Source organism: Haemophilus parainfluenzae (assembly GCF_900638025.1).
Taxonomy (GTDB): Bacteria; Pseudomonadota; Gammaproteobacteria; order Enterobacterales; family Pasteurellaceae; genus Haemophilus_D; species Haemophilus_D parainfluenzae_J.
Window position 1 is genome coordinate 1 of the sequence record NZ_LR134481.1, and the last position, 57,671, is coordinate 57,671.

The 57,671-nt window shown below is 39.7% G+C and carries 57 protein-coding genes and 1 pseudogene (1 of these 58 running past the window's edge); 26 read left to right on the top strand and 32 right to left on the bottom strand.

The window, feature by feature from the left end; genetic code table 11:
- From dnaA to recF, 3 genes are read left to right on the top strand one after another with little or no spacing between them, the layout of a single operon-like run.
- Positions 1–1,368, top strand: a complete 1,368-nt coding sequence (gene dnaA, locus EL215_RS00005; RefSeq protein WP_126469376.1) for a chromosomal replication initiator protein DnaA — start codon at positions 1–3, stop codon at positions 1,366–1,368.
- A gap of 10 nt (positions 1,369–1,378) precedes the next feature.
- Positions 1,379–2,479, top strand: a complete 1,101-nt coding sequence (gene dnaN / locus EL215_RS00010; protein WP_126471953.1) for a DNA polymerase III subunit beta — start codon at positions 1,379–1,381, stop codon at positions 2,477–2,479.
- Positions 2,480–2,484: 5 nt separating this feature from the next.
- On the top strand, positions 2,485–3,567 hold the full coding sequence (gene recF, locus EL215_RS00015) for a DNA replication/repair protein RecF (protein WP_126469378.1): 1,083 nt from the start codon (positions 2,485–2,487) through the stop codon (positions 3,565–3,567).
- A 63-nt stretch (positions 3,568–3,630) separates the two neighbouring features.
- Here recF and nagA read toward each other — a convergent pair whose 3' ends face one another.
- From nagA to EL215_RS00045, 6 genes are all read right to left on the bottom strand, one after another.
- Positions 3,631–4,776: an N-acetylglucosamine-6-phosphate deacetylase gene (gene nagA / locus EL215_RS00020; protein WP_126471955.1), complete on the bottom strand. Its 1,146-nt coding sequence runs from the start codon at positions 4,774–4,776 to the stop codon at positions 3,631–3,633.
- Positions 4,777–4,812: 36 nt separating this feature from the next.
- On the bottom strand, positions 4,813–5,616 hold the full coding sequence (gene nagB, locus EL215_RS00025; protein WP_126469380.1) for a glucosamine-6-phosphate deaminase: 804 nt from the start codon (positions 5,614–5,616) through the stop codon (positions 4,813–4,815).
- A 90-nt stretch (positions 5,617–5,706) separates the two neighbouring features.
- Positions 5,707–6,585: an N-acetylneuraminate lyase gene (gene nanA, locus EL215_RS00030; protein ID WP_126469382.1), complete on the bottom strand. Its 879-nt coding sequence runs from the start codon at positions 6,583–6,585 to the stop codon at positions 5,707–5,709.
- Positions 6,586–6,594: 9 nt separating this feature from the next.
- Positions 6,595–7,461: a MurR/RpiR family transcriptional regulator gene (locus tag EL215_RS00035; RefSeq protein ID WP_049357040.1), complete on the bottom strand. Its 867-nt coding sequence runs from the start codon at positions 7,459–7,461 to the stop codon at positions 6,595–6,597.
- Complete coding sequence (locus EL215_RS00040) at positions 7,454–8,392, bottom strand: N-acetylmannosamine kinase (protein ID WP_126469384.1); 939 nt, start codon at positions 8,390–8,392, stop codon at positions 7,454–7,456. The genes EL215_RS00035 and EL215_RS00040 overlap by 8 nt, the downstream gene beginning before the upstream one ends.
- 11 nt (positions 8,393–8,403) lie before the next feature.
- On the bottom strand, positions 8,404–9,093 hold the full coding sequence (locus tag EL215_RS00045) for an N-acetylmannosamine-6-phosphate 2-epimerase (RefSeq protein ID WP_126469386.1): 690 nt from the start codon (positions 9,091–9,093) through the stop codon (positions 8,404–8,406).
- Positions 9,094–9,315: 222 nt separating this feature from the next.
- On the opposite strand from EL215_RS00045, the gene nagE reads away from it, so the two are divergent.
- Entirely contained in the window at positions 9,316–10,782 is a 1,467-nt protein-coding gene (gene nagE, locus EL215_RS00050; RefSeq protein ID WP_126469388.1) for an N-acetylglucosamine-specific PTS transporter subunit IIBC, read from the top strand.
- Positions 10,783–11,286: 504 nt separating this feature from the next.
- Here nagE and crp read toward each other — a convergent pair.
- From crp to coaBC, 5 genes are all read right to left on the bottom strand, one after another.
- Positions 11,287–11,955, bottom strand: coding sequence for a cAMP-activated global transcriptional regulator CRP (gene crp / locus EL215_RS00055; protein ID WP_126469390.1), 669 nt, complete (start codon positions 11,953–11,955; stop codon positions 11,287–11,289).
- Positions 11,956–11,971: 16 nt separating this feature from the next.
- Positions 11,972–12,190, bottom strand: coding sequence for a YheU family protein (locus EL215_RS00060; RefSeq protein ID WP_005695554.1), 219 nt, complete (start codon positions 12,188–12,190; stop codon positions 11,972–11,974).
- Positions 12,191–12,211: 21 nt separating this feature from the next.
- Positions 12,212–12,865 (bottom strand): nucleoid occlusion factor SlmA, encoded by a 654-nt coding sequence (gene slmA / locus EL215_RS00065; protein ID WP_126469392.1) that lies wholly within the window; start codon positions 12,863–12,865, stop codon positions 12,212–12,214.
- Positions 12,866–12,868: 3 nt separating this feature from the next.
- Complete coding sequence (gene dut, locus EL215_RS00070; RefSeq protein WP_126469394.1) at positions 12,869–13,324, bottom strand: dUTP diphosphatase; 456 nt, start codon at positions 13,322–13,324, stop codon at positions 12,869–12,871.
- 73 nt (positions 13,325–13,397) lie between these two features.
- Positions 13,398–14,600: a bifunctional phosphopantothenoylcysteine decarboxylase/phosphopantothenate--cysteine ligase CoaBC gene (coaBC, locus tag EL215_RS00075; RefSeq protein ID WP_126469396.1), complete on the bottom strand. Its 1,203-nt coding sequence runs from the start codon at positions 14,598–14,600 to the stop codon at positions 13,398–13,400.
- A 202-nt stretch (positions 14,601–14,802) separates the two neighbouring features.
- On the opposite strand from coaBC, the gene radC reads away from it, so the two are divergent.
- From radC to mutM, 4 genes are all read left to right on the top strand, one after another.
- Positions 14,803–15,468 (top strand): RadC family protein, encoded by a 666-nt coding sequence (gene radC, locus EL215_RS00080; protein ID WP_126471957.1) that lies wholly within the window; start codon positions 14,803–14,805, stop codon positions 15,466–15,468.
- Positions 15,469–15,685: 217 nt separating this feature from the next.
- The gene (rpmB, locus tag EL215_RS00085; RefSeq protein ID WP_005542826.1) at positions 15,686–15,922 is read left to right on the top strand and encodes a 50S ribosomal protein L28; all 237 of its coding nucleotides are present in this window, start codon (positions 15,686–15,688) and stop codon (positions 15,920–15,922) included.
- Between the two features lie 11 nt (positions 15,923–15,933).
- Positions 15,934–16,104 carry a 50S ribosomal protein L33 gene (rpmG, locus tag EL215_RS00090; protein ID WP_005613503.1) on the top strand — a complete coding sequence of 57 codons (171 nt, stop codon included), beginning with the start codon at positions 15,934–15,936 and terminating at the stop codon, positions 16,102–16,104.
- 72 nt (positions 16,105–16,176) lie between these two features.
- Positions 16,177–16,992 (top strand): DNA-formamidopyrimidine glycosylase, encoded by an 816-nt coding sequence (mutM, locus tag EL215_RS00095; protein ID WP_126469398.1) that lies wholly within the window; start codon positions 16,177–16,179, stop codon positions 16,990–16,992.
- Positions 16,993–17,073: 81 nt separating this feature from the next.
- Here the strand turns inward: mutM and EL215_RS00100 are convergent, their stop codons facing one another.
- Positions 17,074–21,405: a YadA-like family protein gene (locus EL215_RS00100; RefSeq protein WP_164757039.1), complete on the bottom strand. Its 4,332-nt coding sequence runs from the start codon at positions 21,403–21,405 to the stop codon at positions 17,074–17,076.
- Complete coding sequence (locus tag EL215_RS10240; RefSeq protein ID WP_164757040.1) at positions 21,398–22,555, bottom strand: ESPR-type extended signal peptide-containing protein; 1,158 nt, start codon at positions 22,553–22,555, stop codon at positions 21,398–21,400. The genes EL215_RS00100 and EL215_RS10240 overlap by 8 nt, the downstream gene beginning before the upstream one ends.
- Positions 22,556–23,076: 521 nt before the next feature.
- On the opposite strand from EL215_RS10240, the gene nrfA reads away from it, so the two are divergent.
- From nrfA to EL215_RS00150, 8 genes are all read left to right on the top strand, one after another.
- Positions 23,077–24,600: an ammonia-forming nitrite reductase cytochrome c552 subunit gene (nrfA, locus tag EL215_RS00115; protein ID WP_197721746.1), complete on the top strand. Its 1,524-nt coding sequence runs from the start codon at positions 23,077–23,079 to the stop codon at positions 24,598–24,600.
- A gap of 72 nt (positions 24,601–24,672) precedes the next feature.
- Positions 24,673–25,338, top strand: coding sequence for a cytochrome c nitrite reductase pentaheme subunit (gene nrfB / locus EL215_RS00120; protein ID WP_126469401.1), 666 nt, complete (start codon positions 24,673–24,675; stop codon positions 25,336–25,338).
- Complete coding sequence (gene nrfC / locus EL215_RS00125; protein ID WP_126469402.1) at positions 25,338–26,015, top strand: cytochrome c nitrite reductase Fe-S protein; 678 nt, start codon at positions 25,338–25,340, stop codon at positions 26,013–26,015. The genes nrfB and nrfC overlap by 1 nt, the downstream gene beginning before the upstream one ends.
- Positions 26,012–26,977, top strand: a complete 966-nt coding sequence (gene nrfD / locus EL215_RS00130; RefSeq protein ID WP_049357764.1) for a cytochrome c nitrite reductase subunit NrfD — start codon at positions 26,012–26,014, stop codon at positions 26,975–26,977. The genes nrfC and nrfD overlap by 4 nt, the downstream gene beginning before the upstream one ends.
- Positions 26,978–27,124: 147 nt before the next feature.
- Positions 27,125–29,029, top strand: coding sequence for a heme lyase NrfEFG subunit NrfE (nrfE, locus tag EL215_RS00135; RefSeq protein WP_126469403.1), 1,905 nt, complete (start codon positions 27,125–27,127; stop codon positions 29,027–29,029).
- Positions 29,022–29,552, top strand: a complete 531-nt coding sequence (locus tag EL215_RS00140) for a DsbE family thiol:disulfide interchange protein (RefSeq protein WP_126469404.1) — start codon at positions 29,022–29,024, stop codon at positions 29,550–29,552. Before nrfE ends, EL215_RS00140 begins: the two co-directional genes overlap by 8 nt.
- 1 nt (position 29,553) lies before the next feature.
- The gene (gene nrfF, locus EL215_RS00145) at positions 29,554–30,609 is read left to right on the top strand and encodes a heme lyase NrfEFG subunit NrfF (RefSeq protein WP_126469406.1); all 1,056 of its coding nucleotides are present in this window, start codon (positions 29,554–29,556) and stop codon (positions 30,607–30,609) included.
- Between the two features lie 3 nt (positions 30,610–30,612).
- Positions 30,613–31,815 (top strand): BaiN/RdsA family NAD(P)/FAD-dependent oxidoreductase, encoded by a 1,203-nt coding sequence (locus EL215_RS00150; protein ID WP_126469408.1) that lies wholly within the window; start codon positions 30,613–30,615, stop codon positions 31,813–31,815.
- A gap of 65 nt (positions 31,816–31,880) precedes the next feature.
- Here the strand turns inward: EL215_RS00150 and menH are convergent, their stop codons facing one another.
- From menH to EL215_RS00165, 3 genes are read right to left on the bottom strand one after another with little or no spacing between them, the layout of a single operon-like run.
- The gene (menH, locus tag EL215_RS00155) at positions 31,881–32,624 is read right to left on the bottom strand and encodes a 2-succinyl-6-hydroxy-2,4-cyclohexadiene-1-carboxylate synthase (RefSeq protein WP_126469410.1); all 744 of its coding nucleotides are present in this window, start codon (positions 32,622–32,624) and stop codon (positions 31,881–31,883) included.
- Positions 32,625–32,669: 45 nt separating this feature from the next.
- On the bottom strand, positions 32,670–34,376 hold the full coding sequence (gene menD / locus EL215_RS00160; protein ID WP_126469412.1) for a 2-succinyl-5-enolpyruvyl-6-hydroxy-3-cyclohexene-1-carboxylic-acid synthase: 1,707 nt from the start codon (positions 34,374–34,376) through the stop codon (positions 32,670–32,672).
- 5 nt (positions 34,377–34,381) lie between these two features.
- On the bottom strand, positions 34,382–35,668 hold the full coding sequence (locus tag EL215_RS00165) for an isochorismate synthase (RefSeq protein WP_126469414.1): 1,287 nt from the start codon (positions 35,666–35,668) through the stop codon (positions 34,382–34,384).
- A gap of 153 nt (positions 35,669–35,821) precedes the next feature.
- Here EL215_RS00165 and EL215_RS00170 point away from each other — a divergent pair, with 153 nt between their 5' ends.
- Complete coding sequence (locus EL215_RS00170) at positions 35,822–37,036, top strand: pyridoxal phosphate-dependent aminotransferase (RefSeq protein ID WP_126469417.1); 1,215 nt, start codon at positions 35,822–35,824, stop codon at positions 37,034–37,036.
- A gap of 50 nt (positions 37,037–37,086) precedes the next feature.
- On the opposite strand, the gene EL215_RS00175 is transcribed toward EL215_RS00170, so the two are convergent.
- The 8 genes from EL215_RS00175 to grcA form a co-directional block, all read right to left on the bottom strand.
- On the bottom strand, positions 37,087–38,019 hold the full coding sequence (locus tag EL215_RS00175) for a phosphatidate cytidylyltransferase (RefSeq protein ID WP_197721750.1): 933 nt from the start codon (positions 38,017–38,019) through the stop codon (positions 37,087–37,089).
- A gap of 9 nt (positions 38,020–38,028) precedes the next feature.
- Positions 38,029–38,661, bottom strand: coding sequence for a lysophospholipid acyltransferase family protein (locus EL215_RS00180; protein ID WP_049357749.1), 633 nt, complete (start codon positions 38,659–38,661; stop codon positions 38,029–38,031).
- An 11-nt stretch (positions 38,662–38,672) separates the two neighbouring features.
- Positions 38,673–39,278 carry a CDP-alcohol phosphatidyltransferase family protein gene (locus EL215_RS00185; protein ID WP_049357747.1) on the bottom strand — a complete coding sequence of 202 codons (606 nt, stop codon included), beginning with the start codon at positions 39,276–39,278 and terminating at the stop codon, positions 38,673–38,675.
- Positions 39,279–39,356: 78 nt separating this feature from the next.
- Positions 39,357–40,271 carry a GTPase Era gene (era, locus tag EL215_RS00190; protein ID WP_126469421.1) on the bottom strand — a complete coding sequence of 305 codons (915 nt, stop codon included), beginning with the start codon at positions 40,269–40,271 and terminating at the stop codon, positions 39,357–39,359.
- Entirely contained in the window at positions 40,268–40,951 is a 684-nt protein-coding gene (rnc, locus tag EL215_RS00195) for a ribonuclease III (protein WP_049357777.1), read from the bottom strand. Before rnc ends, era begins: the two co-directional genes overlap by 4 nt.
- 1 nt (position 40,952) lies before the next feature.
- The gene (gene lepB / locus EL215_RS00200) at positions 40,953–42,002 is read right to left on the bottom strand and encodes a signal peptidase I (RefSeq protein WP_126469423.1); all 1,050 of its coding nucleotides are present in this window, start codon (positions 42,000–42,002) and stop codon (positions 40,953–40,955) included.
- Between the two features lie 9 nt (positions 42,003–42,011).
- Complete coding sequence (gene lepA, locus EL215_RS00205) at positions 42,012–43,808, bottom strand: translation elongation factor 4 (RefSeq protein ID WP_126469425.1); 1,797 nt, start codon at positions 43,806–43,808, stop codon at positions 42,012–42,014.
- Positions 43,809–43,975: 167 nt separating this feature from the next.
- Positions 43,976–44,359: an autonomous glycyl radical cofactor GrcA gene (gene grcA / locus EL215_RS00210; protein ID WP_005628746.1), complete on the bottom strand. Its 384-nt coding sequence runs from the start codon at positions 44,357–44,359 to the stop codon at positions 43,976–43,978.
- 264 nt (positions 44,360–44,623) lie between these two features.
- Between grcA and ung the strand changes: the two genes are divergently transcribed.
- Positions 44,624–45,283, top strand: a complete 660-nt coding sequence (ung, locus tag EL215_RS00215) for a uracil-DNA glycosylase (protein ID WP_126469427.1) — start codon at positions 44,624–44,626, stop codon at positions 45,281–45,283.
- Here the strand turns inward: ung and tadA are convergent.
- The 6 genes and pseudogenes from tadA to ampD form a co-directional block, all read right to left on the bottom strand.
- Positions 45,280–45,798, bottom strand: coding sequence for a tRNA adenosine(34) deaminase TadA (tadA, locus tag EL215_RS00220; RefSeq protein ID WP_126469429.1), 519 nt, complete (start codon positions 45,796–45,798; stop codon positions 45,280–45,282). The two genes, ung and tadA, sit on opposite strands and share 4 nt — an antisense overlap.
- A 9-nt stretch (positions 45,799–45,807) precedes the next feature.
- The gene (locus EL215_RS00225; protein ID WP_126469431.1) at positions 45,808–46,659 is read right to left on the bottom strand and encodes a thymidylate synthase; all 852 of its coding nucleotides are present in this window, start codon (positions 46,657–46,659) and stop codon (positions 45,808–45,810) included.
- A gap of 10 nt (positions 46,660–46,669) precedes the next feature.
- On the bottom strand, positions 46,670–47,479 hold the full coding sequence (gene lgt, locus EL215_RS00230) for a prolipoprotein diacylglyceryl transferase (protein WP_126469433.1): 810 nt from the start codon (positions 47,477–47,479) through the stop codon (positions 46,670–46,672).
- 8 nt (positions 47,480–47,487) lie between these two features.
- Positions 47,488–48,282: a sulfite exporter TauE/SafE family protein gene (locus EL215_RS00235; RefSeq protein ID WP_126469435.1), complete on the bottom strand. Its 795-nt coding sequence runs from the start codon at positions 48,280–48,282 to the stop codon at positions 47,488–47,490.
- 130 nt (positions 48,283–48,412) lie between these two features.
- Positions 48,413–48,875 (bottom strand): annotated as a pseudogene (gene rppH / locus EL215_RS00240) (RNA pyrophosphohydrolase); the annotation flags it as partial.
- Positions 48,876–49,359: 484 nt separating this feature from the next.
- Positions 49,360–49,923: a 1,6-anhydro-N-acetylmuramyl-L-alanine amidase AmpD gene (gene ampD / locus EL215_RS00250; RefSeq protein WP_126469439.1), complete on the bottom strand. Its 564-nt coding sequence runs from the start codon at positions 49,921–49,923 to the stop codon at positions 49,360–49,362.
- Positions 49,924–50,064: 141 nt separating this feature from the next.
- On the opposite strand from ampD, the gene EL215_RS00255 reads away from it, so the two are divergent.
- From EL215_RS00255 to rhlB, 8 genes are all read left to right on the top strand, one after another.
- Positions 50,065–50,502, top strand: coding sequence for a prepilin-type N-terminal cleavage/methylation domain-containing protein (locus EL215_RS00255; protein ID WP_126469441.1), 438 nt, complete (start codon positions 50,065–50,067; stop codon positions 50,500–50,502).
- Between the two features lie 6 nt (positions 50,503–50,508).
- Positions 50,509–51,891, top strand: coding sequence for a GspE/PulE family protein (locus tag EL215_RS00260; RefSeq protein ID WP_126469443.1), 1,383 nt, complete (start codon positions 50,509–50,511; stop codon positions 51,889–51,891).
- An 8-nt stretch (positions 51,892–51,899) separates the two neighbouring features.
- Positions 51,900–53,123: a type II secretion system F family protein gene (locus tag EL215_RS00265; RefSeq protein WP_126469445.1), complete on the top strand. Its 1,224-nt coding sequence runs from the start codon at positions 51,900–51,902 to the stop codon at positions 53,121–53,123.
- Complete coding sequence (locus tag EL215_RS00270; protein WP_126469447.1) at positions 53,120–53,797, top strand: prepilin peptidase; 678 nt, start codon at positions 53,120–53,122, stop codon at positions 53,795–53,797. The genes EL215_RS00265 and EL215_RS00270 overlap by 4 nt, the downstream gene beginning before the upstream one ends.
- Positions 53,798–53,882: 85 nt before the next feature.
- Complete coding sequence (gene coaE, locus EL215_RS00275; protein WP_126469449.1) at positions 53,883–54,503, top strand: dephospho-CoA kinase; 621 nt, start codon at positions 53,883–53,885, stop codon at positions 54,501–54,503.
- A complete protein-coding gene (yacG, locus tag EL215_RS00280) occupies positions 54,496–54,702 on the top strand; it encodes a DNA gyrase inhibitor YacG (RefSeq protein ID WP_126469451.1) in 207 nt (68 codons plus the stop codon). The genes coaE and yacG overlap by 8 nt, the downstream gene beginning before the upstream one ends.
- Positions 54,699–54,980, top strand: a complete 282-nt coding sequence (locus EL215_RS00285; protein WP_126469453.1) for a GNAT family N-acetyltransferase — start codon at positions 54,699–54,701, stop codon at positions 54,978–54,980. Before yacG ends, EL215_RS00285 begins: the two co-directional genes overlap by 4 nt.
- Positions 54,981–55,070: 90 nt before the next feature.
- Positions 55,071–56,330, top strand: a complete 1,260-nt coding sequence (gene rhlB, locus EL215_RS00290; protein ID WP_126469455.1) for an ATP-dependent RNA helicase RhlB — start codon at positions 55,071–55,073, stop codon at positions 56,328–56,330.
- A 40-nt stretch (positions 56,331–56,370) separates the two neighbouring features.
- On the opposite strand, the gene mreD is transcribed toward rhlB, so the two are convergent.
- Positions 56,371–56,859 carry a rod shape-determining protein MreD gene (gene mreD / locus EL215_RS00295; RefSeq protein ID WP_126469457.1) on the bottom strand — a complete coding sequence of 163 codons (489 nt, stop codon included), beginning with the start codon at positions 56,857–56,859 and terminating at the stop codon, positions 56,371–56,373.
- On the bottom strand, positions 56,859–57,671 hold the 3' portion of the coding sequence (gene mreC, locus EL215_RS00300; RefSeq protein WP_049357720.1) for a rod shape-determining protein MreC. It continues 252 nt past the right edge of the window; the window shows 813 of its 1,065 coding nt (coding positions 253–1,065); its start codon lies beyond the right edge, outside the window — the gene reads right to left on this strand; it ends in the stop codon at positions 56,859–56,861. The genes mreD and mreC overlap by 1 nt, the downstream gene beginning before the upstream one ends.

Sequence of the window (57,671 nt, forward strand, 5' to 3'; positions counted from 1 at the left end):
GTGAGCCTTTCTACCCTATGGCAAGATTGCTTATTACAGCTACAAGACCAAGTTTCACCGATGGACATGAGTACTTGGCTACGTCCATTACAAGCGGATTTAGTCTCACAGGATCAAATCGTGTTATACGCATCAAATATGTTTGTGAAAAGCTGGGTTGAAAATCATTATTTAGCTCAGATTCATCAAATTTGTCAAGCTCTTGCACAAAATTCAAATTTACAAATTACTGTAAAAGAAGGGGTAAAACCTGCTCCAAAAGCTGTTGAGCCCCCCCTGACTCAAACAGCTAATCATCAAGAAAGTGCGGTGAGTTCTCAGCAAGAATCTGATGCGCCAACTAAATTTGAATCACATCTAAATCGTAAGCATGTGTTTGATAACTTTGTTGAAGGTAAATCAAACCAACTCGCTCGAGCCGTCGGGCAAAAACTCGCTCTCGCACCAGGTGAACAAACAGCAAACCCATTCTTTTTATATGGTGGGACAGGTTTAGGTAAAACCCACTTATTACACGCAATCGGTAATGGCATTTTAGCGAATAAACCAAATGCCCGCGTACTTTATATCCATGCGAATAACTTTATGCAACACATGGTAAAAGCGATGCGTGATAATAAGATGGATCAATTCAAAAAATTCTATCGTTCTCTTGATGCCTTATTAGTGGATGATATTCAATTCTTCGCAGAGAAGGAAAAAACACAGGAAGAATTCTTCCATATTTTCAATAATTTATTTGAAACCAGTCGTCAAATTATTTTAACTTCCGATCGTTATCCGAAAGAGATTGAAAAAATTGAAGAACGCTTAAAGTCTCGTTTTGGTTGGGGCTTAACAACAGCAATAGAGCCACCTGATTTAGAAACCCGTGTTGCGATTTTGCTGAAAAAGGCAGAAGAACATAATATGGATCTGCCAGAAGAAGTGGCATTCTTTATTGCTCAACGTTTACGCACTAACGTTCGTGAATTAGAAGGCGCATTAAACCGTGTGAAAGCGATGCAAGACTTCAAAGGTGGTCACATTGATATTGATTTTGTCCGTGACACTTTAAAAGATATCCTCGCCTTACAAGAACGTTTAGTGACCATTGAAAACATCCAGAAAGTCGTGGCAGAATACTATCGAATTAAAGTGGCGGATTTAAAATCAAAAAGCAGGGCAAGATCAGTCACTCGTCCACGCCAAGTTGCGATGGCGTTAGCCAAAGAATTAACTAATAAAAGTTTACCCGAAATTGGACGAGCTTTTGAACGCGATCATACGACCGTCTTAAATGCCTGCCGTGAAGTGCCAAAATTCCGTGAAAAAGACAGCAGTATTCAAGAAGATTGGGCGAATTTAATTCGCACATTATCTGCATAAGGAGCCCATGATGCAATTTAGCATTTCAAGAGAAAATCTATTAAAACCCTTACAGCAAGTTTGTGGCGTATTAAGCAATCGTCCTAATATTCCAGTATTAAATAACGTGTTATTACAAATTGAAGATAACCGTTTAACTATTACGGGTACAGACCTTGAAGTTGAGCTTTCTAGCTATACTCAACTTTCTTCTTCAACAGCAGATGGCGCGTTCACCATTCCGGCTAAAAAATTCTTGGATATTTGCCGCACGCTATCAGATGAATTTGAAATTACAGTTACCTTTGAAGAAGATCGCGCAATTGTAGAGTCTGGTCGCAGTAAGTTTAATCTCACGGCTCTACCCGCTGAAGAATATCCAAATCTAACGGATTGGCAATCTGAAGTGGATTTTGCCTTACCGCAAAGCACCTTGCGTCGCTTAATTGAAGCCACCCAATTTTCAATGGCAAACCAGGATGCCCGCTATTTCTTAAATGGCATGAAATTTGAAACCGAAGGTAATTTATTACGTACTGTTGCAACTGACGGTCACCGTCTTGCCGTTTGTACGATCGAATTAGATCAAGATCTGCAAACTCATTCGGTTATTCTGCCACGCAAAGGTGTATTAGAACTGAATCGCCTATTAGAAAGCAGTGATGAGCTTGCTCGTTTGCAAATCGGCACGAATAATCTTCGTATTCACTTAAACCACATTGTGTTTACCTCAAAACTTATTGATGGTCGCTTCCCTGATTACCGTCGTGTATTACCACGTAATGCAACTCGTATCGTAGAAGGTAACTGGGAAACCTTAAAACAAGCCTTTGTACGCGCATCTATCCTTTCAAATGAACGTGTACGTAGCGTACGTTTAAACTTAAGTGAAAACCAACTTAAAATTACCGCATCTAACCCAGAACACGAAGTGGCAGAAGAAATCGTGGATGTGAATTATCAAGGTGAAGAAATGGAAGTGGGCTTTAATGTGACTTACATTTTAGATGTATTGAATGCCTTAAAATGCCAACAAGTACGCATTCGCCTCACAGATGCATCATCAAGCTGCTTAATTGAAAACAGTGAAGATGCAAGCGCAGAATACGTCATTATGCCAATGCGCCTCTAAGAATAATGGCCATTTCCCGCTTAATTGTTGAAAAATTTAGAAATTTAAATGCCGTGGATCTTGAATTTGATCACGGCTTTAACTTTTTAGTCGGCAATAACGGCAGCGGAAAAACGAGCTTATTAGAAGCCATTTTTTATCTCGGACATGGACGCTCTTTCAAAAGTGCGGTCGCAAATCGCATCATTTCTTACGATGAACCTCATTTCACGCTTTTTGGCCAAATTCAAGAAAGCCAGCATCAATGGTCTGTTGGCTTACAAAAACTTCGTCAAGGTAATACTATTGCGAAAATAAATGGTGAAGACGGTAATAAAATTGCCGATCTCGCTCACCTTTTACCCATGCAATTGATTACGCCAGAAGGGCTGACCCTACTAAATGGTGGACCTAGTTTTCGACGCGCTTTTTTAGATTGGGGCTTATTCCACCACCATAATAGTTTCCATTCCTCTTGGGTCGCATTAAACCGCTTATTAAAACAGCGAAATGCCGCATTAAGTCAAAATCAGCCTTATTCTGCAATAAAAATATGGGATATTGAATTAGCTAAATTAGCCCATCAAGTGAGTGATTGGCGTGCTGAATATGCTGAAGCCTTACGCCCAGAAATTGAAAAAACCTGCCAGTTATTTTTACCTGAATTAGAGATTACTGTTAGCTTTCATCAAGGCTGGGAGAAAGAGACAGAATATGGTGAATTATTGGCGCAAAACTTTGAGCGAGACAAAGCCATTGGCTATACGGTTTCAGGACCACAAAAAGCGGACTTCCGTTTTAAAGCCAATGGATTACCTGTAGAAGATGTGCTCTCTCGTGGTCAATTAAAATTATTAATGTGCGCGCTACGTTTAGCGCAAGGTGAACATTTAATGATTCAAAAACAGCGTCATTGTATCTTCCTAATTGATGACTTTGCCTCAGAGTTGGATCAACATAAACGTGCCTTGCTTGCGGAACGCTTGCAACAAAGTGGATCTCAAGTCTTTGTTACTGCCATCACTCAAGGTCAACTCAAAGAGATGCAAGTGGGAAAAGGAAAATTGTTCCAAGTGGATACCGGTAAGATCACCGTACTACAGTCATAAAAAATAATCCGATCTGTTTAAAGATCGGATTACGTTTAAAACAATACTATTTTTGACCGCACTTTAGTTTGGTTTCCATTCGCCGTTTAATACGGTACCAATCACATCATAATCTTTTGTGAACACTGCCAAGTTTGCTACCTTACCTGCTTCAACTGAGCCTAAACGATCATCTACGCCAATCGCTCTCGCAGGGTAAAGGTTACTCATACGAATTGCTTCTGCTAATGGAATTTCCACATATTCCACGGCATTTTTGATGGATTCCATCATGGTAATCGATGCACCTGCAATCGTACCATTTGCGTCGTAGCAACGACCGTCTTTCACATAAATCGGTTTTCCTACAAAAGTGAAGGTTTCCAATTCAGGTGGTGCACCTGCAGCAGCAAGAGAATCGGTTACAATGCAAAGTTTATCACCTTTTGCTTTTTTATCTAAGCGAACGTTACCAAAGTTCACATGCACACCATCTACAATAATCCCCGTGTAAACATCAGAATCTAACACTGCACCAACTACGCCCATTGCTCGTCCTGAACTGATCGGCGACATGGCATTGTGCAAGTGAGTCGCAAAAGTCGCACCTTTATGAAAGGCAGCTTTCGCTACTTCATAAGTCGCATTAGAATGCCCAATAGACACAATAATGCCTGCTTTCACAAAATCAGGAATATATTGCGCCGTTGGGTTTTCAGCGGCAATGGTAAGCTTGGTAATGACATCCGCATTATCACATAAGAAATCTTTCATCTCTGGCGTCGCTTCACGGATATATTCCGGGCGATGTACGCCTTTTTTCTCTAAGCTCAAATAAGGCCCTTCGATGTGTAAACCAAGCGCTTGATTTTTATGCTTATTCAAATACTCTCGCATGATACTTACTGCGCGTTTGATATCTTCATCCGGTGCAGTAATAAACGTTGGTAAGAAACTCGTACAGCCTGATTTCAAATTAGTCGCTTGCATAATTTCTAATGTTTCTACGCTTGTTTGATCGTTAAACATCACGCCACCGCAGCCATTTAACTGCAGATCAATAAAGCCCGCTGTGAGATTATGCCCTTTTAAATCAATGGTTTTAATCCCACTTTCTAATTCGCTTTGTGGAATAACGGATTGAATATATTCCCCTTCAATAACCACTGCATAATCTCTTAACACTTCATTTTTGGTGTAGATTACGCTGTTAATTAATGCATACTTCATCATACCTTCCTAAAATCCAATTAAAATTAACCGCACTTATAACACACTATGAATCGCGCGACCTTCCAATTCGGTAAAATATTTCACTGTTTTCACTTTTAATTCTTGCAGTGCAGGCTCATCACAGACTAAAACAAAATGGCGATGAAGCTGTAAGGCACTGACCGTCCAAAGGTGATTAATCCCACCTTCTACCGCAGCTTGCACGGCTAAGGCTTTCTTATGGCCTGTTGCTAAAATCATCACTTCTTCTGCATCAAGTAATGTACCCACACCGATTGTTAAAGCATATTTTGGTACTTGATTTACATCGTTATTAAAGAAACGAGAATTCGCGATAATGGTATCAGGTGTTAAGGTTTTAATACGGGTGCGCGAACTTAAAGAAGACGCGGGCTCATTAAAAGCAATATGGCCATCAACACCTACGCCGCCCATAAATAAATGAATTTTACCGTAAGATTTAATTTTTTCTTCATAACAACGACATTCTTCATCATGGTCATCGGTGTTACCATTCAAAATATTGATATTTTGCGGTTGAATATCAATATGGTTGAAGAAATTATTATGCATAAAACTGTGATAGCTTTCTGGATGCTCTTTTGGCAAACCCACATATTCATCCATATTAAAGGTCACTACATGTTTAAAACTCACCTCTCCCGCTTGATTTAATTTAATCAATTCTTGATAGGTCTTAAGTGGTGTACTGCCTGTTGGTAAACCTAATACAAAAGGACGTTCTGCTGTAGGTTTAAAATGATTAATTCGATCAGCAATATGACGCGCCGCCCAACGGCTGACTTGTTGTTCATTATTCAGAGGAATGAGACGCATAATAACCTTCCTTATCAGTACTACACCGACATTCTCTCCTCCCCGCTATAGAGGGAGGAAAGAAGTAAGTGCGGTCACTTTTCCATTAATTTATAAATATTTTGCTTTTAACTCTTTCGCTTTCGCTAATTGCTCTGGTGTTGCTTTCGCTGTCATTGGCTCGCGGCAATAACCTGCATCCACACCCTCTAATTTCAATAACTCTTTGATAGTGAGATATAAGCCATTTGCTAAAATGCCTTCGATAAGGTCATTGGTCACGTGTTGAACTTGAAGCGCATCAGCCAATTTACCTTGTTTGGTTAAGTCAAAGATTTGTCTTGCACGTACACCGTTTACGTTGAATGTGCTACCAATTGCACCATCTACACCAAGAGATACTGCCGGCACCATCATTTCATCAAAACCAGCCCAAATGAGGTGATTTGGATAAGCTTTTTTCAAGCGTTCTAATAGATAGAAATCCCCAGCGGTAAATTTCACACCAAGCACTTTCGGGTTTTTATAAAGTTCGCCGAATTGCTCAATTCCCATATTCACGCCTGTTAAGAACGGAATTGAGTACACGATCATGTTATTGCCTGTTTCAGCAATGATAGTGTCATAGTAATGTTTGATTTCAGGGAAGCTGAATTTATAGTAGAACGGGGTTACTGCAGAAAGACTGTCATAACCTAATTCGGTTGCATATTTACCTAATTCCACTGCTTCATGTAAGTTCACACTACCTACTTGGGCAATTAACGCGACTTGGTCTTTTGCTTCATCTTTCGCAATACGGAAAATTTGTTTTTTCTCTTCCGTAGAAAGCATGAAGTTTTCACCTGTTGAACCGCCTACATATAAACCATCAATTTTCATCTTATCAATATTATAGCGAATAATTTCACGCAAACCTTTTTCATTGATAGAGCCATCTTCATTGAATGATACTAATAACGCACTAAAAATACCTTTTAAGTTACGCATTTTTCTCTCCTATTTGATACGTTGTTCTAAAATAACATTTAATGTTTTTTGCTTTATTTTGACCGCACTTTCTTGTGATGCCTGCACTAATAAAGCATAAATTAAATCTAATACGAATAATTGAGCAATCTTCGTGCCAATAGAATCGCCTTGTAGCTTACCTTGCTTATTCCCATTCACTAAAACAAGATCAGCATATTCTGTGATGGGTGAACGCAAACTGTGCGTAATCGCAATGGTTTTTGCCCCATTTTCTTTGGCGATTTTCATGGCATGAGTCGTCTCTTGAGAATAACCTGAATGGCTCAAACCAATTGCCACATCCTTTTTCGTCAATAACGATGCCTGCATATACATAAAATGGTTATTACCCGTGGCATCCACTTGCACACCGATGCGCATCAATTTATTTTTAGCATCTTCCGCCGTAATACCTGATGTACCCACACCAAATAAAAAGACACGATTCGCCTGTTGAATGGCTTTCACTACCTCTTCTAGCTGCTTAAAATCTAATAAATTAATGGTTTCATTCATTACGTTATTGATGGCAGATTTCAGCTTATGCGCAATATTCAATGAGTTGTCAGAATCGGTAATATCTGAATCTAATACAGTATTATCTTTACCATCCTTCGTCGCAAGCTCGATGGATAATTCCAATTTAAAATCACTGAAACCTTTAAAGCCGAGAGTACGGCAAAAGCGCACAAAGGTCGCCTCTCCCACTTCTAAATGAGTAGCTATTTCAGCTAAAGGCGCTTGCACCGCAAGATCGGGATTCAATAAAATCGCATCCGCAATTTTCTTTTCTGTTTTCGTTAAACTGCGATATAACGAGCTGATGGTATTTAAAATATTGCCGTTTTTAGCCATAAACCACTCCCGTATTTTTAGCTTGTAATAAGCAATCTTTTACCCAGTAAGCCGCCCCAATCAAGCCCGCATCTTGTCCAAATTGAGCACGTTCTAATTCGCAGTGATAAACCGCCGGAAGTTCACTTAATAAAGATTGAACTAACGGTAAATAACCTTCTGCTAACCCTACGCTACCGCCAACCACGACTTTTTGCATGTCTAATCCAATCTTCAAATCTGCAATTAAATTCGCAATGGCTTGTGCTGAACGAGTCACAAGTGCGGTTGCTTTTTCATCATTTTGACGGAAACGCGCAAAAACTTCTTTCGGATCGCAAGGCTCATCCCATTGAGAGGAAACCGCTTCAATCGCACGACCGGATGCAATGGCTTCAACACAACCACGGCGGCCACAGCCACAAACAGGGCCATTAGGATCAGCCAAAGTATGACCAATATGCCCTGCAATACCGTTTGGCTCAGTAAGTAAACGATGATTTAAAATTAAACCGCCCCCTACGCCTGTTGAAACCGTAATAAAGGTAAAGTTTTGAACATCATTAGGATTTTGTAATTGATACTCGGCATAGGCTGCAGCTTGCACGTCATTAAGTAAACCAATCGGTTTATCGGTATGCTGTGCAATGCTGTCTTTTAATGGAAATTGAGCTAATCCACCCAAATTTTTAGGGTTAAGTGCAGTCAGAATGCCTTGATTAATAATTCCCGTTGAAGCAACAGCAACATAATCAAACTGCCCTTCGTATTCTTTTAACAACTGAGCAAGGGTTTGATTCATCGCTTGCGCGGCATCATCTTGTGGTGTGGAAATCTGTTTTCGCTGCTGAATCTCACCATTTTTCACTATAGCAGAAGCGATTTTCGTGCCACCAATATCTAATGCCAAACAACGCTGTAATGTCTGACCACTATCCACTGTTAATGACATATCTTCTTCCTTTATTTTTTCGCTGAATGAATGGCTTGTGCAAACCAGCTTACAATATGCTCTAAGCGAGTTAATGCAGAACCGACTGTTACACAATAAGCGCCAATTTCAATCGCCGTTTTTGCCAATTCAGGGGTGTTATAGCGTCCTTCTGCCATGACTCGGCAGCCTGCTGCTTTCAAATCTTTAACTAATTGATAATCAGGCTCTTCCGGCACAATGCCACCGGTGTAGCCAGACATCGTACTGCCCACAATATCAAACCCTAGTTTTTGGCAGTTCAAGCCTTCTTCTAAATTCGAACAATCCGCCATAGCTAAACAGCCTAATTCGTGGATTTTTTTGACCGCACTTTCAATGTCTACCGGTCTAGGACGATTCGTCCCATCCACGGCGATAATATCTGCACCGGCTTTCGCTAAATCTTCAATATCATGTAAAAATGGCGTAATTCTTACAGGGCTGTCAGGTAAATCACGTTTCACAATACCAATAATCGGCACATTCACAGTCGGACGTGTAGCTTTAAGATTTTCTACCCCCTCAATACGCAAGCCCGCTGCGCCACCAACAACAGAAGCCTGCGCCATGGCCGCCACAATTTCTGGTTTATCCATCGGGCCGTCATCAACAGGCTGACAAGAAGCAATAAGACCAAATTTGATTTTATCTAAGACTTCATTATGTGATAATTTCGACATATAAACTCCCATATTAAACAGTAACACCTGGTTTAGCTTTGTGTTTTCTTTTCCTTCATTATATAAAAACAAACACCATTTATAAATAATTATTGAAGTAATATTTCATATTTTGTGATCAGCCTCTCAATTTTAAGATAAAGTTACGACATCTATACAAAACATTTTTTTTTAATTTAGAATATGAAGTAATGCTTCATTATTAAGAAATAGGAGAAAAGAATGAATGTGTTAGGTTATGCACAAAAAATTGGGCAAGCCTTAATGGTACCTGTTGCTGTCTTACCAGCAGCGGCTGTACTGATGGGTATTGGTTATTGGCTTGACCCTGATGGCTGGGGCGCTAACAGTCAACTTGCTGCGTTTTTAATTAAATCTGGCGGTGCTATCATTGATAATATGGGGCTGCTTTTTGCCGTTGGCGTTGCTTTCGGTTTATCTAAGGACAAACATGGTTCTGCTGCACTTTCAGGTTTAGTGGGTTACTATGTGGTAACAACGCTACTTTCACCTGGCAGTGTTGCTCAACTACAACATATTGATGTAAGTGAAGTGCCCGCAGCCTTCGGGAAAATCAATAATCAATTTATTGGGATTTTGATCGGGGTGATTTCTGCTGAACTTTATAACCGCTTCTATCAAGTAGAATTGCCAAAAGCACTCTCCTTCTTTAGCGGAAAACGCCTTGTGCCGATTGTTGTATCTTTTGTCATGATGCTCCTCAGCTTCGTATTGCTCTACATCTGGCCATATATTTTCGGTGGTTTAGTGTCATTCGGTGAAAATATTAAAGATTTAGGCGCTGCTGGTGCTGGTCTTTATGGTTTCTTCAACCGTTTACTCATTCCTGTTGGCTTACACCATGCATTAAACTCTGTATTCTGGTTTGACGTCGCAGGTATCAATGATATTCCAAACTTCTTAGGTGGTGCAAAATCACTTGCTGAAGGTACTGCAACAGTTGGTGTAACCGGTATGTATCAAGCCGGTTTCTTCCCTGTCATGATGTTCGGTTTACCGGGTGCCGCATTAGCGATTTATCTCAGCGCTAAACCAAGCCAAAGAACTAAAGTGGCATCAATCATGCTTGCGGGTGCATTTGCCTCATTCTTCACTGGTATTACCGAGCCATTAGAATTCTCTTTCATGTTTGTTGCGCCAGTGCTTTACTTCATCCATGCAGTATTAACCGGTATTTCTGTCTTTATCGCCGCAACAATGCATTGGATCGCAGGCTTCGGTTTCAGTGCAGGTCTCGTGGATATGGTGCTTTCATCACGCAACCCATTAGCTGTTGAATGGTATATGCTAATCGTACAAGGCTTAGTATTCTTCGTGATTTATTATGCAGTATTCCGTTTTGCTATCAAAGCGTTCAACTTAAAAACATTAGGTCGCACAGAAGAAGCAGAAGAAACTACTGCGGCACAACCAGCAGCGAACCAATCTCGTGAAGAAAGAGCGGTCAAATTTATTGATGCTTTAGGTGGTGCTGATAACTTCAAAAATATTGATGCTTGTATCACTCGCTTACGTTTAAGCTTAGTCGATCAACACAAAATTGACGAAGAGCAGCTTAAGTCTCTTGGCGCAAAAGGTATCGTGAAAATCGGTAACGATGGCTTACAAGTGGTTCTCGGCCCTGAAGCTGAACTTGTGGCAGAAGCCATGAAACAAAAAGTGAAATAACATACACCAAATGAAATGCCGACTCAGAAATGGGTCGGTATTTTTTTGCCAAAAATAAAGTAAAAAATGACCGCACTTTAGCTGAGAATTTCTTGTTCGAAATGAGTTAAATAAAAGTTTGAAAATTGAAGATTGTTTTGAGGGGTGGTGGAACTAAGCAGAATTGGTCTTAACAGCAAGTGGCTTACTGTATCGCATCCCTGCGGGATTTCTACCTAGTCCACCATAGATTTATAGCATCTCTGGGGTACCAGTTTGCGATATAAAATTAAAAGATTAAGTATCTTTTAAAAGCCACTTATTACATTCAGGAGACCAATCCTGACTTCCAAACAAACCACATTGGAAGGCAGTGTTATGATAGAAGTCTTCTGCAATTTTGTCAATTAGGATATTGCACTAAAAGAAGTATTTTTTCACTTTTCGTATAAAAATTATCAAAAGATACTTCATCTTAATGCAACAGAAATAAAATAACCGTCTAATTAAAGACGGTTATTTTGACTACCGAGTACCATAAACTACAATGGTTTTTCCATGCGCATGAATAAGATTTTGATCTTCCAACATCTTGATTATGCGTCCTACGGTTTCACGAGAACAGCCCACCATTTGACCAATTTCCTGACGTGTAATTTTGATCTGCATACCATCTGGATGAGTCATCGCTTCTGGCTGTTTTGCCAAGTGCATAAGCGCCTGAGCAATACGCCCTGCCACATCTAAAAAGGCCAAGTTAGTGACTTGTCGGGATGTATTCTGCAAACGTTTTGCTAACTGAGAGGTAAGGAACATTAAAATCTCGGGATTAATTTGAATCAGCTGACGATATTTTTTATAGGAAATTTCCGCAATTTCACAAGGGGTTTTGGTTTTTACCCAAGCAGAACGTTTCGACCCCTCATCAAATAAACCCGCTTCACCAAAAAATTGTCCAGCCCCCAAATAAGATAAAATCATTTCTTTGCCTTCGTCATCTTTTGATGAAACCATTACTGTTCCTTTAATTAAGAAATACAGAATATTGGCATCCTCCCCAGCATGAATTAAAGTCGATTTTGCAGGATATTTATGTAAATGGCAATGTGTTAGGAACCAATCAAGCGCAGGATCGCGTTGCGGTTCATCATCCTGAGGCTTTTGTTCTTCAAGTAATTCTACATCTTCTGACATATAAGCTCCTATTGATTTATTTCAGAAATTCCATTTTATCTTTTATATCAATGGATTCATGTAATTCTGACCAAACAATCACTGCACTTCCATTGTGAATTTTGTTTAGTAGGTGTTGTTTTTTTTGTTCTAAAGAAAATTCGTGCGAACCATAATCAGTACCTTCTCTAAGCACCACACTTTCCACAATATTTTCTAAGGTTTCTGTTGGCAATTCTTGCCACGGAATAATCATATATTTATCAACTAAAGTCAATTAAGCAAAAAGCGGTTCAAGAAAACGCCATTGCTGTTCAAAACTTTGATTGGCGCCTAAACGGAAGTTCGTGCGGACATAACGCATAAACTGCCCTTCACAAACCGTTACTAAATGCGCAGCAATGACTCGTTCATCGACATTAAAGCTACGACCTTCACGTAATTTTCGCATTTGTAGAATATTCACCAATTGCATTTCAAGACGATCGAAAAATTGCGCAACACGAGCCTGTAAAAGAGGCGCTTCAAACATCAAGGCATGCCCTGTCAAAATACGGGTTAAACCTGGGTTTTTACGCGCAAAGTCAAGGATCATTTGCATAATATCACGCACTCGATTCATCGTATTGGTTTCATGACGCATTGATGTAGTGATACGGCTAAACAAATTCGCTTCAATATTATCGATCAATGCTTCAAACATTTTTGTTTTGCTTGGGAAATATCGGTAAAGTGCCGCTTCTGACACTCCTACTTCTTCCGCTAAACGCGCAGTCGTCATTCGCTCCATTCCGCGTTCAGAATGCAGCATATGCGTTAGCACCGTCAACACCTGTTGACGACGTTCTTTTACTGTACGTTTTTCGATTTTTGGCGGTTTGATTTCCGCTGCTACCTCATCTACTTCTACAAGAGATAATTGTTCTACCATAGTTTATTTTTTACCTGAATGACCAAAACCGCCTTCACCACGCTCAGTTTCGGTAAATTCGCTGACAATATTGAATTCTGCTTGAACAACCGGCACAAAGACTAATTGTGCAATACGGTCACCAACTTCAATTTTGAATGGTTCCTGACCACGATTCCATACTGACACCATAAGTGGGCCTTGATAATCTGAATCAATTAAGCCCACTAAGTTACCTAATACGATACCGTGTTTATGACCTAAACCCGAACGAGGCAGAATCACGGCTGCAAGGTTCGGATCGGCAATATAAATTGAAAGGCCTGTTGGAATAAGTTTGGTTTCGCCTGGTTGAATTTCAATGCCCTCTTCAAGCAATGCTCGCAAATCCAAACCAGCTGAACCTTCGGTTGCATAGGTTGGTAAAGGAAATTCGTTGCCAATACGCCTATCTAAAATTTTTACATCAATTTTTTTCATGCCTATTTATCCTTTAAAAGAAATCTGTCATACAAAAGTGCGGTCACAAAATCCAACGAATTTTGAACGTATTTTATTTGTGATAATGCTCAACAATTTCAGTGACCAACACGTCTGCCAATTTATTTTTATCAGCTAACGGCAACGCTTTTTCGCCTGTTTTCCAAAAGATCTGCAAAGCATTTTGCTCTTGTCCGAATACTTGCCCACCCGATACATCATTGGCACAAATCATATTTAAATTTTTGCGTTGAAGTTTGCTCTTCGCATATTCAGCGACATTTTGCGTTTCAGCTGCAAAGCCCACTACAAATGGACGATCTTTTTCTAAACTTGCCACACTGGCGATAATGTCTGGATTTTTCACCAATTTAAGAGAAAACTCATCGTTATCATTGGTTTTCTTAATTTTTTGATCAGCAACTTCCGCTACTCGATAATCTGCTACCGCAGCACAGCCAATAAAGATACGATTTTTGACCGCACTTTCAAGGGAGGCTTGCCACATTTCATGGGCGGTTGTCACATCAATACGATGAACATTTTTCGGTGTAGCCAAATTAACAGGCCCCGCAATTAAGGTGACATTTGCCCCACGTTTTGCAAAAGCCTCAGCAATTGCAAAACCCATTTTGCCTGAGCTGTGGTTAGAAATATAACGAACAGGATCGATAGCTTCACGCGTCGGGCCTGCCGTAATAGTGACACTTAAATCAGCTAAATCCTGCTGAACAGCAAAAAGTGATTGAAGCGACTCAAAAATTTCAGCAGGTTCAGACATTCTACCCGCTCCCACATCACCGCAAGCCTGAAAGCCACTATTTGGCCCAACAAAATGAATGCCTCGCGCAGAAAGAGCGGTCAAATTTTGTTGTGTAATTGCCTGTCGGTACATCTGTTGATTCATAGCCGGTGCGAGCAAAATAGGTGCACTTGTCGCAAGACAAATCGTGCTAAGTAAATCATTTGCCATTCCAACGGTTAAACGCGCAATAAAATCGGCACTAGCTGGCGCAATTACAATCGCATCAGCCCATTTGGCCAGCTCAATATGCCCCATGGCTAATTCAGCTTGAGGATCAAGTAAAGATTGAGAAACCGCATTGCCAGAAATGGCTTGTAGCGTTAAAGGTGTGACAAATTCAGCGGCAGCGGGTGTTAAAGTCACTCGAACTTCTACGTTAGATTTGCGTAATAAACGAATAAACTCAATGGTTTTATAGGCGGCGATGCCTCCTGTAATTCCGATAACAATACGCTTTCCGCTCAAGCTCATTTGCTACTCCGCTACGACTTAATAGAATGGATATGTTTTTGTGTGTTAGTACTTAACAACTTAAGGTCGCCTATTTTACTTCAAATTTCGCCAATAAAAAATTTTATTTTTGCGATCTCGATTTCAAAAATAAAACTGACTTCTCGCTAAGATTGAAAACATCATGAAAATTGACCGCACTTTTTTCTTTTCATTAATTAATATGCAGACAAACTCTCCTTTAATGCCTCGTGAAAAATTATTGGAATACGGCGTTGAGGCCCTAGAAGATCACGAATTACTTGCTATTTTTCTACGAACAGGGATTAAAGGTTGCCCTGTCATGGCATTATCACATAACGTGCTACAACATTTTGGCTCTCTTCGAGCCTTATTAAGTGCAGATAAAGAAGCCTTTTGCAAAGTAAAAGGATTAGGCATTACGCAATTTGTTCAACTGCAAGCCACCACCGAAATGACAAAGCGTTATCTGAAGCAAGAATTACTGATAGAGCATGTATTTAGCGACACATCTACAGTAAAGCTTTATCTTCAAGCAGAGCTTCACCACGAAGAACGTGAAATTTTTATGGTGTTATTTTTAGATAATCAACATCGTTTGATTAAAAAAGAGCGGTTATTTTTAGGCACAATTAATGTAACGAATGTTTATCCTCGTGAAATCATCAAAGAAAGTCTTTACTGCAATGCAGCTGCCTTAATTTTAGCCCACAATCATCCTTCTGGTATCGCAGAACCCAGTTATTCCGACAAACTGATTACACAAAAAATTATCGAAGCCGCCGAGTTAATAGATATTCGTATTTTGGACCATTTTATTGTCGGCAAAGGGACTTGTTATTCTTTTGCAGAACATAATCTGTTATAGTTTTAGGGAATTTGATGATTTTTTATCATTTATTTCTATTTAAAGACGGAAAAATCGCTTTTAGACTTGAGAAATAAAAATAAAGTCAGTATAATTTGCGACCTTTAATATAGTAAGTGGGTCGGATACTGCGACCTGACGAGGAAGCAAGCTTAGTTTTAAGCTTTATTATCCGAACCATAAGCTCGAGCTTATATTTAAATTATTGGAGATTATTATGTCTAGAGTTTGTCAAGTAACAGGCAAGCGTCCAGCTGTGGGTAACAACCGCTCACACGCAATGAATGCGACACGTCGTCGTTTTCTTCCAAACCTTCACACTCACCGTTTCTGGGTTGAAAGTGAAAACCGTTTCGTAACCTTACGTTTAACGGCGAAAGGTATGCGTATTATTGATAAAAAAGGCATTGATGCAGTGTTAGCTGAAATCCGTGCTCGTGGCGAAAAAATCTAAGGAGCTAAAACATGGCAGCTAAAGGCGCTCGTGAGAAAATCCGTTTAGTTTCTACTGCAGAGACCGGTCACTTCTACACAACTGATAAAAACAAACGTAATATGCCTGAAAAAATGGAAATCAAAAAATTTGATCCAGTAGTGCGTAAACACGTTATCTATAAAGAAGCAAAAATCAAATAATTTTGCTGATTTGAAAAAAGCCCGACATTGTTCGGGTTTTTTTATACCACAAATTCATTATCGAGATTATCTATGCCTGAACTTCCTGAAGTTGAAACAGCCCTGCGTGGTGTCAGCCCCTATTTGAAAGGTTTTATTATTGAAAAAATTGTAGTGCGCCAACCTCAATTACGCTGGGTGGTTTCTCCTGAATTAACAACGCTTAAAAACGTCAAAATTTTAGATACCTCTCGTCGTGCGAAATATCTCATTATTCATACTGAAAAAGGTTATATCATTGGTCATTTAGGCATGTCTGGCTCTGTTCGAATCGTGCCGCACAATAGCCCTATTGATAAACACGATCACCTTGATATTGTAATGAATAATGGCAAATTACTGCGTTATAACGACCCGAGACGCTTCGGTGCATGGTTATGGACGGAAAGCTTAGATGACTTTCATCTTTTCCTAAAACTTGGTCCTGAACCACTTTCTGATGAATTTAATGCGGAATACCTTTTTAAAAAATCACGCAAGAAATCGACCGCACTTAAAACTTTTTTAATGGATAATGCTATCGTCGTGGGCGTAGGAAATATTTATGCCAATGAAACGCTCTTTTTATGTGGTTTGCACCCAATGAAACTAGCCGAAAACCTCACGCGAAAACAATGCGTCTTAATCGTTGAAACGATTAAAAACATATTAGCGAAAGCCATTATACAAGGTGGTACAACATTAAAAGATTTCTTACACCCCGATGGTCGTCCAGGTTATTTTGCGCAGGAATTGTTAGTTTATGGAAACAAAGGTAAACCTTGTCCTAAATGCGGCACTAAGATTGAAAGTATGATTATTGGGCAACGCAATAGCTTTTATTGCCCTCATTGTCAGAAAAAGAAATAGCTGTATAAAACTATATTTTTATGGCATAAATTAAATACTAAAAAGGCATGGAATCCATGCCTTCTATTATTTTTACATCAATTACCAGTGGTAACCTGCACCAACTGCTACACCCACTTTACCTTGAGTATCGCTAGTACCGGCTAAACGAATAATGATTTTACCGTTGTCTGAAATACGTGACATACCTAATGCCACAGCATTTTGACCTTGGTAATTACCCGCTGCCACAGATACCATGCTCTTACCTGGAATGTAAGCTTGTGGTAATTGAGACGCCGCTAACGCGCTTGCTGTACCTGCATTGACACGTTTACCTAACTTGTTCACTTGACCATTTAAGTGGTTGATCTTGTTATTCATGTCAGCTTTTACTTCGTGTAATTGGCTGCCGTTTACCGCATCAGTACTGTCTGCTGCAATGCGTCCTGGTGCAACATTGGTAATTTGTTTATTACCTGCATCAATACCATTTTTAGTCATGCTTGGACCGTTTTTAATGGTTACGCCATTGCTATCAATCACCGTATCACCCGCAGTGAATTTGTTTGCTGTTACGCTTTCAACTTTAAGGTTTTTCTTGATACCTACACGAACATTACCGCTCTTATCAATGTTTGTCATCACATTATCGCCACCATCAAACTCACTCCAGTTTGTGTTGCTATCTGCGCCTTTCACATTGATTTGGCTATTTAATTTCGCATTGTAAACGCCGCCTACATTTGCACCAAATTTTAAGCCATCACTTAATGTCGCGATAGTTTCACCACCAAAGTTCATACGATTTGGTGTTTTACCATCAAGATTCGGTGCTGCATCTTTACCACTTACTACTGTAATTGGCGTTGAATTATCGCCTTCGCCAAGATTAATTGTTGTGGTATTAACCGTTTTCGCATTCACATTTCCAGCTTTCAAGTCTTTTGTGGTAGAAATAGTGAAGTTAATACCATTCTGTTCAAGTTTGATATTATCACCAGCGATATAGTTTACAGTCGCACCTGGCGCTACATTAGCAACTTCGGTACCACTTACTTCACCAGTAGAGCCTTCTTTCTTCGTTGCCGTTGCATTCCAGCCTTTACCCGCAAGTTCTTTCACTGCGTATAACTGACTACCATTTACTGCATCTTTCGATGTGCTCGTTACATCACCATCTTGAACATTGGTTACTTTCTTATCACCAGCATTGATACCATCTGTCGTTACAGCCACATCGCCAGCTTTTAAGCCATCTTTATTTAAAGCGACATTATCACCCACTTTCACACCGTCATTATTCATCACGGTATCTCCAGCGGTTACACTATCAACTTTAATGTCTTTAGCTAAGTTGAACGTTACATTGTGACCATCTTTAGTGATATTGATGTTCTTATCTGTATTATTCAAATCAACGATATCGCCAGGTTTCACATTAGAAGAATCCTTACCATTCGCTGTTAAATTCCAACCTTTGTTAGCCACCTCTTCTACTTTCTTAAGCTGTGAAACATTTACCGCATCAGTATCAGCTTCACCTGGTTTTAAGCCAGTAATTTTCTTATCACCCATATCAATGCCTTTGTCATTGATCGTTACACCACCAACGTCAGCACTATCTAGGTCTTTCAGATCTTTGGCTAATTTCACGTTTAATGTGCCATTACCATCAGATTCAACACCAATATTGTTATCTGATAATGTGCCTGTTGCACCACCTTTTACAAAAATTTGCTCACCTAAACGACGCTCAAAGTTCTTCGCAGCATTGTCACCACCAAAGGTTAACGCTTTAAAGGCTTGCTCGGCTGTTTGATTGATCGCATCATTAATATTATTAACTATTGTGCTATTTACAGTAATTGGCGCTTTAGTAACAGTAACATCACCAGTTTTCAAACCATTTGTATCAATTTTGGTATCGCCCGCAGTGACACTATCAACCTTGATATCTTTCGATAAAGCAATCTTAACTTTACCCTCATCTACTTCTGTACTGATATTGTCATCTTTACCAACAACCTCAACCGTTTCACCTAATGGTTTCTTCACTGAATTACCATCTTGAGCAGTTACCCCAAAACCTTTTGTCGTGAGGTTATTAATGGTTTGATAGAGCTGGCTACCATTTACCGCATCTTGTGATGTTTCATTCACATCACCTGCTGCTACATTGCTAATTTTCTTATCAGCGGCATCAATACCAGATTTAGTAACACTTGGACCGTCTTTAATAGTCAAACCATCTGTATTTAAAACTGTATCACCAGCTGTCACATTACCTGTAGCATTAACATTGGTCACATTAATTGTTTTATTTAAATTAAATGTTACATTGTCGTCTGTTGCATTTTTGGTAATGAGAATATTGCCATCAGTGTTATTTAAATCAACTGTTTCACCAGGTGCAACATTACTACTATTCGTACCATTAGCAGTTAAATTCCAGCCTTTATTAGCTACTTTTTCCACATTTTTCAATTGTGAAACATTCACTGCATCCTTGTCATCGGTACCTGCTGCAACATTGGTTATTTTATTACCAGCTGCATCAATACCATTTTTAGTGACACTTGGACCACCGTTAACAGTTAAACCATCGTTATTAATGGTTGTATCTCCTGCTTTGACGCTATCAACGTTAAGATCTTTATTTAACTTAACTTGAACGCCATTAGGATTCGCTTCAGTCGTAATATTATCGTCACCGGTAATCGCAACTTTATCGCCTAATTTCTTAACATCAGACTCTTTGCTATCACCTGTAAACGTCAAGCCTTTTGTGCTTACTGTGGTATTCGCATCCATACCTTGTTTAATCTCATCTTTTGTTTTTTGAGATAAATCAAGATGATAGTTCGTTACAGAAGCATCTCCGACATCTTTCGCACCTTTGTTTTCTACTGTTAATGCATCAGTGGTTGTCACATTTGCAGAGGTATCTACAGCATCAATTTTGTAAATAGTTTGACCATTTTCACCTTTTTCTGGTGTAACACTTGTGTTTTTACCAGCTTTAACCTCTGTTTTTGCAGCTTTTAATTGAGAAACATTAACTGCATCCTTGTCATCGGTACCTGCTTCAACATTGGTAATTTTATTACCAGCTGCATCAATACCATTTTTAGTAACACTTGGCCCACCGTTAACAGTTAAACCATCATTATTAATTGTGGTATCACCAGCTTTTACACTATCAACTTTGATATCCTTAGCTAATTTAATTTCTAATTTATCAGTGCCATCTGCCACCACGCCAATGTTACCATCAGAAAGGTTAGTCGCATCAGTTACACCGCCAACTAATTTAACTGTTTCACCTAATTTACGTGTTACATTAGTGCCTGTATCACCAGCAAAGGTTAATGGCATGTTACGTACTTTATTAATTGCGGTAGTTACATCACCTGCAGTTGCTAGGTTGTTTGGATTCGCTGCAGTTGCATTGCCGTCTTCGCCTGTTTTGATAGTTGTTGTGTTGACATTAAATGTCACATTCGAACCATTACCGTTATCAGTCACGTTTGCAGTTGTCAATGTACCATTCACAAAGTTCACAAAACCATTGTTATTGATACGTGATTTAGAAGTACCATTTTCTTGTACGTTAAAGCCACTATTGTGTAATACCGTATAAAGTTGTGAACCATTTACCGCATCCGTTGAAGTTGGCGAAAGACGCCCTGCTGCCACATTATGAATTTGGCGTTCGTTACCCGCCTTGCCGACAGAAACAGCGCCATTGATTAAAGACTTCTTAGCTGCAAAGTCAATATTTTTACTTGCACCAGCATCATCTTTAAATGCCGCATATCCAGTTGTATTATCGAACATATTCACGTTAGCTTCCGAATCAGCACCTAAAGCAACCGCATCCTTTGCCATTGCTTTAGCATAGCGACCAATTGCCACTGCGTTCCGCTGAGTAGCGTTCGCCCAATAACCTAGCGCCAACGACTCTCGCCCAGCTGCTGCTGAAAAAGCCCCTTGAGAAATAGCAAAAGCCTGCGATGCATTGGCTTCATTACCTATTGCGATAGAATGCTCTATCGCAGCCTTCGTATCTTGGCCAATTGCAATTGAATATTTACCTGATGAATTTGCACCTAGGCCAAACGCCATCGCAGAATAATCAGTCGCTTTACTCCCTTGTCCTAAAGCTATGGTATTTATACCACTTGCTAATGAATTAACACCGATAGCAATTGTTGTCTCATTAGACGCATTTGAGTTGGCTCCAAAAGCCATCGAATCTGCATGAGTAGTGCTAGCATTCAATCCAACAGCAATAGAATTAACAGCGATAGGTGTAGTACTTGCATTAGGCCCAATAGCAATAGAGTCAACACCTGAGGCCCCCGTATTATTCTGGTTGCCTGTTACATTTGATTTAACCGAGAAATAACGAATTTTTTCAATTTCAGCCATATGCAGCGTAAAGCTGAGAACCATTGATTGCATCAGTAGAAGTTGAAGAAATATCACCTGGTGCAAGATTGATAATTTGACGTTCATAGCCTTTATCACCAATAGAAACCACATCCCCTTCATCCACTTGTGCACCACCTGCCCAAGTATATGTTGTACCTAAAATTGTTCTTTCTACATAAGCCTGACCAGCCTTAGATATAACTGAAGCGGTACCTAATGCAACTGAGTTTAATTTTGTTGCTTTTGCCCCTGTACCAAGAGCTGTCGCACCAAATACTGTTGCTTTTGATTTAGTACCAATAGCTAGAGATAAAGCGGCTGAAGAATTAGCTTGTACCCCTAGCGCAACTGAACCTTCACCCGCTATCGCATTTTCATATGTACCACTATTCATCGTATCACCGGTCATTTGCTTATAGATATCTCTTAAGCTTTTCCCATTCAAATTATACTCACCTGTTTTAATCCCTTTATTATTGTAGAGTATAAATTTGTGATTATCCGTATAAGCAACGCCTCCAACTGCATCAAGATCATCCCCCCCTAAAGCCATTGATGAATTACCATAAGCAATTACATTACCACCAATTGCAATAGATTGGTCACCACGCGCCCAAGCTCCTTCAGTAATTGATGGAGTTCCCTTCCCATAGGTTGGAGAAGCGCCTGCGAGATTCCCAGCTCCAATTGCAATTGCCTGTTGAATTTTCTGACTACCACTACCAATTTGTGCATTTTTTCCAATTAATACATTACGAGACGAACCAGTAGCATCAGTTCCAAAGGTTCCTGTCAGATCACCTATCAGCACACTCTCTGTATAACGACCATTTACGCCATTACCAATAGCGGTAGTATTTGCACCGCTTGCAGATGTTGCGGCATTCCCAACAGCAATACTAGAACCACCTACATTTGTAGGAGCATTGTTTCCATCACCTACAATCACTTTTGCTTGCCCCGGCATCATCACTGCAGATAAAGAAAGTGCAAATGCAGAAAGTTTAAAAAGAGAAGATAAACGTGTTTCGCTTGTTACACGTTGTTCGGAGTTTGAAGAAGCTTTTACAGCTCCTTTCGCTAATTCTGATGTCACAACGAAAGATTGTGTCGTTTTGTTCCAAATGATCTTAAATATTTTGTTCATAAAAAAGTTATCCCAAGCTAAATAGATTTAGGTATTCATCACATCCCAACAAACAATAGAATAAGATGGGTAAAAATAAGGTTCCGGGAGTATAGCTGACTCATCTATAAGATCAAGAAAATAATCACTTTTTATACCATTTTTCACAAGAAATTTACATTTTCTATACAAGGTATCGTTTGCGTAAAAAGAATGCTCATTAAAATTAGGTCAAAGTCAGTAATAATGAGCATGGAATCGTCTTTATATAAGTCAAAAACAATGTAAAAGTTGACCGCACTTTTTTCTCTATAATATGCAACTCACCTACCACTTTTCTAATCCCTTCATACCTCTTTAGAAGTATTTTTATTTTAAAGTTTGATCAACCTCAAACTTTTGGAAGATAACCTTAGAAAAACTACTACTTTTTGGTATCTTATGCTTGCACTGAACTATTTTTATGAGTGAATTCAAAAACTTAATAGGAATTGTTTGCATTTAAAATTGTTTTTTTATTCTTTCCTAATGGAGTGATTATCGTGAACGCATTGAGAAAAAGCCTTGTTTTGGCCACTTCTTTCGCAGCTTTAGGTGTGTATAACTCAGCGATGGCTGAAATGGTATACAAGCCTGTTGAACAACCTGTGGAAGCACCAAACCCTAATTTAAAAATCGAAGCAGTGAATGAAAAATTTGCTGAGAAATATCCTAGCCAATTCAATTCGTGGAAAGCGACTGAAAAAGGCGACAAAATCATCTATGCTAATGAACAAGATCCTCGTTTAATCGTGTTATGGGGGGGCTATTCTTTCGCAAAAGAATATAACGCACCTCGTGGTCACGTTTATGCAGTAGAAGATGTACGTAATATTTTACGTACTGGTGCGCCCAAAAATGCAAATGATGGCCCTCAACCAATGGCATGTTGGACTTGTAAAGGTCCAGACGTTCCTCGTTTAATTGCAGAATGGGGTGAAGATGGTTACTTTGGTGCAAAATGGGCTAAAGGTGGACCTGAAGTGGTTAACTCAATCGGTTGTGCAGACTGTCACGATACTACATCAAAAGACTTTGCTGAAGGTAAACCTGCATTACGTATTGCGCGTCCACACGTTCTTCGTGCATTGGATCACTTAAATAATGCACTTCAAGCAAAAGCAAAAGCTGAAGGTAAAGAACAAGCTAACTTAAGCTTTAACACAGCTGCTCGCACTGAAAAACGTGCTGAAATCTGTGCAAACTGTCACGTTGAGTACTACTTCGCAGGTGATTTAAAACAAGTAACCTTCCCTTGGGATAACGGTCAAACTGTTGATGACATCGAAAAATACTACGATGATATCGGCTTCAGTGACTGGACTCACTCTCTTTCTAAAGCACCAATGTTAAAAGCTCAACACCCTGACTTTGAAATTTGGTCTTTAGGTATGCATGGTAAAAACGGCGTAACTTGTATCGACTGTCACATGCCTAAAGTACAAGGTAAAGACGGTAAAGTTTACACCGATCACCAAATCCAAAACCCATTCGATGCATTTGATAGCACTTGTGCAAACTGTCACGATCAAAGCAAAGAAAAACTTAAAGACATCGTCGCTTCACGTAAAAAAGAAGTGAAAGATGCAATGGGGCGTTTAGAAGATCAAGTTGTTCGTGCTCACTTTGAAGCAAAAGCTGCATGGGATGCAGGTGCAACTAAAGAAGAAATGGAACCTGCTTTAATGGATATCCGTCACGCTCAATGGCGTTGGGACTACACTGCAGCAAGCCATGGTGGTCACATGCACGCTCCAGATGTAATACTTCGTGTATTAGCTTCCGGTTTAGACAAAGCAGCAGATGCTCGTGCTAAACTTGCAGCAATCTTAACTAAACACGGCGTGAAAACTCCGGTTGAAGTACCAGATATTTCTACAGCTGATAAAGCATGGAAAGTAATGGGTATCGATATCGAGAAAGAACGTAAAGCGAAAAAAGAATTCTTAGAAACTGTTGTACCTCAATGGGTAAAAGAAGCGAAAGCCAATGGCAAATTAGCTGAAGATACCGCAACAAAACAATAAAAAAAGAACCGCACTTTGTAACTAAAGTGTCGAAGTGCGGTCATTTTTAACCCTATATTTGAGGTAATCAGAATGAATTTAACTTCTTTAATCAGCAAATCGGCAAAATCCCTTGCATTGCTTGCAATGCTTGCGGCACTGCCAATGGCTGCAAATGCTGAAGAGATGGCTAAAACACCAGCCTCTCAACTCACTTACGAGCCACAAATGGATAACCAACGTGATCCAAACCAATATTGTGCAAAATGTCACAAATTTGACAAAGTCGATAAAAACCAAACTTTAGATCAATCTGGTGGTGAATTACACTTTGGTAAATTCCACGGCGCTCACTTAAATCAAAAAAGCCCTAACACGGGTAAACCGATCAACTGTGTCAACTGTCACGGTAATATTTCGGAAGATCACCGTCGCGGAGCAAAAGATGTGATGCGTTTTGAAGGTGATATCTTTGGTGATAAAAAACCAATGTATACCGCGCAAGAACAAAACCAAGTTTGTTTTGCTTGTCACCAACCGGCAAAACTTCGTGAAAAACTTTGGGCGCACGATGTTCACGCAATGAAATTGCCTTGTGCAAGCTGCCACACATTACACCCGAAAGATGATGCGATGAAAGGTATTCAACCGAAAAATCGTGTGAAACTTTGTGTAGATTGCCACGGCGAACAACAAAAACGCAAAGCGGCAAAAGAAGCACAATCACAAACGCAATCAACCGAACAAAAGGATAAATAATGACAGCTTGTTCACGCCGAAACTTTGTTTCCGGCATGGGGGCATTAATCCTTATGACGGGGACATCAGTCACCTCTTTAGCGAAAGAGGAAAAGGCGGATAAACCAAAACGCTATGCAATGGTACACGACGAAACAGCTTGTATCGGCTGTACCGCTTGTATGGATGCTTGTCGTGAAACTAACCACGTTCCTGAAGGCGTTTCACGTTTGGAAATTCTCCGTAGCGAACCTTATGGCGAATTCCCAAATCAAGAATACGAGTTTTTCCGTCAATCTTGTCAACATTGTACAAACGCCCCTTGCGTGGCAGTTTGTCCAACCGGTGCATCATTTATTGATCCTGAAACAGGTATCGTAGATGTGCATAAAGATCTTTGTGTAGGTTGCCAATACTGTATCGCAGTTTGTCCTTATCGCGTACGTTTCATTCATCCAGAGCATCTTACTGCGGATAAATGTAACTTCTGTCGCGATACAAACTTAGCAGCTGGCAAACAACCTGCTTGTGTAGAAGCTTGTCCAACCAAAGCATTAACCTTTGGCGATATGAATGATCCAAGCAGTGCAGTTTCTCGCAAAGTGAAAGAAAATCCGGTTTATCGCACGAAAGTGGAATTAGGTACTCAACCAAATCTTTACCATATTCCATTCCAACACGGGGAGCCAAGAAGATGACATTAGATTATCCTGTTCCGTTTCACACACCTAATTTGGTGTGGGATTCAACAATCGCTATCTATTTGTTCTTACTTGGTATTTCTTCCGGTGCGGTACAATTAGCGATTGCTTATAAACGTAGTCACAAATTAGAAAATCCTAGCAAAAACTGGATTATCAGAGCAGCCGCCGTTTTAGGTTCTGTGCCAACATTAATCGGTTTAACCCTGTTAATTTTTCACTTGGCACGTCCTTGGACATTCTGGAAATTGATGTTTAACTATCAATTTAACTCTGTAATGTCTATGGGGGTAATGTTATTCCAAGTTTATATGCTGTTCTTGGTATGTTGGTGTGCGGTTATCTTCAAAGAAGATATCATGGCGCTCATCCAACGTTTTATGCCAAAACTTGGTTTCGTCGGTAAAATTATCAATGTATTAGAACGTTTAACAGGTCCTGTAGAAGTCATTCTATTCATCTTAGCTGCTGTGCTAGGGGCTTATACCGGTTTCTTACTTTCAGCATTGATTAGTTACCCAATGTTAAATAACCCTGTTCTACCCGCGTTATTCTTGGCTTCAGGTACATCTTCAGGTATCGCTGCAACCTTCTTATTTATCCTCATTGCAGGTAAATTAAAAGGTGATAGCCATGAATCACACTTCATTCATAAATTTGAAGTGCCAATTATGGTGACTGAACTTGGTTTATTAATCTGTTTCTTTGTTGGTCTACACTTCGGTGGTGGTCAGAAAGTGGTTGCATTGCATAATGCGCTTTCCGGCTTCTGGGGTGCAGTGTTCTGGATTGGGGTATTCTTAATTGGTATCATCATTCCTCTACTTGCGAACCTTGCAGCAAAAGACAGCTTAAAATACAATAAGAACTTTATTATCCTTGTGTCAATCTTCGACTTAATCGGGGTTCTCTGCTTACGTTACTTCATCTTGTACGGCGGACAACTTACCGTTGCGTAAGGATAAATTTCTTATTTAATCAAAAGGCGTATACAATACGCCTTTTGTTTATTTAAAAGACTAAAGTGCGGTTAATTTTACGTATGTTTTTCATGCTTAAAATCAACCTTATTTTGTAAAATACAACCTTTAATACTGAAGAATACTATGCTTCCCGAACTCGGATTTCTCTCATTACTCTTTGCCACCACCGCGGCGCTCTTACTTTCTATCGTGCCGCAAATTGGTATTTGGCGAAATAAACCCTCTCTCACCAACACGGCTTGGGGATTAAGTTATTGCTTCGGTATTTTTACGAGCGTTTCAATCGGTATTCTTGCCTACTCTTTCGCAACAGATGATTTCACTTTGGAATACGTGGCAGCTCACTCCAATTCTCAACTACCGACATTTTTCAAAGTTGCCGCCACTTGGGGCGGACATGAAGGCTCCATTTTATTTTGGCTTTTTACATTAAGTCTTTGGTTAGTGGCTTTTGCCTTTTTCTCTCGCAAAAATGACCGCACTTTTTCTGCACAAACCCTTTCTTTACTTGGCTTAATTTGTCTTGGGTTTGCTATTTTTATTTTGTTCTACTCCAATCCATTTGGACGTGCGTTTCCTGCCCCTTCGGAAGGACGAGATCTCAATCCAATGCTGCAAGATATTGGCTTAATTTTCCATCCACCACTGTTATATGTGGGTTATGTGGGCTTTGCTGTTAACTTTGCCATGTCAATTTCAGCCTTAATTTTTAATCGCTCTGCACAAGCGATCGCACGTGCGATGCGAGCTTGGGTGCTTGTTTCTTGGTTATTCTTAACCTTAGGGATCGTTCTCGGTGCCTGGTGGGCATATTACGAATTAGGCTGGGGCGGTTGGTGGTTCTGGGACCCAGTAGAAAACGCCTCACTTATGCCATGGTTATTGGGACTCGCACTGCTACACAGCTTGATGGTGACGGAAAAACAAGGTATGTTTAGCTACTGGACAATACTCTTTTCCCTGCTCGCTTTTGCATTCAGTGTATTAGGCACATTTATTGTCCGTTCAGGTGCATTAACCTCTGTTCATGCTTTTGCTTTAGATAGCTCCCGTGGTTATGTGCTATTACTGATTTTCTTTTTATTGACTGTCGGCTCGCTCAGTTTATTTGCCCTACGCACAAATACCAATGAAAGTGCGGTCAAATTCCCGCTCATTTCTAAAACCGGAGCTATTTTAGGCTTAAACATCGTATTAACCGTGGCCACCGTCAGTACCTTCTTAGGCACTTTCTATCCAATGCTATTCCAAGCCATGAGTTGGGGAAGCATTTCCGTGGGTGCGCCTTACTTTAATAGCATTTTCTTGCCATTGCTCACTTTAGTGCTTTTTGCGATGGCGGCGACACTTTGCTTAAGCTGGTTTAAATCTGATAAAAAACGCTTTTTTAAACGCTTGTTATTACTTATTCCTGCTGCAATGATTGCTTATGGCATGATTTGGAATACGCTACAAAATGACAACGCATTACGCTTTCATTTCTTCGCTTATGTATTACTCACCCTTGCTATTTGGGTATTATTCGTCACCTTATGGCAAAATTGGGCAAAAGTAAGACTTGCCTATTTCGGGATGATTCTCGCACACTGTGGCGTGGCGATTGCCACAATGGGTGCCGTGATGAGTAGTTACTTTGGCAGTGAGTTAGGTGTTAGACTTGCGCCACAACAAAGCCAACAATTAGGCCAATTTGAATTCCACTACGATCGTTTTTCCAATGAAATAGGTCCAAACTTTACCGCCGAAGTCGCTTTCTTTAGCGTGTCAAAACAAGGCAAACCTTACGCTGAAATTTTACCGGAGCGCCGTTATTATGATGTTCGCACCATGACCATGAGTGAAGTGGGCTTAGATGCAGGCTTTTGGGGCGATTTATATATCGTTATGGGCGATAACTTAGGTAAAGGTGAATTCACATTCCGCTTACATTACAAACCACTTATTCGCTGGTTATGGCTCGGAGGCATTTTAATGGCACTTGGCGCATTATGTTCAGCCATCAATTTGAAGAGAAAACGTGATGAATAAAAAGTTTATTTTGTTTTTACCGCTGATTTTGTTATTGAGTATTTGCTTACTGCTTTTTGTTGGCTTACACAAAGATCCAAAACAAATTGCTTCTGCACTCATTGATAAGCCTGTGCCAGAATTCTATCAAGCGAATTTGCTTGAACCGAGTCAAATTGTCAGCCCAAGAGATTTCCCAAAGAAACCTTTTCTGCTTAATGTGTGGGGAAGTTGGTGTGGCTATTGCCAACAGGAACACCCTCTTTTGATGGAAATTTCAAAAGAAGTGCCCATTGTGGGCATCGATTATCGTGACAAACCTCAAAATGGCATTGCGATGCTAGAGCGCATGGGCAATCCATTTATACTCACTATTGACGATAGCCGTGGTGAATTTGCGATGCAATTGGGCGTAGATGGTGCGCCAGAAACCTATGTTGTCGATGAACACGGCATGATCCGTTATCGTCATTCTGGCTATATGGATCGCGAAACATGGCTCACTGAGATCAAACCAAAACTTGATGGATTAACTAAAAAGTAAAATGAAAAAATTAACCCGATTTCTGACCGCACTTTTACTGACGTTTGCCCTTTTTGCTCATGCAGAAATGGTCGACACCTATGCGTTTAAAAACCAAGCCGATCGCACTCGAGCTGTTGAACTGGCAAAATCCTTACGTTGCCCACAATGTCAGAATCAAAACTTAGTTGAGTCCAATTCACCGATTGCTTATGACTTACGTATTGAAGTCTATAAAATGGTAGATGAAGGAAAAACCAATCAGCAAATTATCGACACGATGACAGCTCGTTTCGGTAATTTCGTGAACTATAAGCCACCTTTCCAGTGGAATACGGCACTACTCTGGCTATTGCCTATTTTGTTATTAATTGGTGCGTTTGCGTTAATTTTATTTTCTACTAAAAAATCAGAAGGCGAGCCAAAACAACTCGCAAATCAACCTCATACTGCCCCTAAAGAAGAAAAAAGTGCGGTCAAATTTGAAACTAAATCCGCGATTTGGGTCTTTGCAATCTTATTGATTCTTCCTTTAAGTTATTACTTCTCCCTTGAGCGTTTTGAGCGTGTTCAACAAGGCGAAAAAGAGATGCTTGAGCTTGCCAACAAAAAAGCAGATACATCAATGGTGCATCAAAAAGAAGATATGGTGCTCAAAATTCAAAATAAAATTCGAGAAGATGTGAATAATCCTGAGCTTTGGGCTCAGCTAGGTGATGCCTATATGCAAAATGATGAATTTGATCATGCGCTCATCGCCTATAGTAATGCAGAAAAAATCTCTGGGACAACACCCGCTATTTTAGGCCTAAAAGCGACTGCACTTTATTATCAAGCAGGTCAAAATATCACACCACAAATCCAACAAATAATGGATGAAGCCTTAAAACAGGATAAAAATGAAATTTCAGTTCTCACGTTATTAGCGACTGAGACCTTTAAAAATCATCAACCCGAACAATCCAAAGCCTATTGGCAGCAATTATTAGATTCAGGTAATGCTGCCGTGGATCGCCGTACTGTCATCCAACGAATCAAAATGATAGACTATTTTGAAAAAGGGCAAGTATCACAATAAATTATGAGTCGCTATTCAGAAAATATTATTATTGGCGCCGGTGCTGCCGGCTTATTTTGTGCCGCACAGTTAGGCAAACTTGGCAAACAAGTCACCATTTTTGATAACGGTAAAAAAATTGGTCGAAAAATTTTAATGTCTGGCGGTGGATTCTGTAATTTCACCAATATGGAAATCAACTCTGGCCGTTATATCAGCCAAAACAAACACTTCGTCAAATCTGCCTTAAAACGTTATACACAATGGGATTTTATTGCTTTAGTCGCTGAGTACAATATTCCTTACCACGAAAAAGAATTAGGTCAGTTATTTTGTGATAACGGTTCAGAAGACATTGTGAAGATGCTCGGAACGGAATGTGACAAATATGGTGTTAGCATTCAACTACGCAGCGAAGTGAGCGATGTTGAAGCGGTTGAAAACAACCCTAAAGTGCGGTTTAAATTAAAGGTAAATGCAGTTGAATGGCAATGTCAGAATTTGATTATCGCCACGGGCGGGCTCTCTATGCCTGGATTGGGTGCTTCGCCTTTTGGTTATCAAATTGCAGAACAATTTGGGTTAAATGTGATTCCTCCGCGTGCAAGCCTTGTGCCATTCACATGGCGAGAAAGTGACAAATTCTACTCGGCACTCTCTGGCGTTTCATTAGATGTGGCTGCAACGAATCAGCACAAAACCTTTACTCATCAAATGCTATTCACCCATCGCGGTTTATCGGGTCCTGCTATTTTACAAATATCCAATTATTGGCAACCTGGTGAAAGCATTCATTTAGATTTATTGCCTTATAACAATATTCGCCATCACCTAGATGAGATGCGTCAATCTTCGCCAAAATTGCAGTTAAAAACCGTATTAAGTCGCTTATTACCGAAAAAATTAGTCGAGCTTTGGTTAGAACAAGGCATGATTCAAGATGAAGTGATTGCGAACTTAAGTAAAGTGCGGTTAGAAAATCTAGAGAATTTAATCCACAATTGGCAATTTATTCCTAATGGCACTGAAGGCTACCGAACGGCTGAAGTCACAATGGGTGGTGTTGATACTCATGAAATCTCATCTAAAACCATGGAGGCGACAAAGACTAAAGGTCTCTATTTTATCGGTGAAGTATTAGATGTTGTCGGCTGGTTAGGTGGCTACAACTTCCAATGGGCATGGAGTTCGGCTGCTGTTTGTGCGATGGGAATTGCTGAAAGTTAAGCCCTCTCTACATTTAAAAGACAAAAAGCCGATGTTTACGCATCAGCTTTTTTGTTGTTTAGGACTTAAGGATTAGCGATTTTTAAAATGATATCTTCAATTTTTTTCGCAAAATATGTTGAATTTTCTAAATGAGCATTATGTCCTGCATGAGGGATAAGCGTTAAATCAAGTTGATTATCCTCTGCCATTTGACGAAACTTTTGATCTCGCTCACCGCAAAAATAGAAAAATGGCAGCAAACTTGACCGCACTTTCTCTCGAAAATCAGGCTGTTTGGCAAGGCTCGTTGCTAATAGCATCTTACCAATATTTGCCCCGCAATTCGCTTTTCGCTTTTCAATTAACGCCTTACGTTGCTGTGCATTTAAATGAGAAAACACAGGTTGCTGATACCAATCCTCGAGCACGGTTGCAGGCTTTTCATGGAAAAAACGCTCCGCCCACATTTTGTCATTAATTAAACGGCTTTGTTTCTCTTGCTCAGACTGCAAACCTAAATTCGCCCCTTCTAAAATCACTGCTTGTAAATTGCCTTTTTGCACTTGAGCATGTAGTGCATAATATTGTGCGATTCGCCCACCAAGTGAATAACCGATCAGGATATAAGGTTCATCTTTTATGAGATTTTGTATTTGGCTTTCAAGAAATTGAGCCGTTTGCTCAAAATCTTCAACCGCTACAGCTTTATTCTCTCCATGAAACGGTAAATCGAGAGAGAGACAACGAAAGTGCGGTAGATTTTCGATGACTTTTTGCCAGTCTGATTTTGTACCAAGTAAGCCGTGGAGGAAGATCAGATTCATCATAATGCCATATAAAGAAATCCCCTCTAATTTAAGAGGGGAAATGAATTATTCACCAACCACGGCATGGCTGATTTGTTCAATCAAGCGTTTATAAGTCTCGCTACCATCACTAGGATTCGTTTTGATTTCAATTAAGGTTGCGCGGCGACGTGTGTAAGCCTGTTTCAACACTGCACTTAAATCCGCCCAGGTGTAAGGTAAGGCGTATTTCAAGCCAAACATATTCGCAATTTGTGAAAAATCACCATTATGTGGCAAGCGATAGAACTGCTCTTTAACCTCTTCATCAACCGGCAACATATCAAAGATCGCGCCACCATTATTATTGATCACAAAAATAATGGTTGGTTGAGTCACATTCTTAAATAATGCTAAAGAGTTCAAATCATAAAGCGCAGACGTATCGCCAATCATCGCCACTACAGGTTGATTCGAACCAATACCAATCCCCGCAGCGGTTGCTAATAAACCGTCAATCCCGCTTGCACCACGATTGGTGAAAATTGGGTAACCTTCTGGTAGTTTCGTTAATGCATCAACCAAGCGCACAAAAAGGCTATTTCCTAAGAACAAAATACCGTTGTAAGGTAAAACACGCTCAATATGATGTGCTAATGAGGCTTCATTAAGATTGCCACCGACTTGTTGCTCGATAAAAGTTGCACAGAATTTTGAAAGTGCGAGAGGTTCGAGTAACCAAGGTTTTTGACGCAATGGCGGATGTGCACGCAACCAATGATGCGCTTTTGCATTAAAGCGAGTTTGGGTATGGTGATGTGGATCAACTGCATTTTGGCTTTGCTCCACCACCCAAAATTCACCTTGGAATTCCGCTAAGAATTGGTTAATACGTTTACTGATAAAACGAGAACCCAATTGGATTACAATATCTGCTTGAAGCAATTTTTGCTTCACGGTTTGATTTGCTAACCAAATATCTGCATAAGGGGTAAGTGGCTCTACGCCAGATTGAATATCCGTCAGCAAAATCCAGCCCATGGTATTTGCCCACGAGTTAATTCCCATTGCTTGTTCTGGGGTTAATTGCCCTGCGACAATCACACCTCGTTTCGTACGCCAGCTATCCCAATTCTCATGCATAAACACTTCTTGTTGTAGCGGTTGATGAGCAACCCAATTTTTAGGCTGACTTAACCAACGTTGAATTGGCATTAACCACGGATGGTTGTCAATTTCTGGCTCTGGAGCATTATAAAGAGGCTCTGCAAAAGGTACATTGATATGAATAACGCCAGCTTGTTGTTTTTGTTTATAACAAGCTTGTTCTAACGTAGAAATCAACCATTTCGCCGCATAATCTGTTTGAGGTTTTGGTAGATTTACGCTTGCTACGGGATAATCCGCAAACATATTCTGTTGTAAGATGGCTTGGTTAGCTCCACATTCCCATAATTCAGGTGGACGATCGGCGGTAAGAATAATTAAATTCACGCCAGTCTGACGAGCTTCAATAACCGCAGGATATAAATTTGCACCAGCGGTACCTGATGTCACGATCACTGCAACAGGTGATTGTGTCGCTTTCGCAATTCCTAAAGCAAAAAAACCTAAACCACGTTCATCAAAATGAGTATGGCACGTTACGCGAGAGTCTTTTTGTAAACGTACCGCCTCCAGTGTTAAAGGTGTTGAACGCGAACCTGGCGCAATACAAAAATGACTCACCCCTTGGCGGACTAACGTTTCTAAGATCACTTTTGACCAACAACGATTAAATACGCTTACAGACATTCCTCTTATTCTCCGTTATTTTCTGCGAACAGGGAAATAAGCCCTGCTGCTTTACGTTCAATTTCAAACCACTCTTCTAGCGGCTTTGAGCCATCAACAATTCCTGCTCCAGCAAATACACGCACTTTATTTACTTCAATAAAAGCCGAACGAATAGTGACACAAAATTCCGAAAGATTTTGGCTCATCACGCCTAATGTTCCGGCATACCAACTACGATCAAAGGTTTCAATTTTAGCCAGTGCTTTCTTCGCTTGTTGTTGTGGTAAACCTAACACTGCTGCTGTTGGATGGATCGCTTTCAGCAAATCGGCATCCGTACAAAGTGCGGTCAATTTTGCTTGCATTTTTCGAATCAAATGCTGCACTTTTCGTAATGACTTTAATGCGACATCATCAATGGTAATTTGTTCCACTAAGTGACTGATATTTTGTGAAATATCCTCAACCACTAGCCAATTTTCATTAAGATTTTTTTCATCATTGAGTAACCAATTCGCACTCTCATCATTTTCACGCAGATTATCACTAACAGGTGCGGTACCCGCAAGGGCTTCCGTAAATAACAGACGATTATCTCGCGCAAATAAGCGTTCTGGCGTCGATCCTACAAAACAGTTTTGGGCGTTATCTGCCCATAGAAAATGGTAACAACCATTATTTTGGGCTTGGCTTGCAGCAAGAAAATCTTTTCCGTTTAACTTCCCTTGAAAATGAAACACCGTTTCATTTGCCAAGACCAGCTTGGTCAATTCCTCTTGATGAATGAGATTAAGTGCTTGATTTACCCAATTGCACCAAGTTTCCTGATTCGCTTTCTGTGCAACGTTTTCAATCTTCAATTGATATTGATTAAGTGGTAAAAGAGCCGCCATTTTCTCAAATGTATCTAAAATCGCTTTTGCCGCATCAAACTTGTCTGTTTCAACAAACACAGAAATTATTGTTTCAGCATTTTGTTGTTCAATTAAAATTTGAGGCAAAATAAACAAGCTTTCACCTTGAAACTGTACCCCGCCCACTAACGGAAGATTATTTTCTTGGATAAATTGCTGCGCCAAATTTACATTAACAAATGACCGCACTTGACCCACAGCAGCTATAGTTTTAGCTTCATCACGAAAAGATAAATAAAATTGCGGATAAATCGTCTGCCTTTTTATCCACGCGAGAAGATCTACGCTAGATGTTATCTTCGTCTGAAGATGTGCAATGCATGGTTGCCGATGAGTTGTTTTCAAGGCTTCAAATTGATAAATTAGTGCAGATTTGGCTTGTGCTAAAGTGAGCATCGTAAAATGATAAAATACATAAAAATTGCCCCATATTCTACCGCACTTTGATACATTCAAAAAATTTTTTTATTAAATCTTTTCAAGATAAGAATTTAAGCGTAAATTAGACGTCATTTTGAATGAAAAGCTAATTATCATAGGATGTTACTAATGCGATTATTTCCAAAATCAGACAAATTAGAACACGTTTGCTACGATATTCGTGGACCGGTTCACAAAGAAGCATTACGCTTAGAAGAAGAAGGCAACAAAATATTAAAGCTTAATATCGGCAACCCTGCCCCATTTGGTTTTGAAGCACCTGATGAAATTTTAGTTGATGTGATCCGCAACCTACCATCTGCACAAGGTTATTGCGATTCCAAAGGTTTGTATTCTGCACGTAAAGCTATCGTGCAATACTATCAATCTAAAGGTATTCATGATGCGACCGTAAACGATGTATACATCGGGAATGGTGTATCTGAATTAATTACCATGTCCATGCAAGCACTTCTCAATGATGGCGATGAGGTATTAGTCCCAATGCCAGATTATCCATTATGGACAGCGGCTGTCACTTTAGCGGGTGGAAAAGCGATACATTATTTATGTGATGAAGAAGCGGGCTGGTTCCCTGCTATTGATGATATTCGTGCGAAAGTCAATGCCAAAACGAAAGCTATCGTGGTAATCAATCCGAATAACCCGACTGGTGCAGTTTATAGCAAAGAGTTACTCGAAGAAATTATCCAAGTGGCACGTGAAAATAATCTCATTATTTTTGCAGATGAAATTTATGACAAGATTCTCTACGATGGTGCAATTCATCATCATATCGCAGCTCTTGCACCAGACGTATTAACCATTACATTCAATGGATTATCAAAAGCTTATCGTGTTGCAGGTTTCCGTCAAGGTTGGATGATTTTAAATGGTCCAAAACAACACGCAAAAGGCTATATTGAAGGCTTAGATATGCTGGCGTCGATGCGTTTATGTGCCAACGTACCAATGCAGCACGCCATTCAAACCGCATTAGGCGGCTATCAAAGCATTAATGAGTTTATTCAACCTGGCGGTCGTTTACTTGAACAACGTAATAAAGCCTACGAATTACTGACTCAAATCCCGGGTATTAGCTGTGTAAAACCAATGGGGGCAATGTATATGTTCCCGAAACTCGACATCCAAAAATTCAATATTCATAGTGATGAAAAATTTGTACTCGATTTACTACGTAAAGAGAAAGTGCTTCTCGTACATGGTAAAGGGTTTAACTGGCACTCACCAGATCACTTCCGTGTTGTAACGCTCCCTTATGCAGGTCAATTAGAGGAAGCCATTGGTAAATTAGCACGCTTCTTAGAAACTTATCATCAATAATAAAAAAGAGTGGTTAATTAACCGCTCTTTTTTTATTTTATGATTTATGACTAAGCCCAGAAATAACGCACAACATGGAAGAAAATTGGTGCGGAGAAACAAAGCGAATCCATACGATCTAAAATACCACCATGGCCACTGATCATATTCCCCCAGTCTTTCACGCCCATACTGCGTTTCATTGCTGACATCACGAGTCCACCTAAGAATCCCATTAAGCAAATTAACAGACTCATTAAAAAGGCTTGCCATGCGCTAAATGGTGTCAGCCAATGAAGCATCATCCCTAATAAACTTGCGCTTAATACCCCACCAACAAAACCTTCTACCGTCTTAGATGGCGATAAGATTGGTGCTATTTTATGCTTACCGAAAAGTTTACCCCAAACGTATTGCAACACATCACTTGACTGTACTACCAAGATTAAGAAGATCATTAATAAAAGATTTTTTCCTTCATAACCTGAGATATCAAGTGTCAGTAAAGCCGGGATATGTGAAATACAGAATACGCTAATCATCAATGCCCATTGAATTTTCGTAGAACGATCTAAGAAATTCGCAGGATCACCCAGTAATGCTGAAAGAATCGGTAAAAATAAGAAGCCATATACTGGAATGAAGATAGTAAACATACTAAACCAATCAATGGCGACTAAAAAATATTGCAATGGCAAGATCACATAAAAACAGGCGGCGAGTGCAAGATGATCGCCGCGACGAATATTCAATAGAGAAAGAAACTCACGCAATCCCATAAATGAAATAATCAAAAAGAGCACAATCACGCCATAAAAGCCTAATAAGCTCGCAATAAAGATAATCCCAATCATCACCCACCAAGCATTGATGCGTGCATTCAGATTATCAATGACACTATTAGGGGTATCCATACCCGCTCTGCGTTTTAAAATATATCCCACTGAGGAAGCAAAAATTAAGGCGATAAATAAACCACCGAAGAGTTGCCATATTTCTGTCATCATTTACTCCTAAGATTTGCCTTTTTCACTGATGTTTAAACTTAATAATGCCGATTGCGCACGTGTTAAAAATTCACCTTTAGTCTCATCTGTCCCAAGCTTTAATGGTTCACCAACATAAAGATCACATAACAACGGGATTGGTAAAATAAAGCCTTTTGGTAAAACGTTATTCATATTGCTAATCCAAACTGGGACAAATTCACAATCAAGATTTTCTTTTGCTAGATAATACAAGCCACTTTTAAAGGGTTGTAGAGGCAAATCATCATCCGTTTTACGGGTTCCTTCAGGGAAAAGAATAAGCGAATCATTTTCCAATGCTTCCGTCATTTGTCGTATTGCCGCTTGTGGATCTTGGCTATTACGCTCAATAAGCAACATATTAAACACTTTATTGGCTAAAAAATGACGAATTGCGCCTTTTGTCCAATAATCTTTGCCTGCGACAGGGCGAGTTTGTTTTCTCACTTCATAAGGTAATGAAATCCAAAGTAAGATGAAATCACCATGGCTGTTATGATTGGCAAAATAGACACGATGCCCTTCTGAAGATTGTTCAGCTATCGCCGCTTGAGGTCGAACTCCTGTAATAAAAGAGGCAAAACGACACAATAAAAAATCGATTAATCTCGCGATCATATTTACTCCTATTACTCTGCCACTTCCGCTAATCCATTTTTTACTCGCTTAATACAAGTTATGATGAGCAAGATAACTAAAATATTCGCTACCCACCAGAAAAGTGAATGCAAGCTACCATTCACCGCATAAAGTAAACCGAGTACACCAAACACAAACGCACGATCGCTTTTACCCATTGGGCCATCATAACGACGCATTTTGCCTTGAACTTGTCCCAAGATGCCACATAACTCACTCAACGCAGCAAGCCAAATAATACTTGAGATTTGAATACCATCAAAAGGCGCGACAAAAGCAAAAGGAAGGTAAAGTGCAGCATCAGAGACGACATCAGTAATTTCATTAAGATAACCACCTAATCGGCTTTTTTGATTGAATTCACGTGCAAGCATGCCATCAACAGCATTCAACGCCATGCGCAAAAATAACCAAATAGGGATAAGGAAGAAGAGAGAAGAAAATGTCGGAAATAGTGCGAGGACCACACCTAATAAAATAGAAAGTAAGCAAGCAATTAGCGTAACTTGATTTGCTGTTACGCCTTTTGCCGCTAATTGCCTAACTAAAGGCCGAAGTAAATTCTGAAATTTGGGTTTTAAAGCATAGATACTCATCTACCATCTCCTTGTTTTTATTAAAAAACATAGATATGTTTCCAATAATAGGACGGTATAGAGTATTACTCAAGTTTTTTATTCATCCATATAACCTAAACTTCTTAAGGCGCGTTCATCGTCCGCCCAACCGGACTTCACTTTGACCCAAAGTTCAAGGTGTACTTTATTATCAAATAAGCGTTCCATGTCAGCACGGGCTTCGATACCAATGGTTTTAATTTTTTGTCCTTGAGCACCAATCACCATTTTCTTTTGGCCTTCACGCTCAACTAAAATCAATCCATTAATTTCGTAAGTACCACGCTCATTTACTTTGAATTGTTCAATTTCAACGGTCACAGAATAAGGTAATTCTTCACCAGTAAAACGCATCAATTTTTCACGGATAATTTCTGATGCCATAAAACGCTGTGAACGGTCTGTTACATAATCCTCAGGGAAGTGGTGAACGCCTTTACGTAATGACTGACGAACTATTTTCTCTAATTGATGCACATTATTACCACGTTGTGCAGAAATCGGCACAATGTGTGCGAAATCAAACTTACTGCCTAATTCTGTAATGAATGGCAACAAATCATCTTTATTCTTAACATTGTCAACTTTGTTGATAGCGAGTACAACAGGTGCTTTGGCATTACGTAATTTATTTAACACCATTTCATCATCGGCATTCCAATGTGTGCCATCCACGACAAAAATAATAAGATCCACATCCCCGATCGCTGAACTTGCTGCACGATTCATTAAACGGTTAATCGCGCGTTTTTCTTCGATATGAAGTCCCGGCGTATCTACATAAATTTCTTGGTAGATGCCTTCCGTTTTAATTCCCACAATACGGTGACGCGTGGTTTGCGCCTTGCGGGAAGTAATCGAGATTTTTTGTCCTAAAATTTTATTTAACAGGGTGGATTTCCCTACATTTGGGCGACCTACAATGGCAATAAAACCACAATAGGTCTCTTGTTCTTGATTTAATTCGGTCATTTTATTTCCAATATTTTTAAAATTTGTTCTGCGGCCGCTTGTTCTGCTTTACGGCGGCTAGAACCTTTTGCAATAAAAGTGCGGTCAATATTTGGTACGTTTTTTACCGTACATTCCACGGTGAAGGTTTGGCAATGCGCTTCCCCTTCTATTTTAATCACTTCATAAGTTGGCAAGGCGAAATGCTTACCTTGCAAATACTCTTGTAAACGTGTTTTGGCATCTTTTTGATTATCGCCCGGCTTAATTTCAGCCAATAAGGTTTTATACCAACTACGCACAATATCTGCCGCTTTATCAAAGCTTGAATCTAATGCCATTGCACCAATTACCGCTTCAACACAATCAGCTAAAATAGATTCTCGGCGAAAGCCCCCGCTTTTTAGCTCACCAGAGCCTAAAGACATATAATCCCCAAGCTCAAAATTTCGGGCAATCATTGCCAGTGTCGGCTCACGCACTAATGTTGCACGCATACGGCTAAGTTCACCTTCATTACAACGAGGAAATTGATGATAAAGCGCATCCGCAATGACATAATTGAGAATCGAATCGCCTAGGAATTCTAGGCGTTCATTATGTTGAGTGGAAGCACTGCGGTGTGTCAGTGCCAATTTTAAGTGTTTTAGATCGGAAAATTGATAACCAATTTTTCGTTCTAATCGATCTAAATGATTCATATTAATTAATTTTCGTAAAGAAACGGTCGGAACGGAAGCCAGTTGGCCACTCATTTGGTTCTTTTTCTAAACTCATCCAAATATAAGTGGCTTTACCCACGATATTTTTTTCCGGTACAAATCCCCAAAAACGGCTGTCATCACTATGATCACGGTTATCCCCCATCACAAAATATTGCCCTTCAGGCACAATCCATTCTGCAGTAGGTAAGCCTTCTTGTGGATAGAATTCAATACCCGAATAACGGCGCATTGGCTCGACTAAAATAGTGTGTGTCACGTCACCGATTTCCAAATATTCCACTTGCGTTGGGAATGCTGGATTTGTAGGTTCTTGTTTATATTCAAATACTTTAGTTTGGCAATCCACTTCACAAGGTTTTCCATCTTTACCATAAACCAATGTTAAAGCACTTTTTTCAACATCAAGAATAATACGGTCGCCCCCTTTACCCACAATACGTTTAATGTAATCTACGCCAGACATATTGTTTTTGGATGTTAAAGCAAGATTTTCAGCATAAGCCGCTCGCGTTGCACCTAAACTCGTACGAAGTAATGCTTGCTCCGGTGCTTTAAACACAATCACATCACCACGTTCTGGTTTGTCACCTTCAATAATCGTATTTTGGAAAATTGGATCTTTGATACCATAAGTATATTTATTAACAACGAGGAAATCCCCTACGCGCAACGTCGCTTCCATTGATCCTGAGGGAATTTGGAATGGTTCAAAAATAAATGAACGCACAAGGAATACCACGGATAACACAGGAAAAAGCGAAGAAATAAATTCTGAACCTTCTGAAATTGGCTCAATTTTCGCTTTTTCTTCATCCGTTAACGCTTTGCCTGAACGTTGTTCTGCTCGTGCAATTTGACGACGACGTCTCGGCATCACAGCAAAGCGGTGATAACACCATAAAATACCGGAAAGTACGGTTAAAATCAGCAACAAAATACTGAATGTGTTAGGTAGTTGGAAATGGTCTAACACTTTCCAACCAGCAAATCCCACGGCTAACAACAGAATAAAAAATACATTCGACATAGCTCTTTCCTATTTATCTTTACCAACGTGTAAGATAGCTAAAAACGCTTCTTGCGGTACTTCCACGTTACCTAAAGACTTCATTCGTTTTTTACCCTCTTTCTGTTTCTGTAAGAGTTTTTTCTTACGACTCACGTCACCACCATAACATTTTGCTAATACGTTTTTACGCAATTGTTTTACGGTTGAACGCGCAATAATGTGGTTACCAATCGCTGCTTGGATCGCGATATCAAATTGTTGACGTGGAATCAGCTCACGCATTTTTTCAACTAACTCACGACCACGGTAAGGGGCATTATCTTTATGAACAATTAACGCTAACGCATCAACACGATCACCGTTGATCATAATATCCACACGCACCATGTCCGCCGCTTGGAAACGTTTGAAACCATAATCCAAAGACGCATAACCGCGAGAAGTCGATTTCAAGCGATCGAAGAAATCTAATACTACTTCGCCCATTGGGATTTCATAAGTTAACGCAATTTGGTTACCGTGATACACCATATTGGTTTGTACGCCACGTTTTTCCACGCAAAGGGTAATCACGTTACCTAAGAATTCCTGTGGTACTAACATATTACATTCTGCGATAGGCTCGCGAATTTCTGAAATATTATTTAATGGCGGTAATTTCGCTGGACTGTCCACATAAACCACTTCACCACTCGTCATTTCAACTTCATAAATTACGGTTGGCGCTGTGGTAATCAAATCAAGATCGTATTCACGCTCTAAACGCTCTTGAATGATCTCCATGTGTAAAAGCCCCAAGAAACCACAACGGAAACCAAAACCTAAAGCCGTCGAGTTTTCTGGTTCGTAGAAAAGTGATGCATCGTTTAAGCTTAATTTACCTAACGCATCGCGGAAAGCTTCGTAATCGTCAGAGCTCACTGGGAATAAACCGGCATAAACCTGTGGTTTTACTTTCTTAAAGCCTGGTAATACATGGCTTGCGGGATTATGCTGATGCGTTAAGGTATCCCCTACCGGTGCCCCTAAAATATCTTTAATCGCACAAACAACCCAACCTACTTCGCCGGTATTTAATACAGCCGTATCCACTTGTTTTGGTGTAAAAATCCCCAAACGATCTACATTGTAAGCTTGTCCGGTAGACATCACTTTAATTTTATCGCCTTTACGTAGTACCCCGTTTTTAATACGAACTAATGACACCACGCCTAAATAGTTATCGAACCAAGAGTCAATAATCAATGCTTGTAATGGTGCATCTTGGTCACCTTCTGGCGCGGGAATTTTCGCAACAATTTCTTCTAATACATTCTCAATACCCACACCGGTTTTCGCCGAACAACGTACCGCTTCCATCGCATCAATACCGACGATGTCTTCAATTTCTTCTGCAACACGTTCAGGATCTGCTGCCGGTAAATCGATTTTATTTAAAATCGGCACGACTTCTAAATCCATTTCAATGGCGGTATAGCAGTTTGCCAAGGTTTGGGCTTCTACACCTTGTCCTGCATCCACAACTAACAATGCCCCTTCACAAGCCGCAAGAGAACGCGACACTTCATAAGAGAAGTCCACGTGTCCTGGTGTATCGATAAAGTTTAATTGATATGTTTCACCGTCTTTCGCTTGATAATTTAAGGTTACACTTTGCGCTTTAATGGTAATGCCACGCTCACGCTCAAGATCCATGGAATCCAACACTTGCGCTTCCATTTCACGATCCGAAAGCCCCCCACAGGTCTGAATTAATCGGTCAGAAAGGGTCGATTTACCGTGGTCAATATGGGCAATAATAGAAAAGTTGCGAATATTCTTCATAAATAGATTAGTTTTCTCAAAAATCATTAAATTTAACTGGCGGATTGTACCTGAAAAGCACGGAAATCGCTAGGGATCAAAGGGAAAAGTGCGGTCAAATTTTCAAACCTTTTAGATAAACAAAACCCCGAATGACTTCGGGGTTTCTTTTTTCATTCAAACTGAAATTATAGGCTTTCAGTGAAAGTACGAGTGATAACGTCGCGTTGTTGTTCTGGAGTTAAAGAGTTGAAACGTACTGCGTAACCAGAAACACGGATAGTTAATTGTGGGTATTTATCAGGGTTGTTTACTGCATCTTCTAACGTTTCACGACGTAATACGTTTACGTTTAAGTGTTGACCACCTTCAACTTTAACAGTTGGTGCTACGTTTACTGGTAATTCACGATATTCGATTTGGCCTAATTCGCTAACTGCTACAACTTGGTCTTCAGCAAATTCGCCTTTAGCACATAAGCAACGCGCTTCATTTTTCTCGCTATCTAATAACCAGAATGAGTTTAAAAGATTGTCATTTGCTGCTTGAGTAATTTGAATACCTTTGATCATAAAATGCCTCCTAGCTTGGCGTTTGTATATTAATTGAACTGTGCAAATTTTATCAAATTATTTTAAAATTTCAATTTATTTTGACTTAGAACAGATTCTTTTTTTCAAACTATCTTATAAAATTGATCTAAATTAAAGTTTTAGATATAAAAAATACAATATATATTTTTATTTAACAAAATATTAACATACTTAATCAAATAAAGTCTTTATAAGTCATTTCACCTATAATATTCGGAAACTTATCTAATAAGGAAATATAACATGAAAACTTGGACAGATGTTATCGGTCAAGAGAAAGAAAAACCTTACTTTAAACACATTCTACAACAAGTGCATCAAAAGCGACTTGCCGGAAAAACGATTTACCCACCGCAAGATGAAGTATTTAATGCCTTTAAATATACGGCATTTGATGAGGTGAAAGTCGTCATTTTAGGACAGGATCCCTACCATGGCCCAAATCAAGCACACGGTTTAGCTTTTTCGGTAAAACCCGAAGTCGCTATTCCCCCTTCTTTACTGAATATGTATAAAGAATTAGCTAACGATATTCCTGGTTTTCAAATGCCAAATCATGGTTACTTGGTGAAATGGGCGGAGCAAGGTGTGCTGTTGCTTAACACTGTGCTAACTGTAGAGCGCGGTATGGCACATTCACACGCTAAATTTGGTTGGGAAATCTTCACCGACCAAGTAATTGCAGCACTCAATGAGCATCGTGAAAAAATAGTATTTTTACTTTGGGGAAGCCATGCGCAGAAAAAAGGGCAATTTATTGATCGCAATCGTCATTATGTTTTAACTGCCCCGCACCCCTCTCCACTTTCTGCACATCGTGGTTTTCTCGGATGTCATCACTTTTCTAAAACCAACGAATACTTAAAACAACATGGTTTAACTGAAATTGATTGGCAGGTTTAAGATTGTGATTCAACATCAAGCGGGAGAGTCTTTTCCCGCTTTTCTTCTTTTTTCTGCTCTCGTCTCTTTTTGAAAAAATCACTCAATTTCTGACCACACTTTTCTGCCAACACGCCAGATGAAATTTGTAGTGTGTGGTTCATTTTATAATCATCAAAAAAGTGGAAACGAGAACCTACAGCCCCTGTTTTATAATCTGATGCACCGAAGACTAATCGTTTAATACGGCTATGTAAAATCGCGCCCGCACACATGGTACAAGGCTCAAGGGTGACATAGAGTGTGGTATTGAGCAGACGATAATTTTGAATATGTTGTGCGGCATTACGCAATGCGACAATTTCAGCGTGAGCTGTCGGATCATTTTCAATGATAGATAAATTCCAGCCTTCACCGAGAATATTTCCTTCATCATCTACCAACACAGCCCCGACAGGAATCTCGCCGAGTGCTTCTGCACGATCGGCAAGCATCAGGGCGTGTTGCATAAATTTCTCGTCTAAATCTGACCGCACTTTGAATGCCTAAACTGAGAAAGGATACTTGATCGGTTCGTGAGATTGATACCCCACCACCTTGAAATCATCCATCGTTACCCAAGTTTCAAGATCTTCAAGGGTTTTAATATCAGGATTAATTTCTAATTGTGGTGAAGGGAATGGTTCACGTTTTAATTGCACATCACGCATTAACTCAAGTTGGTCTTCATAAATATGCGCATTTACAATTTTATGATATGCCTTACCCGGTTTATTGCCAGTAATTTGCGCTATCAAAGCAAGGAAAGTAAAGACCTGAATTTGATTGAAGTTTAAGCCAAGTGGCACATCACAAGAGCGTTGGTAGCTCGTTAAGTGCAATGTATCGCCAACTAAAGAGAAAGTATGTGTATGCATGCAAGGACGCAAACAACCTAGGTCAAATTCGCCAGGATTGAAGAACGTCAGGATTTCACCGCGATCATCAATGCCTCGACTTAAATTGTTCACAATTTTACGAAGTTGATCGATGGTTTCGCCATTCGGTTTACGCCATGCTCTGCCTTGCACACCATAAACGCGCCCCATATCATCGGTGCCTTTACGATGTGGATTGGCAAGCCAAGCGGCATTTTCATTGGCATTGGCATCCCATGTTTTGGTGCCAAGCTTGCGGAAATCTGCCGCATTATCATAACCACGGATATAACCTAAAAACTCCGCAATTGCCGCTTTCCAATAGCTTTTACGTGTTGTAATTAAGGGAAATTGATTATTGGCAACATCATATTCTAAATCTGCATTAATCACCGTAAGGCAACGCTTGCCAGTACGCTCGTTAGCAACCCACTCACCTTCATTTACAATGCGTCGGCAAAGAGCTAAATATTGTTTCATCAAAAACTCCTTACTTTTTAACCGCACTTTTCGCACGATTGTATGCCCATGCCATAATTAATCCACCACCGATAATCATCGGTAAGCAAAGAGCTTGGCCACGTGTCATGATGCCTAAGAAAGATTCCACTTCAGGCTCACGGACATATTCAACGATAAAACGGAAAATTCCGTAACCAACCAGGAATAATCCTGCTACTGAACCTACTGGGCGAGGCTTTTTAATAAAGACATTCAGAATAGTAAACAGTACGAAACCTTCTAAGAATGCTTCATAAAGCTGTGAAGGATGGCGTGGTAATAACAATGGATCATTTGGGAAAATCATGGCCCAAGGTACATTGGTTTCTCGTCCCCAAAGTTCTAAATTAATAAAGTTACCAATTCGTCCCATCCCTAAACCAAATGGAATCAAGGGCGCCACGAAATCTGCCGTTTGCCAAAAGCTTCTTTTTTGAGAATAAGAGGTCCAAATCATTGAGATAATCACCCCAATTAATCCACCATGGAATGACATTCCCCCTTCCCAAACACGGAATAAATACAGTGGATCTTGCACAAAATGATCGAAATTATAGAAGAATACATCACCAATGCGGCCACCTAAGAATACACCCATAAAGCCATTAAAAAGTAACGTATCCACTTGATCGACGGTCCAACCACTGTTTGGCTGATTAGCACGGCGAACGGCCAACCAACGAGCAAAGATAAAGCCTAATAAATACATTAAACCATACCAACGCAATCCTATATTGCTGTCACCAAAAGTGAAAATAGTCGGATCAAAATGTGGAAGCATCAAAAATTCTGAATTCATAACATTCCTTATTTCATAAACATATCAACTGCGATTGCAATTAATAGCAAGGCAAAGCCTTTTTTCAAGGTTGATACAGGGAGTTTTGAGGTCGCTGTTGCCCCTAATTTAGAAGTGAAAAATGAGGAGGCCGTAATACCGAGCACTGCGGGTAAATAAATATAACCAAGGGAATAATCCGGCATGGAAGGGTTACCCCACCCACTCACCATAAAGCTCAACATGCCAGATAAACCAAGAAGCGCACCACAGAAGGCAGAAGAACCGATAGATTTTTTCATATCAATACCGCGAGAGTTTAAAAATGGTACGATAAAACCACCGCCGCCAATGCCTGCAGCACTTGATGCCATACCAATCAATACACCACCAATAACAGATGCTTGTGTTGTTAAAGGTTTAGTCTTTCCTGTGTTTTTCTTAATAGAAATCACCATTTTTGCCGCTAAATATACGACTAAACAGGCAAAGATTTTGGCTGATACATCACGATCGAGTTTGCCAATAAATAAACCGGAGATAAATACCGTAATCATCATCACCGGCGCGAGTACTTTCACTGCACTCCACACAATGTTGCCCAGTTTATGATGGCGCTGTGCGGAAGAAAATCCGGTAATCACGATGGTTGCAAATGAAGTCCCTAAGGCTGTGGACATCAACATCTGATCAGGAATACCCATCATCGGCAATAAATAAACCAAGGTTGGCACAATAACCAATCCGCCGCCAATGCCAAATAATCCAGCAAGAAAACCAACGATAGCCCCGACAAGCAAACAAAGCAGGATAAAAGTGAGCATTATTACCCCCTTGATTTATAAGATGGACGTTTTTGATATTTAGAAAAGCCGTTCTTACGTGGAGCGTGATACGGTTTATTTATCTCATGCTCCTGCGTATTTTCAAGAAATGTATTGTCGTTACCAAATATGGCTTGGGCAAACTCTTTCATCGCTTTGCGGTAAACATCTTTCTTAAAGGACACAACCTGACGTACGGGATACCAAAAACTCACCCAACGCCAACCATCAAATTCTGGTGATTTTGTTGTATTCATATTAATATTTTTTTCATCGCCCACTAATTGCAACAAAAACCAACGTTGTTTTTGCCCAATACACATGGGTTTGCTGTCATAACGCAGCAATCTTTTCGGCAGCTTATAACGCAACCAATGTTTAGAGGCATAAAGCACCTTCACATCTTTAGGTTGCAAGCCAACCTCTTCATATAATTCACGATACATGGCTTGTTCGGCACTTTCGTTATCGTTAATTCCACCCTGTGGGAATTGCCACGAATTTTGCCCGTATCGTTTAGCCCAAAGCACCTGCCCTTTGCGATTACAAATGACAATGCCTACATTTGGACGGTAGCCATCAAAATCGATCACTATCGTTCACCTTAAATTTTGTACAAAAATAATTTGCAGATTGTTTCATAAATTGGCTTTTTTATCAACCGAATGGGCATATTTAGCCTATTGTGGATAACTCTGTTAACAACACTTGGATAGTCCAAATTTAACTGTATATGAAGTTTAAAAACTGCTTTTCACTCTTCACTTTTTTCACTTCTGCATAACATTTAATCAAAAATGTCTCGAAAAAAATGACCGCACTTTTTTTCATCAAAGTACGGTCAAAAATTAAGCCATTTTTTAGTTTAAACATCCCTTGCTTGATAAATAAATAGCAGCTGTGAGTTATTCAATATTTCTGTGGATAAAATTGTGATTGAGCAAATAGAGAGTGTTGCATAACTCTTCTCTGCATTTTAGCATCAATTTTGGAGAGAAAATTTTCTCTTTAATTTCATTAAGATAACGATTATTCACAGACATCGTCTTATCCACATTTGACCAAAAATTTTAGTGGTTATTTTTTATCCAATTCTTTTTTGACTAATGCTAAATAGTGTTCCCACTCAAAATATTGACCTGGATCGATCTTACGACCAGGCGAAATATCGCAATGCCCAACAATACGATCGAGCGTTATTTTCGGATAAGCTTGCATGATATCTCGTGTTAATGCAGCAAGCATCTGGTATTGTTCCGCTGTAAAAGGTTGTTCATTACTGCCCTCTAACTCAATCCCAATCGCAAAATCATTACATTTATTGCGTCCTTCAAAGCAAGAGAGTCCTGCATGCCATGCCCTGTCATCAAAACTGACATATTGTGTTACCTTACCATTGCGTTCAATTAAGCAATGGGCTGACACACGAAATTGATAAATTTCTTCAAAATAGGGATGGATGGTTGGATCGAGTTTTCCTTGGAAGAAATCATCTACATATCCCCCACCAAACTCTTCTGGCGGCAAACTGATGTAATGAATGACGAGTAATGAAATATCTTCTACATCAGGACGTTCATCAAAATGTGGTGAAATCACTTTTCTTGTCTGGCTTAACCAGCCATTTTTTATCTTATTCATCTGTTTTTCTGCGATTAAATTTTATTTTTGCGCTCTCGATCGCAAAAGAAGTGCGGTCGGTTTTACTTTCATTTTTCTCTTTTACACAATGTTGTCGCCAATTCTGGCATTTTTTTATTCAACCAAAAGGAAATTAATTTAATGAAACTGACTTTTTCTAAACCTTTACATAAAGGTTTTACGTTAATTGAATTGATGATCGTGATTATTGCTATTCTCGCGACGATCGCTATTCCGTCTTATCAAAATTATACCAAAAAAGCAGCCATCTCAGAATTGTTGCAAGCTTCGGCACCTTATAAATCTGATGTAGAGTTATGCGTCTATAGCACCAATTCCCCAACAAACTGTTCTGGTGGTTCAAATGGTATTGCGGCAGACATCACTACCGCAAAAGGCTATGTTAAATCCATTACCACGAAATCGGGAGTGATTACGGTAACAGGAAATGACACATTGGATGGGATCAGTTATTCTTTAACGGCGACAGGCTCAACCTCATCAGGTGTCACTTGGGCAACCGCTTGTCCAAGCAATGCGGATTTATTCCCTGCGGGTTTCTGCTCTCCTACTAAATAGCGAAACATGGCCTATCAAGCAATCGCAAAAAATGGCGAGATTTGCCAAATCTCGCCACAATATTGGCAACAAAACCAACAGCAGCAAGCTTTACTGCTGCGTTACTTTGCGCTACCACTTAAAGAAGACGAGCACCATTTATGGCTTGCAGTGGATTCACTCAATAACCTTGCGGCTTGTGAAACCTTTGCTTTTTTAAGTGGAAAATTAGTTGAACCGATTTTATTTGAAACACATCAACTCAAACAACTTTTACAATCCCTTGCACCTAAAGCAAATCAAATAATAGAAGAGCAAACAACGTTTTATCATCATTCAGAAGACGAAAATACTGCCAATATATCTAATGACGATGAACCTGTTATTCAATTATTAAATGGTATTTTTGAAACAGCCCTGCAAAAAAATGCCTCCGATATTCATTTAGAAACGCAGCCAAGTGGGCTCTTAATTCGTTTACGTATTGATGGCGTACTACAACCACAGCCTATTATCAGTAAAGCACTCGCCAATCGTGTGATTTCTCGTTTAAAACTCTTAGCCAAATTGGATATCAGTGAAACTCGATTGCCACAAGATGGCCGCTTTCAATTCAAAACCACGTTTTCCGATATTTTAGATTTCCGCCTTTCTACCTTGCCTACTCATTGGGGAGAAAAAGCGGTATTACGATTACAACAAAATAAACCTGTTCAGTTAAGTTTTGCTGAACTTGGCATGACAAAAAACCAACAACGTCAATTTCAACATGCACTCAGCCAACCACAAGGTTTAATCCTCGTGACTGGACCAACGGGAAGCGGAAAAAGTATCTCGCTTTATACCGCACTTCAATGGCTCAATACGCCAGATAAACATATTATGACGGCAGAGGATCCCGTTGAAATTGAATTAGAAGGCATTATTCAAACTCAAGTGAATCCGCAAATTGGTTTAGATTTTAGCCGATTACTTCGTACATTTTTACGACAAGACCCTGACATTATTATGCTTGGTGAAATTCGAGATGAAGAAAGTGCATTAATGGCATTAAGAGCAGCTCAAACCGGCCATTTAGTGCTTTCGACCTTACATACCAACGATGCCCTCTCAGCCATTTCACGCTTGCAACAACTAGGCATTCAATCTCACGAAATTGAAAATAGCCTCTTATTAGTTATCGCACAGCGATTGGTGCGTAAACGTTGCTTAAAGTGCAGTCAACATTTTAGTGAGTCTTGCGATTGCCATCAGGGGTATCAAGGGCGTATTGGGGTGTATCAATTTTTACAATGTGAAAATAACTGTTACCAAACTGATTTCGATTCACTTTATCAAAGTGCATTAGAAAAAGTAAAAGATAACATCACCGATCTTGATGAAATTCAACGTGTGTTAGGTAAAAAATAGGAGTCTCTATGGCAAAGCAAAAACTCTTTTATTTCCAAGCCTATGATCAGCGACAACAATGGCAAAAAGGTAGCCTTGTTGCTCAATCTAAACAAGCCGCACAATTTCTGTTAATTGCAAAAGGTTTTAGTCACATTCGCTTGCAACAAGATTGGCAACTTAATCAGAAACCGAAAAATGCAGAAATCAGTGCTTTATTGAATCAACTGGCTACATTGCTCAGTTCTGCCATTCCATTAAAAAATGCATTACATATTTTGCAAGACAACTGCACGCAATTGGGATTACATCAGTGGCTTAGCGCCTTAATTGAGTTAATTGAAAGTGGTCTTCCGTTTTCACAAAGCTTGGAAATACAAGGAAAGTATTTAAACTTTCAAGAGATTCAACTTATTCAAGTGGGAGAAATGACCGGAAAACTGGCAGAGGTATGCACTAAAATTGCAGAACGTCGAACGCAATCATTAACGCTTCAACGCAAATTGCAAAAAATTATGCTTTATCCTGCCATGGTATTAGGTATTTCGCTTTCACTTACGTTGATTTTATTACTCTTCGTTGTACCTCAATTTGCTGAAATGTATGGTGAAAATTCCGCTGAATTGCCTACATTAACTGCCGTATTATTAGCTATGTCTCAATTCCTACAACATCATTTTGTTGCGTTAATGATTGCCTGCTCTTTCGCTATTTTTATGTTGAAGATGGCATTAAAACATTCCCTTTGGCTAAATCAAAAAAAGAATGCACTAATTAGCCGCATGCCAATTTGGGGCAATATCATTTGCCTTTCTCGCCTAATCAGTTTTAGCCATAACCTCCAATTAATGCTTCAATCCGGAGTGGCATTAACGCCAGCCTTAAATAGCTTCCTCCCCAAACAACAAACCTGGCAAACACAACGTACCTTAAAAGGTGATATTCTGCTACAACAAGAAGTGCGGTCAATTTTACAGTGGGTTTCGCAAGGTTATCCATTTTCAGAAAGTGTCAGTAGTCATCTTTTCCCAATGGAAGCACAACAAATGCTACAGATTGGAGAAAAAAGTGGAAAACTCGCATTGATGTTGCAACATATTGCCGATAACTATCAAGAAAAACTCAATCATCAAATTGATTTACTTTCCCAACTTTTAGAGCCTTTAATGATGCTCATCATTGGTAGTTTAATTGGTATCATAATGATGGGCATGTATCTGCCGATTTTTAATATGGGATCCGTAATCCAATGATGATATTAGCCTTTTTCTTATTGGGTGGTTTAGCGGGTATCTTTGTTTGGCTTTATATTGATCGTTTTATCCCCAATCTCCAACAAGAAATTTATCAGAACTATATTGAACTTTATCCTGAAAATAGGTACTTATTTCACAGCAAAAAAACAGCAATTAAATCTCAAAAGTGCGGTCATATTTTGCTTTATTTTTTAGGGTTTGGACTCTGTTTTGCTGTACTCTATTATTTTCTTCAGGATGAATTATTTACTTTATGGCTAGCAATTACGCTTAGTCTACTTTTTGTTATCAGTTGGCTAGACTGGCATTATCAACTGATTTCACCTACACCTTGCCTCTTTTTATTTTTCCTAGGTTTATTCGGCGCACACCAAGAGTTTTCAATCCTGACACTTTCTCAAAGTTTAGAAAGTGCGGTTAGTTTTTTCAGTGTTTTTTATATTATCTATCATTTGTCTAAATGGTTTTATAAGAAGGAAGCATTAGGCCGTGGTGATTATTGGCTTGCTTTAGGAATAGGTGCTTATCTCACCATCGCACACTTACCACTTTTCTTATTCATCGCCTGTCTATTAGGTATCATAGTCTATTGGATTTCTCGCAAACCTGTTTTACCTTTTGCGCCCTTTCTTTGCTTATCTTTAATCATCACCAGTGCAATAACCCTATAAATGTAATATATTGGCAACATTGAAAAATATTGTGTTTAGGAGATAGATGTAAAACATTCTCCTAAATCAAGTAGCAAGGAATATTATGACTTATATTGTAGGCCTCACTGGCGGCATCGGTAGTGGAAAAAGCACAATTGCAAATCTCTTTGTTGAACTTGATGTACCCATTGTTGATGCCGATATGGTGGCAAGAGAAGTGATTGAAAAAGGCTCGCCGCTACTTGCTCAAATTGCTGAGCACTTTGGTAAATCGATTTTGACTGAAGAAGGCGAATTAAATCGGGCCGAGCTACGAAAAAAAGTATTTGCAGACGAAAATGAGAAAAACTGGCTCAATCATTTATTACATCCAGCTATTCGCGAAAGAATGTTGTCACAGTTAAACAGTCAGACCGCTCCTTATACCTTGTTTGTCGTTCCACTGCTTATTGAAAACAAGCTCACCACGCTTTGCGACCGCATACTTGTTGTCGATGTTAAACCTGAAACTCAGCTGGCTCGTGCGTCATCGAGAGATCATAATAATATTCAGCAAATTCAAGCTATTATGAATGCACAAGTCAGCCGTGAAGAACGATTAAAATGGGCGGATGATATTATTTCAAATGATGCAAAATTACCTGAAAACTTACCGCACTTAAAACAAAAAGTGCTAGAATTACACCAATTTTATTTAAGTGAATCGAGAAAGAAAAATGTCTGATGAAATTTTTGAAGTCCCTTGCCCTACGTGCCAAAAGCCTGTACCTTGGACACAGGAAAGCCAATTTCGCCCTTTTTGTAGCAAACGTTGCCAACTCATTGATTTAGGGGAATGGGCTACAGAAGAAAAAGCTATTCCAAGTGACACAGCAGATTTTGCCATGGACCCCAATCTCAGTGATGAATGGAGTATCAAATGAGTCTTCAGCATCATGATAATGGTGAGCAGGGAGCGTTTTTCTTACTCGATGAGCAAGGGAAGAAAATCGCGAAACTCACCTATTTTTATGAAACACCCGATACCATCAATGCTAATCATACGTTTGTTGATAATTCTCTTCGAGGACAAGGTGTGGCAGACAAACTCTATCAAGCCTTAATTCATTTTATCCAGGCTAAAAAGCTGACATTGCACCCAACTTGTAGCTATATTGCAAGAAAATGGGAACGAACCCAATCTGCTCAATCCCAAGCTTAATCCTATTAATAAGCGTGTCATTTTTAAGGATATTTTTCTGACTTCGTGCTATCCTTAGCCCCATTTATTTCTGAGAACCTATTATTTATTATGCAAGAAAATTATTTAAGTCAGCAGCGATTTGCTGATCTTCCATTACATCCTATCGTACAAAAAGCCCTACAAGATAAGGGATTTGAATATTGCACCCCTATTCAAGCGTTATCATTACCTATCACATTACAAGGAAAAGATGTTGCAGGCCAAGCGCAAACCGGCACAGGTAAAACGATGGCATTTTTAACGGCAACATTTCATCACTTATTGACGCATCAACCTGATTTTGCGACCAATCAACCTCGCGCATTAATTCTTGCACCAACACGTGAACTGGCTGTGCAAATTAATAATGATGCAGAATTGTTAGCTAAAACAAGTGGATTACGAACCGCACTAGCTTATGGTGGCGATGGCTATGATAAACAACTTAAGGCTATTGAAGCCGGTGTGGATATTTTAATTGGTACAACTGGTCGTGTGATTGACTATGTGAAACAAAGCATTATTCGTTTAGATGACATTCAAGTTGTAGTACTAGATGAAGCGGATCGCATGTTTGATTTAGGTTTCATTCGTGATATTCGTTATTTATTACGCAAGTGTCCTTCTCCGCAAGAACGCCTCACCATGCTCTTTTCTGCTACGCTCTCTTACAAAGTGCGCGAACTTGCCTTTGAAGATATGAATTCCCCAGAATACATTGAAATTGAACCCGAACAAAAAACGGGGCATCGAATTAAAGAGGAACTCTTCTATCCGTCAAATGAAGACAAAATTCCCCTCTTACTGACGTTAATGGAAGAAGAATGGCCGGAGCGTTGTATTGTCTTTGCAAATACTAAACATAAATGTGAAGAAATTTGGGGCTATTTAGCGGCAGATGGCCATCGTGTGGGATTACTCACAGGGGATGTGGCACAGAAAAAACGTCTTTCATTGCTTAAACAATTTACAGACGGTGAGCTCGATATTCTCGTGGCAACTGATGTTGCTGCGCGTGGGTTACATATTTCAGACGTGACTCATGTTTTTAACTTTGATCTACCTGATGATCGAGAAGATTACGTTCACCGTATTGGTCGTACTGGTCGAGCGGGTGAAAGTGGTGTGTCTATCAGCTTTGCTTGTGAAGAATATGCGATGAATTTACCGGCAATTGAAGAATACATTGGTCATTCTATTCCCGTCAGTCAATATGATCCGAATTCATTGATTAGTGATATTCCCAAACCTTATCGTTTAAAACGCAATCCATCCCCTCAAATGCGAAATACTACAGCAAGAAAAACAAACTATCGTCGTAAAAACTAAAAAGAAAAGCTGATGAACTCCCTCATCAGCTTTTTTATGATTAATGCAATCCGACTCGTCGACGTGCAGTACGCATCAATAAGAAAACCCATGGCCATAACACACCTGATGCGATGGCACCAAAGATTTCCTGCCAATTAAAAAATGCCCCATGCAAAGAGAATTCAACCAAGAAAATAGCCACTCGAATCGCAAAAACAAAAAGGAGTACCAATAAACTTTGGAACCAAAGAGAAAGGTTGCGCAACATCAAGTAATATTTGGAAACAAAATAGAAGGCGACAGAAAGTACCAATGCATGAACTCCAAGAATAGAACCTAGCACGATATCCCATAAAAGCCCGAGTAAAAATGCCCAACCAATACTTACTCTATTGGGCAAAGCAAGCGTCCAATAAAGCAAAACTAAAATTAACCAAGAAGGTTTAAAGGCTTGAAAGCCTGCTGGCCATGGGGCTAATTCCATTACTAATGCGACAATAAAGAAGCACAAAATTGTCGCCCATTGAAAAATAAAACGCCCTTGCATTAATCTTCATCCCTATGTTCTTGCTGCTCCGGAGAAATGGGTTCCTCTTGTTGAGGCATTGTGGTCGGAATGTCAGGATCCACAATTTCTTTTCCTGTATGCGGCTGTACTCCATCCTCTTGATCATCTGTAATTTTGGTTTTACTCACTGAATGAGTTGCTTCATTAGCTTGACTTTCCAAACGTTGCTGCACAAGACGACGCACCTCTTCCGGTGACATGGATTTCACTTTCGACATATCAAGGTTGCTTGGCCAAAGTAAAAGCAAATAACGTAAACGATCTAATTCAGCCAAAGGTTTCGCTTTCACCGTCGCAAAGTAATTTGAGCCATCACGAGACACACTTTGTACGACTGCCACCGGATAGCCTTCCACAAAACGCCCCCCTAAACCTGAAGTGACCAATAAATCGCCTTTTTCAATATCCACAGAACGAGGCACGTTATCTAAAGTAAGCTCATCAGAGTGCCCTGTGCCACTTGCAATCACGCGCACATCATTACGTAAAACTTGCACAGGAATAGAATGGGTTACATCGGTTAAAAGCAATACTCGACTCGTATTTTCTCCGACAGATATAATCTGCCCAATCATTCCTTTTTCATCAATCACAGGCTGACCAACATAAGCGCCATCACGTTCCCCTTGATTAATCACCACTTGCTGACGATAAACGTCAGTTTCAGCTGTAAGCACTTCTGCAATTTTTTTATATTCATCGGTGCGTAAAGGCGAATTAAGTAGTAAACGAAGGCGTTGGTTTTCTACCTTGAGCTGATCCAATAATAAAAGATCGGCATTTTTCTCACG

Coding starts and splice junctions, on each gene's coding strand:
- rpmB (WP_005542826.1), top strand. CDS start 15,686: ATGTCTAGAGTTTGTCAAGTAACAGGCAAGCGTCCAGCTGTGGGTAAC.
- EL215_RS00260 (WP_126469443.1), top strand. CDS start 50,509: ATGGCCTATCAAGCAATCGCAAAAAATGGCGAGATTTGCCAAATCTCG.
- EL215_RS00285 (WP_126469453.1), top strand. CDS start 54,699: ATGAGTCTTCAGCATCATGATAATGGTGAGCAGGGAGCGTTTTTCTTA.
- EL215_RS00045 (WP_126469386.1), bottom strand. CDS start 9,093: ATGTCGAAATTATCACATAATGAAGTCTTAGATAAAATCAAATTTGGT.
- EL215_RS00270 (WP_126469447.1), top strand. CDS start 53,120: ATGATGATATTAGCCTTTTTCTTATTGGGTGGTTTAGCGGGTATCTTT.
- lepB (WP_126469423.1), bottom strand. CDS start 42,002: ATGTCGAATGTATTTTTTATTCTGTTGTTAGCCGTGGGATTTGCTGGT.
- nagB (WP_126469380.1), bottom strand. CDS start 5,616: ATGCGTCTCATTCCTCTGAATAATGAACAACAAGTCAGCCGTTGGGCG.
- EL215_RS00170 (WP_126469417.1), top strand. CDS start 35,822: ATGCGATTATTTCCAAAATCAGACAAATTAGAACACGTTTGCTACGAT.
- grcA (WP_005628746.1), bottom strand. CDS start 44,359: ATGATCAAAGGTATTCAAATTACTCAAGCAGCAAATGACAATCTTTTA.
- ung (WP_126469427.1), top strand. CDS start 44,624: ATGAAAACTTGGACAGATGTTATCGGTCAAGAGAAAGAAAAACCTTAC.
- era (WP_126469421.1), bottom strand. CDS start 40,271: ATGACCGAATTAAATCAAGAACAAGAGACCTATTGTGGTTTTATTGCC.
- ampD (WP_126469439.1), bottom strand. CDS start 49,923: ATGAATAAGATAAAAAATGGCTGGTTAAGCCAGACAAGAAAAGTGATT.
- nrfD (WP_049357764.1), top strand. CDS start 26,012: ATGACATTAGATTATCCTGTTCCGTTTCACACACCTAATTTGGTGTGG.
- coaE (WP_126469449.1), top strand. CDS start 53,883: ATGACTTATATTGTAGGCCTCACTGGCGGCATCGGTAGTGGAAAAAGC.
- EL215_RS00185 (WP_049357747.1), bottom strand. CDS start 39,278: ATGAGTATCTATGCTTTAAAACCCAAATTTCAGAATTTACTTCGGCCT.
- crp (WP_126469390.1), bottom strand. CDS start 11,955: ATGTCAGAAGATGTAGAATTACTTGAAGAACAAAAGCCTCAGGATGAT.
- rnc (WP_049357777.1), bottom strand. CDS start 40,951: ATGAATCATTTAGATCGATTAGAACGAAAAATTGGTTATCAATTTTCC.
- recF (WP_126469378.1), top strand. CDS start 2,485: ATGGCCATTTCCCGCTTAATTGTTGAAAAATTTAGAAATTTAAATGCC.
- mutM (WP_126469398.1), top strand. CDS start 16,177: ATGCCTGAACTTCCTGAAGTTGAAACAGCCCTGCGTGGTGTCAGCCCC.
- menD (WP_126469412.1), bottom strand. CDS start 34,376: ATGTCTGTAAGCGTATTTAATCGTTGTTGGTCAAAAGTGATCTTAGAA.
- nagA (WP_126471955.1), bottom strand. CDS start 4,776: ATGAAGTATGCATTAATTAACAGCGTAATCTACACCAAAAATGAAGTG.
- nrfB (WP_126469401.1), top strand. CDS start 24,673: ATGAATTTAACTTCTTTAATCAGCAAATCGGCAAAATCCCTTGCATTG.
- EL215_RS00265 (WP_126469445.1), top strand. CDS start 51,900: ATGGCAAAGCAAAAACTCTTTTATTTCCAAGCCTATGATCAGCGACAA.
- coaBC (WP_126469396.1), bottom strand. CDS start 14,600: ATGAGCTTGAGCGGAAAGCGTATTGTTATCGGAATTACAGGAGGCATC.
- lgt (WP_126469433.1), bottom strand. CDS start 47,479: ATGAATTCAGAATTTTTGATGCTTCCACATTTTGATCCGACTATTTTC.
- EL215_RS00175 (WP_197721750.1), bottom strand. CDS start 38,019: ATGACAGAAATATGGCAACTCTTCGGTGGTTTATTTATCGCCTTAATT.
- nrfF (WP_126469406.1), top strand. CDS start 29,554: ATGAAAAAATTAACCCGATTTCTGACCGCACTTTTACTGACGTTTGCC.
- rhlB (WP_126469455.1), top strand. CDS start 55,071: ATGCAAGAAAATTATTTAAGTCAGCAGCGATTTGCTGATCTTCCATTA.
- EL215_RS00225 (WP_126469431.1), bottom strand. CDS start 46,659: ATGAAACAATATTTAGCTCTTTGCCGACGCATTGTAAATGAAGGTGAG.
- EL215_RS00180 (WP_049357749.1), bottom strand. CDS start 38,661: ATGATCGCGAGATTAATCGATTTTTTATTGTGTCGTTTTGCCTCTTTT.
- nagE (WP_126469388.1), top strand. CDS start 9,316: ATGAATGTGTTAGGTTATGCACAAAAAATTGGGCAAGCCTTAATGGTA.
- nanA (WP_126469382.1), bottom strand. CDS start 6,585: ATGCGTAACTTAAAAGGTATTTTTAGTGCGTTATTAGTATCATTCAAT.
- lepA (WP_126469425.1), bottom strand. CDS start 43,808: ATGAAGAATATTCGCAACTTTTCTATTATTGCCCATATTGACCACGGT.
- EL215_RS00140 (WP_126469404.1), top strand. CDS start 29,022: ATGAATAAAAAGTTTATTTTGTTTTTACCGCTGATTTTGTTATTGAGT.
- nrfE (WP_126469403.1), top strand. CDS start 27,125: ATGCTTCCCGAACTCGGATTTCTCTCATTACTCTTTGCCACCACCGCG.
- EL215_RS00165 (WP_126469414.1), bottom strand. CDS start 35,668: ATGCTCACTTTAGCACAAGCCAAATCTGCACTAATTTATCAATTTGAA.
- rpmG (WP_005613503.1), top strand. CDS start 15,934: ATGGCAGCTAAAGGCGCTCGTGAGAAAATCCGTTTAGTTTCTACTGCA.
- EL215_RS00150 (WP_126469408.1), top strand. CDS start 30,613: ATGAGTCGCTATTCAGAAAATATTATTATTGGCGCCGGTGCTGCCGGC.
- EL215_RS00255 (WP_126469441.1), top strand. CDS start 50,065: ATGAAACTGACTTTTTCTAAACCTTTACATAAAGGTTTTACGTTAATT.
- EL215_RS00060 (WP_005695554.1), bottom strand. CDS start 12,190: ATGATTATTCCGTGGCAAGAATTGCCAACAGAAACCTTAGAAAATATT.
- radC (WP_126471957.1), top strand. CDS start 14,803: ATGCAGACAAACTCTCCTTTAATGCCTCGTGAAAAATTATTGGAATAC.
- slmA (WP_126469392.1), bottom strand. CDS start 12,865: ATGGTAGAACAATTATCTCTTGTAGAAGTAGATGAGGTAGCAGCGGAA.
- dut (WP_126469394.1), bottom strand. CDS start 13,324: ATGAAAAAAATTGATGTAAAAATTTTAGATAGGCGTATTGGCAACGAA.
- EL215_RS00040 (WP_126469384.1), bottom strand. CDS start 8,392: ATGTCATTAACAGTGGATAGTGGTCAGACATTACAGCGTTGTTTGGCA.
- dnaN (WP_126471953.1), top strand. CDS start 1,379: ATGCAATTTAGCATTTCAAGAGAAAATCTATTAAAACCCTTACAGCAA.
- yacG (WP_126469451.1), top strand. CDS start 54,496: ATGTCTGATGAAATTTTTGAAGTCCCTTGCCCTACGTGCCAAAAGCCT.
- menH (WP_126469410.1), bottom strand. CDS start 32,624: ATGATGAATCTGATCTTCCTCCACGGCTTACTTGGTACAAAATCAGAC.
- nrfC (WP_126469402.1), top strand. CDS start 25,338: ATGACAGCTTGTTCACGCCGAAACTTTGTTTCCGGCATGGGGGCATTA.
- EL215_RS00035 (WP_049357040.1), bottom strand. CDS start 7,461: ATGGCTAAAAACGGCAATATTTTAAATACCATCAGCTCGTTATATCGC.
- EL215_RS00100 (WP_164757039.1), bottom strand. CDS start 21,405: ATGGCTGAAATTGAAAAAATTCGTTATTTCTCGGTTAAATCAAATGTA.
- EL215_RS10240 (WP_164757040.1), bottom strand. CDS start 22,555: ATGAACAAAATATTTAAGATCATTTGGAACAAAACGACACAATCTTTC.
- mreD (WP_126469457.1), bottom strand. CDS start 56,859: ATGCAAGGGCGTTTTATTTTTCAATGGGCGACAATTTTGTGCTTCTTT.
- EL215_RS00235 (WP_126469435.1), bottom strand. CDS start 48,282: ATGCTCACTTTTATCCTGCTTTGTTTGCTTGTCGGGGCTATCGTTGGT.